49 protein-coding genes and 1 pseudogene (1 of these 50 running past the window's edge) are annotated in these 49696 nt (G+C 64.0%); 10 read left to right on the plus strand and 40 right to left on the minus strand.

Translation table 11 applies throughout. The annotated features are described in order from the left end of the window. Together L630_RS0105870 and L630_RS0105875 are read right to left on the minus strand one after the other, a co-directional pair. Positions 1–1011, minus strand: partial view of a hypothetical protein gene (locus L630_RS0105870; RefSeq protein ID WP_024847344.1) — the 5' portion only. The gene continues 531 nt to the left of window position 1, outside the view; the window shows 1011 of its 1542 coding nt (coding positions 1–1011); the start codon lies at positions 1009–1011; its stop codon lies off the left edge, out of view. 69 nt (positions 1012–1080) lie between these two features. After that, complete coding sequence (locus tag L630_RS0105875; RefSeq protein WP_024847345.1) at positions 1081–2379, minus strand: adenylosuccinate synthase; 1299 nt, start codon at positions 2377–2379, stop codon at positions 1081–1083. Between the two features lie 228 nt (positions 2380–2607). On the opposite strand from L630_RS0105875, the gene L630_RS0105880 reads away from it, so the two are divergent. Beyond that, positions 2608–3510: a DMT family transporter gene (locus L630_RS0105880; protein WP_024847346.1), complete on the plus strand. Its 903-nt coding sequence runs from the start codon at positions 2608–2610 to the stop codon at positions 3508–3510. 66 nt (positions 3511–3576) lie between these two features. On the opposite strand, the gene serA is transcribed toward L630_RS0105880, so the two are convergent. From serA to L630_RS0105980, 20 genes are all read right to left on the minus strand, one after another. Then, entirely contained in the window at positions 3577–5178 is a 1602-nt protein-coding gene (gene serA, locus L630_RS0105885) for a phosphoglycerate dehydrogenase (RefSeq protein WP_024847347.1), read from the minus strand. 78 nt (positions 5179–5256) lie between these two features. Continuing rightward, a complete protein-coding gene (locus tag L630_RS0105890; protein WP_024847348.1) occupies positions 5257–6432 on the minus strand; it encodes a phosphoserine transaminase in 1176 nt (391 codons plus the stop codon). A 175-nt stretch (positions 6433–6607) separates the two neighbouring features. Further along, complete coding sequence (locus tag L630_RS0105895; protein WP_024847349.1) at positions 6608–7297, minus strand: outer membrane protein; 690 nt, start codon at positions 7295–7297, stop codon at positions 6608–6610. A gap of 191 nt (positions 7298–7488) precedes the next feature. Further along, positions 7489–8280 (minus strand): outer membrane beta-barrel protein, encoded by a 792-nt coding sequence (locus tag L630_RS0105900; RefSeq protein ID WP_024847350.1) that lies wholly within the window; start codon positions 8278–8280, stop codon positions 7489–7491. Positions 8281–8430: 150 nt separating this feature from the next. After that, the gene (gene glmM, locus L630_RS0105905) at positions 8431–9783 is read right to left on the minus strand and encodes a phosphoglucosamine mutase (protein WP_024847351.1); all 1353 of its coding nucleotides are present in this window, start codon (positions 9781–9783) and stop codon (positions 8431–8433) included. A 287-nt stretch (positions 9784–10070) separates the two neighbouring features. Next, on the minus strand, positions 10071–12002 hold the full coding sequence (gene ftsH / locus L630_RS0105910; protein ID WP_024847352.1) for an ATP-dependent zinc metalloprotease FtsH: 1932 nt from the start codon (positions 12000–12002) through the stop codon (positions 10071–10073). A 67-nt stretch (positions 12003–12069) separates the two neighbouring features. After that, the gene (gene tilS / locus L630_RS0105915) at positions 12070–13413 is read right to left on the minus strand and encodes a tRNA lysidine(34) synthetase TilS (RefSeq protein ID WP_024847353.1); all 1344 of its coding nucleotides are present in this window, start codon (positions 13411–13413) and stop codon (positions 12070–12072) included. 8 nt (positions 13414–13421) lie between these two features. Further along, positions 13422–14324 (minus strand): tol-pal system protein YbgF, encoded by a 903-nt coding sequence (ybgF, locus tag L630_RS0105920; protein ID WP_024847354.1) that lies wholly within the window; start codon positions 14322–14324, stop codon positions 13422–13424. A gap of 170 nt (positions 14325–14494) precedes the next feature. Further along, positions 14495–15007, minus strand: a complete 513-nt coding sequence (pal, locus tag L630_RS0105925; RefSeq protein ID WP_024847355.1) for a peptidoglycan-associated lipoprotein Pal — start codon at positions 15005–15007, stop codon at positions 14495–14497. A gap of 255 nt (positions 15008–15262) precedes the next feature. Next, positions 15263–16573 carry a Tol-Pal system beta propeller repeat protein TolB gene (tolB, locus tag L630_RS0105930; protein WP_024847356.1) on the minus strand — a complete coding sequence of 437 codons (1311 nt, stop codon included), beginning with the start codon at positions 16571–16573 and terminating at the stop codon, positions 15263–15265. 43 nt (positions 16574–16616) lie between these two features. Further along, a complete protein-coding gene (locus L630_RS0105935; protein WP_024847357.1) occupies positions 16617–17678 on the minus strand; it encodes a hypothetical protein in 1062 nt (353 codons plus the stop codon). A gap of 5 nt (positions 17679–17683) precedes the next feature. Then, complete coding sequence (gene tolR, locus L630_RS0105940; protein WP_024847358.1) at positions 17684–18130, minus strand: protein TolR; 447 nt, start codon at positions 18128–18130, stop codon at positions 17684–17686. Between the two features lie 11 nt (positions 18131–18141). Then, positions 18142–18858 carry a protein TolQ gene (gene tolQ, locus L630_RS0105945; protein WP_024847359.1) on the minus strand — a complete coding sequence of 239 codons (717 nt, stop codon included), beginning with the start codon at positions 18856–18858 and terminating at the stop codon, positions 18142–18144. Between the two features lie 263 nt (positions 18859–19121). After that, a complete protein-coding gene (gene ybgC / locus L630_RS0105950) occupies positions 19122–19583 on the minus strand; it encodes a tol-pal system-associated acyl-CoA thioesterase (RefSeq protein ID WP_024847360.1) in 462 nt (153 codons plus the stop codon). Continuing rightward, positions 19580–20617, minus strand: a complete 1038-nt coding sequence (gene ruvB / locus L630_RS0105955) for a Holliday junction branch migration DNA helicase RuvB (RefSeq protein WP_024847361.1) — start codon at positions 20615–20617, stop codon at positions 19580–19582. Before ruvB ends, ybgC begins: the two co-directional genes overlap by 4 nt. 67 nt (positions 20618–20684) lie before the next feature. Continuing rightward, positions 20685–21302 (minus strand): Holliday junction branch migration protein RuvA, encoded by a 618-nt coding sequence (gene ruvA, locus L630_RS0105960; RefSeq protein WP_024847362.1) that lies wholly within the window; start codon positions 21300–21302, stop codon positions 20685–20687. A 14-nt stretch (positions 21303–21316) separates the two neighbouring features. Further along, entirely contained in the window at positions 21317–21838 is a 522-nt protein-coding gene (gene ruvC, locus L630_RS0105965; RefSeq protein ID WP_024847363.1) for a crossover junction endodeoxyribonuclease RuvC, read from the minus strand. A gap of 71 nt (positions 21839–21909) precedes the next feature. After that, a complete protein-coding gene (locus L630_RS0105970; RefSeq protein WP_024847364.1) occupies positions 21910–22440 on the minus strand; it encodes a DUF1465 family protein in 531 nt (176 codons plus the stop codon). Between the two features lie 348 nt (positions 22441–22788). Beyond that, positions 22789–24429: an acyl-CoA synthetase gene (locus tag L630_RS0105975; RefSeq protein WP_024847365.1), complete on the minus strand. Its 1641-nt coding sequence runs from the start codon at positions 24427–24429 to the stop codon at positions 22789–22791. Positions 24430–24481: 52 nt separating this feature from the next. Further along, entirely contained in the window at positions 24482–25252 is a 771-nt protein-coding gene (locus tag L630_RS0105980) for a sulfite exporter TauE/SafE family protein (protein WP_024847366.1), read from the minus strand. Between the two features lie 200 nt (positions 25253–25452). On the opposite strand from L630_RS0105980, the gene L630_RS0105985 reads away from it, so the two are divergent. The 5 genes from L630_RS0105985 to L630_RS0106005 all read left to right on the plus strand — a co-directional run bounded on the left by L630_RS0105985 (position 25453) and on the right by L630_RS0106005 (position 29511). After that, positions 25453–26106 carry a thiamine phosphate synthase gene (locus L630_RS0105985; RefSeq protein WP_024847367.1) on the plus strand — a complete coding sequence of 218 codons (654 nt, stop codon included), beginning with the start codon at positions 25453–25455 and terminating at the stop codon, positions 26104–26106. Between the two features lies 1 nt (position 26107). Continuing rightward, the gene (locus tag L630_RS0105990; protein WP_186441419.1) at positions 26108–27070 is read left to right on the plus strand and encodes a tetratricopeptide repeat protein; all 963 of its coding nucleotides are present in this window, start codon (positions 26108–26110) and stop codon (positions 27068–27070) included. Positions 27071–27170: 100 nt separating this feature from the next. Further along, the gene (gene efp, locus L630_RS0105995) at positions 27171–27734 is read left to right on the plus strand and encodes an elongation factor P (protein WP_024847369.1); all 564 of its coding nucleotides are present in this window, start codon (positions 27171–27173) and stop codon (positions 27732–27734) included. A gap of 107 nt (positions 27735–27841) precedes the next feature. Beyond that, positions 27842–28633: an inositol monophosphatase family protein gene (locus tag L630_RS0106000; protein WP_024847370.1), complete on the plus strand. Its 792-nt coding sequence runs from the start codon at positions 27842–27844 to the stop codon at positions 28631–28633. A gap of 104 nt (positions 28634–28737) precedes the next feature. Further along, positions 28738–29511 (plus strand): TerC family protein, encoded by a 774-nt coding sequence (locus tag L630_RS0106005; protein ID WP_034329479.1) that lies wholly within the window; start codon positions 28738–28740, stop codon positions 29509–29511. Between the two features lie 5 nt (positions 29512–29516). Here the strand turns inward: L630_RS0106005 and L630_RS21050 are convergent, their stop codons facing one another. Both L630_RS21050 and L630_RS0106015 read right to left on the minus strand, forming a co-directional pair. Next, positions 29517–30086: a hypothetical protein gene (locus L630_RS21050; protein WP_144704718.1), complete on the minus strand. Its 570-nt coding sequence runs from the start codon at positions 30084–30086 to the stop codon at positions 29517–29519. 2 nt (positions 30087–30088) lie between these two features. Then, entirely contained in the window at positions 30089–30913 is an 825-nt protein-coding gene (locus L630_RS0106015; RefSeq protein WP_024847373.1) for an MBL fold metallo-hydrolase, read from the minus strand. A gap of 190 nt (positions 30914–31103) precedes the next feature. Here L630_RS0106015 and L630_RS0106020 point away from each other — a divergent pair, with 190 nt between their 5' ends. Continuing rightward, positions 31104–31850, plus strand: a complete 747-nt coding sequence (locus L630_RS0106020; protein ID WP_024847374.1) for a YebC/PmpR family DNA-binding transcriptional regulator — start codon at positions 31104–31106, stop codon at positions 31848–31850. A gap of 84 nt (positions 31851–31934) precedes the next feature. On the opposite strand, the gene L630_RS22780 is transcribed toward L630_RS0106020, so the two are convergent. Together L630_RS22780 and rpmE are read right to left on the minus strand one after the other, a co-directional pair. Further along, entirely contained in the window at positions 31935–32090 is a 156-nt protein-coding gene (locus tag L630_RS22780) for a glycine zipper domain-containing protein (protein ID WP_156941751.1), read from the minus strand. Between the two features lie 120 nt (positions 32091–32210). Continuing rightward, a complete protein-coding gene (rpmE, locus tag L630_RS0106030; protein WP_024847375.1) occupies positions 32211–32432 on the minus strand; it encodes a 50S ribosomal protein L31 in 222 nt (73 codons plus the stop codon). 190 nt (positions 32433–32622) lie between these two features. On the opposite strand from rpmE, the gene L630_RS0106035 reads away from it, so the two are divergent. Next, entirely contained in the window at positions 32623–34425 is a 1803-nt protein-coding gene (locus tag L630_RS0106035) for an ABC transporter transmembrane domain-containing protein (RefSeq protein WP_024847376.1), read from the plus strand. A gap of 3 nt (positions 34426–34428) precedes the next feature. On the opposite strand, the gene L630_RS0106040 is transcribed toward L630_RS0106035, so the two are convergent. The 9 genes from L630_RS0106040 to L630_RS0106080 form a co-directional block, all read right to left on the minus strand. After that, a complete protein-coding gene (locus tag L630_RS0106040) occupies positions 34429–35577 on the minus strand; it encodes an amidohydrolase (RefSeq protein WP_024847377.1) in 1149 nt (382 codons plus the stop codon). 83 nt (positions 35578–35660) lie between these two features. Beyond that, entirely contained in the window at positions 35661–37148 is a 1488-nt protein-coding gene (locus L630_RS0106045) for a carboxypeptidase M32 (protein ID WP_024847378.1), read from the minus strand. Between the two features lie 94 nt (positions 37149–37242). Continuing rightward, positions 37243–38274: a peptidoglycan -binding protein gene (locus L630_RS0106050; protein WP_024847379.1), complete on the minus strand. Its 1032-nt coding sequence runs from the start codon at positions 38272–38274 to the stop codon at positions 37243–37245. A gap of 1 nt (position 38275) precedes the next feature. Beyond that, the gene (locus tag L630_RS0106055; RefSeq protein ID WP_024847380.1) at positions 38276–39298 is read right to left on the minus strand and encodes a MotA/TolQ/ExbB proton channel family protein; all 1023 of its coding nucleotides are present in this window, start codon (positions 39296–39298) and stop codon (positions 38276–38278) included. Between the two features lie 136 nt (positions 39299–39434). Next, positions 39435–40256 carry a YmdB family metallophosphoesterase gene (locus tag L630_RS0106060; protein ID WP_024847381.1) on the minus strand — a complete coding sequence of 274 codons (822 nt, stop codon included), beginning with the start codon at positions 40254–40256 and terminating at the stop codon, positions 39435–39437. Between the two features lie 8 nt (positions 40257–40264). Continuing rightward, positions 40265–40846, minus strand: coding sequence for a 5-formyltetrahydrofolate cyclo-ligase (locus L630_RS0106065; protein ID WP_024847382.1), 582 nt, complete (start codon positions 40844–40846; stop codon positions 40265–40267). Positions 40847–40903: 57 nt separating this feature from the next. Then, positions 40904–41977 (minus strand): ABC transporter ATP-binding protein, encoded by a 1074-nt coding sequence (locus tag L630_RS0106070; protein WP_024847383.1) that lies wholly within the window; start codon positions 41975–41977, stop codon positions 40904–40906. Between the two features lie 7 nt (positions 41978–41984). After that, positions 41985–42797: an ABC transporter permease gene (locus tag L630_RS0106075; RefSeq protein WP_024847384.1), complete on the minus strand. Its 813-nt coding sequence runs from the start codon at positions 42795–42797 to the stop codon at positions 41985–41987. Beyond that, positions 42794–43711 carry an ABC transporter permease gene (locus tag L630_RS0106080; protein WP_024847385.1) on the minus strand — a complete coding sequence of 306 codons (918 nt, stop codon included), beginning with the start codon at positions 43709–43711 and terminating at the stop codon, positions 42794–42796. Before L630_RS0106080 ends, L630_RS0106075 begins: the two co-directional genes overlap by 4 nt. A 246-nt stretch (positions 43712–43957) precedes the next feature. On the opposite strand from L630_RS0106080, the gene L630_RS0106085 reads away from it, so the two are divergent. Then, positions 43958–45376 carry an aminotransferase gene (locus L630_RS0106085; protein WP_024847386.1) on the plus strand — a complete coding sequence of 473 codons (1419 nt, stop codon included), beginning with the start codon at positions 43958–43960 and terminating at the stop codon, positions 45374–45376. Here the strand turns inward: L630_RS0106085 and L630_RS0106090 are convergent, their stop codons facing one another. Beyond that, positions 45377–45874, minus strand: coding sequence for an N-acetyltransferase (locus tag L630_RS0106090; RefSeq protein WP_024847387.1), 498 nt, complete (start codon positions 45872–45874; stop codon positions 45377–45379). 89 nt (positions 45875–45963) lie between these two features. Between L630_RS0106090 and L630_RS0106095 the strand changes: the two are divergent. After that, positions 45964–46155, plus strand: a pseudogene (locus L630_RS0106095) (hypothetical protein); the annotation flags it as partial. A gap of 3 nt (positions 46156–46158) precedes the next feature. On the opposite strand, the gene L630_RS0106100 reads toward L630_RS0106095, so the two are convergent. From L630_RS0106100 to L630_RS23275, 4 genes are all read right to left on the minus strand, one after another. Further along, complete coding sequence (locus L630_RS0106100; RefSeq protein ID WP_024847389.1) at positions 46159–47364, minus strand: aromatic ring-hydroxylating dioxygenase subunit alpha; 1206 nt, start codon at positions 47362–47364, stop codon at positions 46159–46161. Positions 47365–47737: 373 nt separating this feature from the next. After that, positions 47738–48058, minus strand: a complete 321-nt coding sequence (locus tag L630_RS0106105; protein ID WP_024847390.1) for a hypothetical protein — start codon at positions 48056–48058, stop codon at positions 47738–47740. A gap of 479 nt (positions 48059–48537) precedes the next feature. After that, positions 48538–48882 carry a hypothetical protein gene (locus L630_RS0106110; RefSeq protein ID WP_034329483.1) on the minus strand — a complete coding sequence of 115 codons (345 nt, stop codon included), beginning with the start codon at positions 48880–48882 and terminating at the stop codon, positions 48538–48540. 561 nt (positions 48883–49443) lie between these two features. Then, a partial coding sequence (locus L630_RS23275; RefSeq protein WP_210164325.1) for a hypothetical protein occupies positions 49444–49696 on the minus strand: 253 nt, incomplete at its 5' end.

The raw sequence follows: 49696 nt of genomic DNA on the forward strand, positions 1-49696 counted from the left end.
GAAGATCGCGCGCTGGCCGACGGCAACGCCCGACTGCTGCTGGGTGGCTGGCTGCTGCTCGGCAGTGTTCGCGGGCGCTGCGCCGTTGCCGTTTTGGGCAGGCTGTGCGTTCGCCGGCTGCTGCAGCGTCGCGACCGAAGTGCCTTCGCCGATGCTCGGCTTTTCGCCGGCCGGACCTTCATCGACCTCGCTGCCATCAGGCAGAAGGCGCTGCGTGAACTTGTCGGTGCCTGGCTGTGCCGGGGTTGCCGGCTGCTCTGGCGTCGCGGCCGCCTGTTCCTGCGGCTCTTCCTCGGTCAGATCCTCCGCGGTGGATGCGGGCTCCTCAGGCGCAGGCTGTGCCTCGGGAGTAGGCGTCTCGGTGGCAACCTTGGAGCCATCATCCGACAGGAGGAAATAGCCGGCGCCGGCGAGTGCGGCGAGAAGCACGACAATGGCGGCGGCAAGGCCGACGCGCTTGCCGGAGCCGCCGCGTGCGGCCGGGGCTGCGGCGCGACGCTCGCGCGGCTCGCGGTCATGCGAAGGGGCGCTTTCGAGCAGCGTGTCGATACCGTCGGTAATGGGCGGACGCGGTTCATCCTGATCGGGGGCGGGTTCAGGCGCCTCGGGTGCAAAGGCGCTTGGCGTCGGAGCCTCGGCGGGAGCCGCCGGAGCAGGTTCGACGCGCGGCTCCGCGACGGGCGCTGGTGCCGGGCGAGGAGCAGGCTGCGGCGCAGCCGGAGGAGGCGGCGCAATGTCCGGGGCCTGATGCAGGCTCGCGAAAATGTCCTCGAGCTCGTCGTCCTCGACCGTCGCTTCCTTCTCCGCATAGTCGGCGCGGACGACGGCGATCGCGTCCTCGAGCGCCTTGCGCTGGCGGTCGGCGACGGACGCTGGCGGCGGCGGGTTGATGGCAGCCAGCTTGGCTTCGATCGTGGCCCTGGCTTTATCGTAGACCTTCTCGCGCATCTCGGGCGTGTTCTCGCCGAGATTGCTGATCGCCTTTCTCAGAACCGCTACGAAATCGGCCATTCCTGTTTGCCTTTGCCTGTGCCGGTTCGGCGCGGCCCCTAGTGCCACGCCGCGACTTTACGTTGGAACCTAGTCTTGAAACGGATCGGTCACAAGAATCGTGTCTTCCCGCTCGGGGCTGGTCGAAAGCAGCGCAACCGGGGCGCCGATCAGCTCCTCGATGTAGCGGACATACTTGACCGCCTGCGCCGGGAGATCGGCCCAGCTGCGTGCGCCCGCCGTGGTGCCCTTCCAGCCTTCGAGCGTCTCGTAGATCGGCTCGACGCGGGCCTGGGCGCCCTGACTCGCCGGCAGGTAGTCGATGACCTGGCCGTCGAGCTTGTAGCCGGTGCAGACCTTGATCTCGTCGAGGCCGTCGAGCACGTCGAGCTTGGTGAGCGCGATGCCGTTGATGCCGTTGACGGCAACGGCCTGGCGGACCAGCACGGCGTCGAACCAGCCGCAGCGGCGCTTGCGCCCCGTGACGGTGCCGAACTCGTGGCCGCGGGTGCCGAGGAACTCGCCGACATCATTGTCCTGCTCGGTCGGGAACGGGCCTTCGCCGACGCGGGTCGTGTAAGCCTTGGTGATGCCGAGGACATAGTCGATCGAGCCCGGACCGACGCCCGAACCGGCGGCGGCCTGGCCGGCAACTACGTTCGACGAGGTCACGAAGGGATAGGTGCCGTGGTCGACGTCGAGCAGGGTGCCTTGAGCACCCTCGAACAGGATGCGCTCGCCGGCGCGGCGCTTCTCGTCGAGCACCTTCCAGACGCGGTCCATGTATGGCAGGACCTTGTCGGCAATCGAGGTCAGCTCTTCGAGCAGCGTTTCCGGCTTCACTTCCGGGAAGCCGAGGCCGACGCGCAGCGGATTGTGGTGCGACAGCAGGCGGTCGATCTTGGCGGGAAGAGTGTCGAGGTCGGCAAGGTCCATGACCTTGATCGCGCGGCGGCCAACCTTGTCCTCATAGGCAGGACCGATGCCGCGGCGGGTGGTGCCGATCTTGGTGCCACTGCTGGAAGCGGCATCCTCGCGGTAGCCGTCGAGGTCGCGGTGGATGGAAAGGATGAGCGGCGTGTTCTCGGCGATCTTGAGGCGGTCCGGACCAATCTCGACGCCGAGGTCGCGCAGGCGCTGCAGCTCGGCGACGAAGGCATGCGGGTCGAAGACGACGCCGTTGCCGATCACCGAGAGCTTGCCCGGACGCACGACGCCGGAAGGCAGTAGCGACAGCTTGTAGACCTTGCCGTCGACCACGAGGGTGTGGCCGGCGTTGTGGCCGCCCTGGAAGCGCACGACGACGTCCGCGCGTTCCGAAAGCCAGTCGACGATCTTGCCTTTGCCTTCGTCGCCCCACTGCGAGCCGACGACCACCACATTGGCCATGGAAACATCCTCTTCACTAAAGCCGGGCGTTCATGCCCAGAAAATGACAGGCCTCTATAACCGCAAGTCGCGCGCAACGCGACCCCCCGGTTGCAATACCAGGGCCAACCCAGATTCTAGCGGCCACATCTGGCTCATTTACAGCGAAACAGGGAGGGATTAAGGCTCGTCCCTCCGTTTTTGCACCTTGTGCTCATATTCATCAAAAGACCTTTGGCAAGGGACGCGATGTTACGCCACGCCTATACGCTGCTTCTGCTGGCGTCATTCTTCTGGGCAGGAAATGCCGTCAGCGGCAAGCTGGCACTCGGGCATGTCTCGCCGATGGTTCTGAACAGCGCCCGCTGGATCATCGCTTCGCTTGTCATCGCCGCGATTGGCCTGCCGCATTTCCGCAAGGACTGGCCGGTGCTGAAGAAGAGGCTGGTGTTCATCTTCCTGCTTGGCGCCGTCGGCTTCTCGCTCTTCAACATCGTCCTCTACAACGCGGTGCGCTACACGACCGTCATCAACGTGTCGATCGAGCAGGCGGCGATGCCGATGTTCATCTTCGCGCTGAACTTCGTGCTGTTCCGCACCGGGGTTGGCGTCGGGCAGATCGTGGGCTTCCTGATGTCGGTGGCGGGCGTTGCGCTGACGGCCTCGCATGGCGACCTCTCCACGCTCGCGCAGCTGCAGATGAACTTCGGCGACGCGCTGATGCTGATCGCAGTGATCTCTTATTCCGGATACACGGTCGCTCTGCGCAACAAGCCGGACGTGCACTGGAAGAGCCTGATGCTGGCGATGTGCGTGTCTGCCTTCGTGGCCTCGATTCCCTTCACGATCTGGGAGGTGGCGGCAGGGGAAGCGATCATGCCAACCCTGCGTGGCTACGCGATCATGGCCTATACGTCGCTGTTCCCTTCGATCCTCAGCCAGATCTTCTATATTCGCGGCGTCGAGTTGATCGGTGGCAACCGCGCCGGGCTGTTCATCAACATGATCCCGGTCTTCGGCACGCTGCTTTCGGTGTTGCTGCTTGGCGAAGCCTTTCAGCTCTACCACGCAGCCGCGCTGGCACTGGTATTCGGGGGCATCTGGCTTGCCGAGCGCAGCGGCCACCGCCGCGCACTGGAAACCCGGCAATAGGCACAAAAGAAAACCGCCGGCTCGAGAGCCGGCGGTTCGGTCAGCCTTGGGAGGAGGCTTTCAGGTTCAGTTCGCCGCGACGTCGAAAACGAGCGGCTTTGCCGAGTTGATGCGGACATCGGCGAGCAGCTCGGTGAGGACGTGTTCCGGGAACGGAGCGTCGAGATAGAGCAGCGCGATCGCGTCGCCACCCGGACGGTCGCGGCCGAGGGCGAAGTTTGCGATGTTGACGCCATGCTTGCCGCAGAGCGAGCCGAGCAGACCGATGATGCCCGGAACGTCGTCGTTGGTGGTGTACAGCATGTGCTGGCCCACCTCGGCGTCGAGGTTGATGCCCTTGATCTGGATGAAGCGCGGCTTGCCGTCAGAGAAGCAGGTGCCGGCAATCGAGCGGGTCATGGAGTCGGTCTTGACGGTCAGCTTGATGTAGCCGTCGAAGACGCCCGACTTGTCGCGCTTGATCTCGGACAGGATGATGCCGCGCTCCTTGGCCATGATCGGCGCTGAGACCATGTTGACGTCGGCAACCATCGGACGGATCAGGCCGGCGAGCGCGGCGCTGATCAGGGCGCGGGTGTTCATGGTCGCGGTCGAACCGTCGAACAGCACCTCGACTTCCTTGACCGGATCCTCGGTCGCCTGACCGACGAAAGCGCCAAGCACTTCGGCGAGCTTGATGAACGGCTTGAGACGCGGAGCTTCCTCGGCGGTGATCGACGGCATGTTGATCGCGTTCGAGACGGCGCCCTTGATCAGGTAGTCGGACATCTGCTCGGCGACCTGCAGCGCGACGTTCTCCTGCGCTTCAGTGGTCGATGCGCCAAGGTGCGGCGTGCAGACGACGTTCTCCATGCCGAAGAGCGGGCTTTCGGTGGCGGGCTCGACTTCGAACACGTCGATGCCGGCGCCGGCAACCTTGCCGCTCTTGAGCGCTTCGACAAGGTCAGCCTCAACGACCAGGCCGCCGCGGGCGCAGTTGATGATGCGCACGCCGTCCTTCATCTTGGCGAAGGCGTCCTTGTTGATGATGCCGCGCGTCTTGTCGGTCATCGGCGTGTGCAGGGTGATGAAGTCCGAACGCGTCAGGAGCTCGTCGAGCTCGACCTTCTCGACACCAAGCTCCTCGGCGCGCTGCTCCGACAGGAACGGGTCGAAGGCGATGACCTTCATCTTGAGGCCGACGCCGCGCGTAGCAACGATTGAGCCGATATTGCCGCAGCCGATGACGCCCAGCGTCTTGCCGGTGATCTCGACACCCATGAAGCGGTTCTTTTCCCACTTGCCGGCGTGGGTGGAGGCGTTGGCCTCCGGCAGCTGGCGGGCGACGGCAAACATCAGGGCGATCGCATGCTCGGCGGTCGTGATCGAATTGCCGAAAGGCGTGTTCATCACGATGATACCGCGGCGCGATGCAGCCGGGATGTCCACGTTGTCGACGCCGATACCGGCGCGGCCGATGACCTTGAGGTTGGTGGCGGCGGCGATCAGCTTTTCCGTCACCTTGGTAGCCGAGCGGATGGCAAGACCGTCATACTGGCCGATCACCTCAAGGAGCTTTTCCTTGTCCTTGCCGAGGTCGGGCAGGTAGTCGACTTCAACGCCGCGATCCTTGAAGATCTGGACGGCAGTGGGCGAAAGCTTGTCGGATACGAGTACGCGAGGTGCCATTGCGGCCTCCTTCGTCAGGTCACTTGAGTTCAGATGCAGGAGAGAAGGGGTCGCTCCCAACCGCGACCCCGAAACTAATCAGGCGGCAGCCTTAAGAGCAGCCTTCTGCTGGGCAAACGCCCAGTCCAGCCAGGGCATCAGCTTCTCAAGGTCGGCCGTTTCAACGGTCGCGCCAGCCCAGATGCGCAGGCCAGCCGGAGCGTCGCGGTAGGCACCGATGTCGTAGGCGACGCCTTCCTTGTCGAGCAGCGTCGCAATGCCCTTGGCGAATGCGGCCTGGGCATCGGCATCGAGCGCGGTGACTTCCGGATCGACGATCGTCAGGCACACGGAGGTGTTCGAACGGGTTGCCGGCTCGACGGCGAGGTTGTCGATCCACGGGGTCTTCTGAACGAAGGCGTCGATGACCGCAAAGTTCGCGTCGGCGCGTGCGATCAGGCCGTCGAGACCGCCAATCGACTTCGCCCACTCGAGAGCGTCGATGTAGTCTTCGACGCAGAGCATCGACGGAGTGTTGATGGTCTCGCCCTTGAAGATGCCTTCGATCAACTTGCCGCCCTTGGTCATGCGGAAGATCTTCGGCAGCGGCCAGGCCGGGGTATAGGTCTCGAGGCGCTCGACAGCGCGGGGCGACAGGATCAGCATGCCGTGGGCAGCTTCACCGCCGAGAACCTTCTGCCAGGAGAAGGTGACGACATCGAGCTTCTGGAAGTCGAGGCGCTGGGCAAATGCGGCCGAGGTGGCATCGCAGATGGTCAGGCCTTCACGGTCGGCCGGGATGAAGTCGGCGTTCGGAACGCGGACACCGGAAGTGGTGCCGTTCCAGGTGAAGACGACGTCGCGGTTGAAATCGATCTGAGAAAGGTCGGGCAGCTTGCCGTAGTCGGCTTCGAACTTGCGGACGTCCTGCAGCTTCAGCTGCTTGACGACGTCGGTGACCCAGCCGGAGCCGAAGGATTCCCAGGCGACCATGTCGACGCCGCGCTGGCCGAGCAGCGACCACAGCGCCATCTCGACCGCGCCGGTGTCCGACGCCGGCACGATGCCGATGCGCCAGTCGGCGGGAACCTGAAGAATTTCGCGGGTAACGTCGATTGCGTACTGCAGCTTCGTCTTGCCGATCTTCGCGCGGTGCGAGCGACCGAGCGGGGCATCAGCGAGAGCTTCAAGCGACCATCCGGGACGCTTGGCGCAAGGACCAGAAGAAAAATTGGGATTGGCCGGACGAAGGTCCGGCTTCGGAGCAACTGTCATGTGGTTCTACCCTTTCAGATAGCACGCCTCTCGTTGGGGAGAGGTGGCCCACGGCGGGCATTACGCCTGAGCGCTCTTGATCGCAAGCGGAAATCTGAGAAGACGCTAAATAATTTTGGAGAAAGCAAAACGGCGGGCCAGAGCCCGCCGTTCCAAACCATTATGTGTTAGTGGCTTACCACAGGTCGTAGCGCAGGCCGACCTTCAGCAAGTGCTGGGTCTGGCCCTCGCGCAACTCGCCGCGCTCGGTGTCAAAGTAGTCCATCTTCGGCGTATGCAGGAACTGGTAGCCCGCATCGATCGAGACGTTGTCGGTGACCTTGTAGCTCGCGCCCGCCATCAGCGCGTAGGCAAAGTTGTACTGGCGGTCGGGCACGTCGGCCGCGCCGACGAGGGCCGGATCAAACGAGAGTTCGTGACGCGAATAGGTGAAGCCGACGCCGGCGCCCACGTAAGGCGTGATGCCGACGATGGTAGCGATGTCGTAGTAGCCATTGATGAGGCCGCTCCACACGCTGTGCGAGGCGTAGTCATTCGGGCCGACGATCGGGCCTCGGACATCGTCCTTGCCGAGATAGGAGACCGTGATGTCGCCACGCAGCTCGTCAGTGAAGTGGTAGCCGAAGCCGAGCGAGCCGGACCAGCGATTGTTGTCGACCCTGTTGCCGGCCACCCAGCGATAGAGCGGCCGGGCAAAGTCGTAGCCAACGTCGCCGCGCAGGTACCAGCCGCTGCCAACTTCGACCGGAACGAATTCCGGCGCTTCCTCCACGTAGACCGGAGGATCGTAATCGGCTGCAAGCGTCGGGGTGGCTGCAAGGACGAGTGCCGCAGATGCGGCGAGAATCTTGTAGCAGGATCGCATCATGAGTCTCCAAGCCCACGGCCGCACCGTCACCTGATCGGGCCGCCTTAATCGACCGGATTGTTAACCATGATGGTTAAGTCGCGGTTAAGCATAATGGGATTTTGACGTCGCGCTCCGCCTGTGTGCGCGGCCCGCAAACGAAAAAAACCCGGCAGATGCCGGGCCTTTCGAGAGGGAAACGAAGCTTCCTAATTCAGCTTGTAGCGCAGGCCGACCTTCACGTCGTGCGAGTAAAGGTCCTTGAACTTGAAGCCGCTATTCGGGCGGCTGAAGGCAGGATCGTAGTTGTGGGCCTGGCCGGTCTTGCCGTCGCCGAGGTGGACGAAGCTGTAGCCGAAGTCGACCGTAGCGCGTTCGTTGAGCTCGTAACCGAGACCAGCGTGCAACGCCCAGGCCAGATCCCACTGCGAGCCAGTGCCGGCATAACCGCCACCACCCGCCATGACGTTTGCGTCGTTGAAGTGCGAGATCGTGTTCCGCGAGGCACCAATACCTGCACCGACGTAGGGAACGATGCCGTGGAAGTTGCCGAGGTCGGCGTAGACGCTGGCGAGCAGCAGCCACTCGGATTTCTTGGCGCTGTACTCGTTGGTCATCACGTTGGTCGGATCGGCGATCTCGGTGACGCGGTCGAGCGCGCTGAACGAGGCCTTACCGCGATATTCAGCGGTGAGTTCGCCGCGCAGCCAGTGGTTGACCTGGTAGCCGACGCCTGCACCGAACAGCGGCGACGAGCCGAAGCCGCCCTTGTCCGGCCAAGTCTGCTCCCAGCCCGGAGCATCGAAGTACTCGTAGTCGAGTCCCTTGAAGTTCTGGTTGGTCATGCCGAGGTAGCCGCGCAGATACCAGCCGCCGATGGCTGGCGCGGGATCCTCATATTCGATGACCGGAGGATCAATCAGATCCGCGGCGTGAGCTGGAAGAATGCCCGCCGTTACCAGGGCGGCGACTACCCCAGATCTCGTCACAGTGCTTCGCATCGTACATCCCGCTCTTGCCGTAGCCCATGACTACGGGTTGCCAAGTTCGCTTGGCGGCAAGGTGAACGAGAATGGTTAAATCACGATTAACTGTAACGATTAACCAAGGCGGACAGGTCGTCCGCCCTGGATACTTGGAAATAGTTGCGATCAGGCCGCGCTGCGGGTGCTGGCGATGACCTCAACGATCTCGTTCACCACCTGCTCAACGAGTGTCGAATCGTCGGCCTCGGCCATGACACGAATCAGCGGCTCGGTGCCCGACGGGCGGATGACGAGGCGGCCGGACTTGCCAAGCCTTGCGCGCGCATCTTCGATCGCCGACTTGACCAGCTTGCTCTCGAGCGGCGCGCCGCCGGAGAAGCGGACGTTCTTGAGCAGCTGCGGCACCGGCTCGAACTTGCGGCAGACCTCGCTGGCAGGCTTACCAGCGCGCTTGATGCAGGCAAGCACCTGCAGCGCCGAGACGAGGCCATCGCCGGTGGTGGAGAAGTCGGAGAGGACAACGTGGCCCGACTGCTCGCCGCCAACGTTGAAGCCGTGGGCACGCATGTGCTCGACCACATAGCGGTCACCGACCTTGGTGCGGTGGAGCGAAAGCCCCAGGCTCTCGAGATAACGCTCGAGGCCGAGGTTGGACATGACGGTCGCCACCACGCCGCCGCCGGCGAGGCGGCCGTTCTGGTGCCAGGACTCGGCAATCAGCGCCATCAGCTGGTCGCCGTCGATCACGGCGCCGGTCTCGTCGACCATGACGACGCGGTCGGCGTCACCGTCGAGCGCGATGCCGACGTCGGCGCGCAGCTCGTGGACCTTTTTCGACAGGCCGAGCGGATGGGTCGAGCCGCAGTTCTCGTTGATGTTGAGGCCGTTCGGCTCATCGTTGATGGCGATGACCTCGGCGCCGAGCTCCCAGAGGGCTGCAGGCGCAACCTTGTAACCGGCGCCATTGGCGCAGTCGATGACGATGCGCAGGCCCGACAGCGACATGGAGCGGGGGAGCGTGCGCTTGGCGAATTCGATGTAGCGGTCATGGACGCCGTCGATGCGCTTGGCGCGGCCGAGCGCGTCAGCGTCGGCGAGCGCGATCTCGACGTCCTGGTCAAGCAGCTGCTCGATGCGGGACTCAATCTCGTCGGACAGCTTGTAACCGTCCGGGCCGAACAGCTTGATGCCGTTGTCGTAGTACGGGTTGTGCGAGGCGGAGATCATCACGCCGATGTCGGCGCGCAGCGAGCGCACCAGCATCGCAACACCCGGCGTCGGAATCGGGCCGAGCAGGAACACGTCCATGCCCGCGGCACAGAAGCCGGCGACCATCGCGTTCTCGATCATGTAGCCCGAAAGACGGGTGTCCTTGCCAACGACGACGCGGTGACGGTAGCTGCCGCGCTGAAAAGACATGCCCACGGCCATGCCCACGCGCATCGCGATTTCCGGAGTCATGGGCGACCGGTTAGCCCGCCCGCGAATGCCGTCTGTACCGAAGTAGCGTTTCGTCATGTTTTGACCTGCGTTTCCGCCTGAATCGAGCCGAGATTTGCCACAGCAACCCGGACCCATGGCATCACAATATGTGAGCAACCGTTACGAATCTCGTTCCGCAACTGGTAAACATCGAGGAACGTATTGCCTGACGCGGCGGGACGTCGAGTCCACGATTGAGAGGCGACATAACCCTTTTGGTCGCGTGCAACAGCCGCATTCAGGTGAGGAACAACGTCCCCATAAATAGCAAGTTCGCCGCGCTGGGCGCGGCGAACCGGGGTTTTCAGGATTTTCCGAGAGCCTTATTGCGGCTGGGGCTCCATGCCGGTGTCAGGCTCGTCGCCCTTCCGCGGCTCCTTGCGCGCGCCCGCCTTCGGCACGGTCGTGCCGCGGGTCGGCGGAGTGTCGTCGCCAAGGTCACGCGCCGGCTTTTCGCCGCGGATGATCTGCTGGATCTCTTCGCCGGTCAGCGTCTCGTACTCGAGCAGCCCTTCTGCGATCGCCAGCCACTCGTCGCGATACTCCGTCAGGATGCGATGCGCCTCGCGATACGCCTCGTCGATCAGGCGGCGCACTTCGGTGTCGATCAGCTGGGCGGTCTCCTCGGAGACGTTCTGCTGACGCGCGACCGAATGGCCGAGGAAGACCTCTTCCTGATTGTCGCCGTAGGCGACGTGGCCGAGCTTGTCGGAGAAGCCCCAGCGGGTGACCATCGCACGGGCGAGTTTGGTCGCCTGGTCGATATCCGAGGCGGCGCCCGAGGTGATATTCTCCTTGCCGAACTTGATCTCTTCCGCGACGCGGCCGCCCATCATGATGACCAGGCGCGAGGTCATGTACTTGTAGCTCATGGAGTAGCGATCGCCCTCCGGGAGCTGCATGACCATGCCAAGCGCGCGGCCCCGCGGGATGATGGTCGCCTTGTGGAGCGGGTCGGCAGCCGGAACGTGCAGCGCGGTGATGGCGTGGCCGGCCTCGTGATAGGCCGTCAGCTCCTTCTCCGCCTGGGTCATGGCGTTCGACCGGCGCTCGGCGCCCATCATGATCTTGTCCTTGGCGTCCTCGAACTCGGCCATGGTCACAAGCCGCTTGTTGCGGCGGGCAGCCATCAGCGCAGCCTCGTTGACGAGGTTGGCAAGGTCAGCGCCCGAGAAGCCAGGCGTGCCACGTGCAAGAACCTTGAGGTCGACATTCGGTGCCAGGGGGACGTTGCGGACGTGGACCTTGAGGATCTTCTCGCGGCCGATGACATCCGGGTTTGGGACGACGACCTGGCGGTCGAAGCGGCCCGGGCGCAGCAGCGCCGGGTCGAGGACGTCCGGACGGTTGGTCGCGGCGATCAGGATGATGCCCTCGTTGGCCTCGAAGCCATCCATCTCGACCAGCAGCTGGTTCAGCGTCTGCTCGCGCTCGTCATTGCCGCCGCCAAGGCCTGCGCCACGGTGACGGCCGACCGCGTCGATCTCATCGATGAAGATGATGCACGGCGCGTTCTTCTTGGCCTGTTCGAACATGTCGCGCACACGGGAAGCGCCGACGCCGACGAACATTTCGACGAAGTCCGAACCGGAAATGGTGAAGAAGGGCACGTTCGCTTCGCCGGCAACGGCGCGCGCGGTCAGCGTCTTACCGGTTCCGGGAGGGCCGACGAGCAGCACGCCGCGCGGGATCTTGCCGCCGAGGCGCTGGAACTTCTGCGGATCGCGCAGGAATTCGACGATCTCCTCGAGGTCCTGCTTGGCTTCGTCGACACCGGCGACGTCAGCAAAGGTGACGCGGCCATGCGCTTCAGTCAGCAGCTTTGCCTTCGACTTGCCGAAGCCCATGGCGCGGCCCGAGCCGGACTGCATCTGGCGCATGAAAAAGATCCAGACACCGAGGATCAGGATCATCGGCAGCCAGGAGATCAGGTAGCCAAGGATGGAGTTCGAGCCGTCCGTTTCGGGACGGGCGTTGATGGTGACGCCCTTCGAGGCAAGGCGCTCGACCAGCGTGTTGTCGCCAGGCGAGTAGGTCTGGAATCCGGATGCGGAGTCACCATAGGAGCCGGTAATGCGGCTGCCGGAAATCGTGACCGAGCTAACGCGTCCGGATTCAACCTCGCTCAGAAACTCTGAATACGGAATCTCACGCGCCATGCCACGCTGCTGCGGGGCCTGGAACAGGTTGAAGAGCGCGATCAGCAAAACGGCGATTATCGCCCAGAGCGCGAGGTTGCGGTAATTCGGATTCATCGTGCTTCCCGTTGGTGTCCACCGCAGCAGAGAGCGGACACAGGTGCCATCTCGGTGGGTGCTGAGCTTAACATAGGCAGCGTGCCGGGCCTTGCCAAGCAGAAGCACCGCGTTCGGTTAAGGGTTGCGTGTCAATTTGTTGCTTCCATGGCAAGGGCGGCAACGCCGCACTGTCGAGCAACTTTGCGACTGCCTGCGCCAACGCCAAGTCGAACTCAGGCAGGAAGCGGGAGAAGGGCGCCGCAGCCGGCTCAATCGTCGCTGAACCTGCGGTTGCAGTGACCTCTGCTGGCGACAGCGCCGGCAGCACAGATCGGGCGGCGCGGGCGATGCTGTTTGGAACATCTTCAATGGCTTGATCTTCCGGAAGATCGGCACACGTCGGCGAGACGACAAGCCCCCTCCCACCACGGATGCGCCAACGCCCATCCCAGATGGCCTCGTCGCTATTGAGCGCAACCGTGGGGACGTCGCGGTTCTCGCGCCAGATGAAGACAGCGTCGCGGCGCCGGTCGATCACCGCGCGCGACAATGTGGCGCGCATCTTTTCGCCTGCTTCAAGTCGTCGATAAAGCGCTTCAGCGCGCCCGAGATCTGGCAGGCGAGGGGACCCGCCGGCGGTGGCGAGGAGGGCTCGCAGCGCAAGAACTGACGAAGGCCTGGGACCCGCGAACATCTGTGGGGCGACGCGGAAGAGGCCGGGTAGCGGCATCGTCACGTGTCGCTTGATCTCGGCGGCTGCCGCTTCGGCGAGCGTGTGGCGCTGTTCGCCCTCAATTCTGGCGCGTTCTGTAAGAGCGAGGACCTGGTGGTCATCAAGCGACTGGCGCACGCGCACGCGTTCATACTTGTCGCTTTCGTTCGAGGGATCGTCGATCCAGCGGACGTCTTGCGCTGACAAATAGGCGCGCAGCTGCTTGCGGCGAACGGAAAGGAGAGGGCGAAGGATCCAGAAACGCTCGTCATAGAGCGTGGCGTCGGCCATTCCGGCGAGGCCAGAACCTTCTCCACGCGCAAGGCGCATCGCAACGGTCTCGGCCTGATCGTCCATGGTGTGGCCGACGAGGATGATGTTGGTGCCGGCTTCCCCTGCCGCTTGGGCCAGTAGCTGGTAGCGCGCCTCACGCGCCGCCTCGCTGATGCCGGTCGACGGCTTTTCGCCATCCCAGACCATGATGCGGTGGGAAATGCCGCGCTCGCGGCAGAAGGCGGCGACGGTTTCGGCTTCGTCGGCTGCCTCCGGGCGCAGGCAATGGTCGACTGTCACGGCAAGCATCGGCAGGCCGTGCTCGCGAAAATGGTGGTGAGCCAGAAGAAGGAGGGCGAGGGAGTCGCTGCCGCCGGAGACGGCCAAGACGGCGCCCGATAGCGCATCAAGCCGGGCAAAGAGCTGGCGGGGATCCGGGCCCATCGGGCTGATCAGCAGGAGGCTGTAGCCTGTTCCTGCTTAACGCGGTCACGCAGGGCGTCGGTCGCCTGCGGATAGCGCTGCAGCACCTCGCCGAAGGTCGCGCAGGCAAGGTCGCGCTGGTTCATGGCTGCGAGCGAGACACCGAGCTTGAACAGCATTTCGGGTGCCTTACGAGCCTTAGGGAAATTGCGGTTGGCGGCGAGGAAGATTTCGGCCGCCTCGCGCGGCTTCTTCTGTCCAAGCAGCGCTTCGCCAAGCCAGAAGTGGGCGTCCGCGGCGTGCTCGCTCTCGGGGAAGCGGGCGATCAGGTCGCGGAAACCGGCCTCGGCTGTGGCGTAGTCGCCGGAAAGAACGAACTGGTAGGCGGTGCGGTAGATTTCGTCATCGGCATCGCCGCCGGTGGGCAGCGCTGCGACGGCGGTACCGTCAGCCGGAGCTGCCTGGGCGGCAGGCGCGGCAGGTTCAAGCGGCTGCGGCGCGGCATCGGCGGCGATCGGGTTGCCCTGAGCGTCGAAGGTGATGCTGCCGAGTGTGCGCGGCGGGGTGCCGAGAACCTGCGCGCCGTTCTCGACCTGCGGAACGCTGCGGTAGAACTCGTCGTCGCCGCTGCCGGTGTCCTGCGTGGCCGCGAGGTCGCGCGGCGCGGCATCCTGGGTGGATGCCGGCCCGGCGTCAGAGCGCCGCTCTTCCAGTTCCTGGAAGCGCTGCTCATTGTCTTCCTGCATGCGGCGAAGCTGATCCTGCATCTGCAGGATCTGGAAGTTGAGTTCCTCGACCGTGCCGGTGAGCTGACGGATCTGCTCTTCCAGCTGAGCCACGCGCGGATCGGCGATCTGGGCGGTGGCGGGAGCCGCAAGAGACAGTGTCAGCGTCAGCGCGACGAGACCGCTGAACAAGGTTCGCAGAAACATGGATCCCTTACCTCGGTTGCGTGACCTTGAGTTGCTGCCGGCCACCCCAGTGGACCGACGGGCCGTTACTTATCAGCACAGCTCAGTTCGGCCAAATTGTGATTGCTGCGGCCCATGAAAAAAGGCGGCCCGCAAGGACCGCCTCTTCATCTCTTTCGATGCCGACCGGCTTAGCTGCCGGCGCCGCCCAGTACGGTGACAGCGCGGCGGTTCTGCGACCAGCACGAGATGTCGTCGCAGACAGCAACCGGGCGCTCCTTGCCGTAGGAAATGGTGCGGATGCGGTTGGCCGCAACGCCCTGCGAGACGAGGAAGTCGCGGGCAGCGGCGGCGCGGCGAGCACCGAGCGCCAGGTTGTACTCGCGGGTACCGCGTTCGTCGGCATGACCCTCGACGGTGATCGAGTACTGGGCGTAGCGGTTCAGCCACTGGGCCTGACGGGCCAGCGTCTGCTGGGCGTCGGCGCGGATCAGCGACGAGTCGGTATCGAAGAAGATGCGGTCACCAACGTTGACCGTGAAGTCCTGCGTCGATCCGGGTGTTGCGGCACCAGCCCCCGCACCGCCGAGGCCAAGGTCAGCGGCGTTGTTGGGGGTGTTCTTGCCCGCACAGCCCGCGACTGCGAGCATGGCAACGAGCGCGATGGCGACCGGGTTGCGGGTGATGGCTGCGATACGGCGCATTGCCGCCTCTCCTTCGCATTTGAGTGAATTGATTGAGCGTCCAGTAACCATGTTGCGGTTAAATTTCATTCAAGAAACAGGGTTAACGAATCCCGAACGCGCGTTCGAAGTTCCTCCGGACTCAGCGATTCTGCGCTTCTCGACGCAACTTTGGGCCGAAATGCGGCGAAAATGACATTGCTGTGGCGGCAAAACCAAACCGCCCGCTTGTAGGCGGGCGGTTCGAGCAATCGTTAACAGACGGAGGCCCCGGGTTTAGTCGAGCAGCGGCGACCACGCCGGGTCCGAAGCGAAGTTCGGCGTCGGGATCGGCTGCTCGTTACGGCCGGTCAGGTCGATCGAGAACAGCTTCGGTCCGCCGCCGGTCTCGCGGAAGAACATCAGCACGCGGCCATTTGGCGCCCAGGTCGGGCCTTCCTGCAGGCGGCCGGAGGAGAGGATGCGCTCGCCCGAGCCGTCGGTGCGCATCACGCCGATCTGGAACTCGCCGGCGGTCTGCTTGGTGAAGGCGATGAGGTCGCCGCGCGGGGACCAGACCGGCGTCGAATAGGTGCCGTCGCCGAAGGAGATGCGCTGCGGGTTCGAGCCATCCGCGCCCATCGTGTAGATGTGCGGGCGGCCGCCGCGGTCAGAGGTGAAGACGATGCGGCTGCCGTCCGGCGAATAGGACGGCGAAGTGTCGATCGAGTTCGAGTTGGTCAGCCGGGTGGTGTTACGGCTGCGCAGGTCCATTGTGTAGATGTTGGAATTACCGTCCTCGCGCATCAGGCTCATGATGACCTTCTGGCCATCCGGCGAGAAACGCGGCGCGAACGTCATGCCGGGGAAGTTGCCGACGAGCTCGCGCTGGCCGGTCTCGATCTGCAGCAGGTAGACCTGCGGCTGCGAGCCTTCGTAGGACATGTAGGTGATTTCCTGCCGGTTCGGCGAGAAGCGCGGCGTCATCACGATCGAACGGCCATCGGTCAGGGTTCGCTGGTTGGCGCCGTCCTGGTCCATGATGGCGAGACGCTTGACGCGGCCGTTCTTCGGGCCACTCTCGTCGACATAGACGATGCGGGTGTCGAAGTAGCCCTTCTCACCGGTGAGGCGCTCGTAGATCGCGTCGGCGATGATGTGAGCGACCCGGCGCCAGTTCGTCGGGTTGGCGAAGAACTGCTCGCCAATCAGCTGCTGGCCGGCAAAAGTGTCCCAAAGACGGAACTCGGCGCGCAGGCGACCATCGGCCTCCTGGCTGACGCGGCCGGTGACCAGCGCCTGCGCGTTGATGACGGTCCAGTCGTTGAAGCGGGGGGCCACATCCGGGTTGCTGACCTTCTCGATGAAGGCACCCTTGTCGATCGGCTTGAACAGGCCGGAACGCTTCAGGTCAGCGGCCACGACGGCGGCGATTTCCCCACCCTGCGAGCCAGAAGAGACGAAATCGGTGATCGCAATCGGCATCGGCTCGACCACGCCCTGCGTGATGTCGATTTCCAATTGCGCCCGAGCCGGTTGGACAGCGGCCAGCGCGATGCCGGCGGCCATCAGTCCGATGGAGAAGAATGCAGTCAGTGTGTTTTTCATTCTTTTGGCCTCATGGGTCCGGATGGGCTCATGGAATGTACGTTCAGAACATGTCCCGCGGATCGAAGTGGACAATCACGTCTGCCCAGGCTTCGTATTTCTCAGATGGAAGGTTGTAGGGCGCGCAGCGGATCACCGCGCGGCGGGCCGATTCAGCCGCCGTGCGTTCGATGCCGCCCGAGCCGCCGCCGGCGACGATGCGCGGGTCACCTTCAAGCTCGCCCGACGGGGAAAGCCTGAACTGCACCGACACCTTCAGGTTCTCGGCATCCGCCGCACCGGCCGGAACGTTCCAGCAGCGCTGGATCTGGCCGCGCAGCGCGTCCATCTCGCTCTGGCTGAGCTTGGCGCCCGTGGTCTGGCGTCCGCCGAGCGCAGCCTGCTGCTCCGAACGCTTGGCGCCGCCACCCGATGCCTTCTCGCGATTGAGCAGCGCGGCGACCTGGTCCTCGACGCTCTTTTCGTTCGAATCGCTGCTGGACGCGGTCTCGCGACGCTTCTCCTCGCGCGGTTTTTCAGGCTCCTTGCGGTCAGGCGTGCGCGCGGTCTGCGCCTTGGGCGGCTGCGGCTTGCTCTGCGGCACCGGCGCGACGTCCGGCAGCGCTGCCATGTCCTGCTTCGGCTGTTCCGGCTGTACCGGCTCAGGCGCGGGGTCCGGCTTCACTTCCTGCTTGGGCTCAGGCTTGGGCGCGACCTCGGTCGCCGGGACCGGCTGCGGTTCCGGAGCGGGGGCTGCCTCAGGCTCGGGCTCGGGAGTTGGCGTCGGCTTTGGATCGGGAGCCGGCGGAGGGGCCTCCGCCGTCTCGACCGGACGCGGCTTGGGCTCGGGCGTCGGCGGGGTCGGCAGGTCGATCTTGTTGTCGCCTACCTCCTGCGCGTCCTCGACAATGTCGGGCTTGGAGGTGGGAACCGGCGCAGGCTTCTCGGCCACGGGCGCCTTCTTGTCGCCCTTCACGCTCTGCGCGATCTCCTCGATCGGCACGATGTCGACCGGGAACGACTCGGCATTCGTCAGCTCGAGCGGCCGCGGCGACGACAGCGTGAAAAGACCCGCTGCGAGAGCGAGGGCATGCAGTGCCAGCGATGTGGACAGGCCGGCCTTCATTTATCCTAGCTGCCCTGTTCCGGAAGGGTCACGAGACCGACATTGCGGAAGCCGCCGGCATTGATCCGGCCAAGCACGCGCATGACGCTGGCGTAGTCCGCAGCACCATCGGCGCGCACGAACACGCGCTCGTCATAACCGGTCTCGGCGATCGCCTGCAGGCGTGGGACGATCTCGTCGAAGGTGATCTCGGTTTCCTGAAGGAAGATCTGGCCCTGGGAATTGACCGACACGGTGATCGGCTGCTTGTCGGCGTTGAGCGCCTTGGCGCTCGACTCCGGCAGGTCGATCGGCACGCCCGCCGTCATCAGGGGCGCGGCCACCATGAAGATGATGAGCAGCACGAGCATCACGTCGACGAGCGGCGTGACGTTGATCTCGGAGACAAGCGCCTTCGAGCGCCGGCCACGCCGCGATCGTCCACCGCCATTCTGTCCAAAGGACATACCCATCCGACTAACTCCTAGGCCGCTGCCCGGACGGGCACCTTTTCATCGATTTGGCGCGAAAGGATGGCCGAGAACTCGTCGGCGAAGCCTTCCATGCGAAGGCCGAGCTTGGCCGCATCGGCGGTCAGCTTGTTGTAAGCAATGGTGGCCGGGATAGCGGCGAGAAGACCAATCGCGGTGGCAAGCAGCGCCTCGGCGATACCGGGTGCCACAACCGCAAGGTTGGTCTGACCGGAGGCCGCAATCGACTGGAACGAAGTCATGATGCCGACGACCGTGCCGAACAGGCCGATGAACGGGCCGGCGGAACCAACGGTGGCAAGGAAGCCCATCCGGCTTTCCAGCGCTTCCATCTCGCGGGTCAGCGCGAGGTCCATCGCCTTGTCGATGCGGTTCTGCAGGCTGATGGGCGACTTCACGCCCTTTTCAAAGCTCTTCTTCCACTCGCGCATGGCGGCAACGAAGATTGAGCCCATGCCGGCAGTCTTGCGCTCCGACAGCGAGCGATAGAGTTCTTCCAGCGACTGGCCGGACCAGAACACTTCCTCAAAGCGGTTGAGCGCCGCGCGCATGCGATTGAAGGCGAGCGTCTTGTCGATGATGATGGCCCAGGTCCAGACGGACGCTCCAAGCAGGCCCAGCATCACCAGCTTGACCACCCAGCTCGCCTGCCAGAACAGCGCCCACAAAGAATGGTCACCGCCAGGTGCGGTTAGTGCCATTTGTTCCATGAAACCTAGTCCCTAAGATCTCGGGTCGGCAGTGCCGGCCAAGCGCACCCATCACTCGACGTTTCGCTCCCTGAAAGCCGGAACGCGCCAAAGTGCGCTGTTGCCCGGCCTTTTCGGGTCCAATTTTGGTGAAAGGAAGGCGCGCGGAAACGGCACAACTTTCACTGTCTTCTTGATGGAGGGTTAAGGTTAATGATGGGTTAGGAGTGGCGCAGATGTGATGTAGGGCGGCGAGGCTGTCGGAGGGAGTGACGACTGATTACTCAGCCGCACTTGAGCATGAACGCCGCTATCCATTCCTTCGGGAAACGCCGCGGGCGGCCGGATTGACTGATGATTGCGGCCTCGACCTTGGCTTCCACCAGCACCTCTTCACCGCGCTTCAGTACCTGCGCCATGTGGATGCGGGCACCCGAAACGCTTTCGGTGCGGGTTTCGACCGTCAGAATGTCGTCGATGCGGGCAGGGGCCTTGAAGTCGATCTCCATGCGGCGCACGACCCAGGCGAGCTTTTCACCATGCACGCCGTCGGCAAGGTCGGTGTGGTGGACGCCCGCAAGCCGCAGGAAATCAGAGCGGCCGCGCTCCAGGAACTCGAGATAGCGCGCGTGATACACGACACCGGAGAAGTCGGTGTCGGCATAGTAGACGCGGGCGACGATCCGGTGGCCGAAGTCCGTCAGCTCGCCGGCGAGGCCGACCGAAGGGTTTTCAGGATTGCTCATTCGTCGTCGAACAGGTTGATCTGGCTCGCGGTCACGTTTTCCGGCGCGTTGAGGCCGAGGTGTTCCCAGGCGATGCGCGTCAGCACGCGCCCCCGCGGCGTGCGCTGGATGAAGCCCTGCTGGATCAGATAGGGCTCGATTATATCCTCGATCGCGTCGCGCGGCTCGGAAAGGCCCGCCGCGATCGTCTCGATGCCAACAGGGCCGCCACCGAAGTTGCGGGCGATCATGCCGAGATAGCGGCGGTCGAGGCTGTCGAGGCCAAGCGCATCGACCTCGAGGCGGGTGAGTGCCGCGTCGGCCATCTTGCGGTCTACGATTTCTGCGCCGGCGACGGTGGCGAAGTCACGGACGCGGCGCAGCAGGCGGCCGGCGATACGCGGCGTGCCGCGGGCACGGCGGGCAACCTCGATTGCGCCGTCCTTGCTCATCGGCAGGCCGAGGATGCGCGCGCCACGGCTGACGATCTGCTCCAGCTCCTCAACCGTATAGAACTCAAGCCGGGTCGGAATGCCGAAACGGTCGCGGAGCGGGTTGGTCAGCAGGCCAAGGCGCGTCGTTGCGGCCACCAGCGTAAAGCGGGCAAGGTCGATCTTGACCGAGCGCGCGGCCGGGCCCTCGCCAATGATGAGGTCGAGCTGAAAATCCTCCATCGCGGGATAGAGGATTTCCTCGACCGCCGGATTGAGGCGGTGAATCTCGTCGATGAAGAGGACGTCGCGTTCCTCGAGATTGGTCAGCAGCGCTGCGAGATCGCCTGCCTTGGCGATGACCGGGCCCGAGGTCGAGCGAAAGTTGACGCCGAGCTCGCGCGCCATGATCTGCGCCAGCGTCGTCTTGCCGAGACCGGGCGGGCCGACGAACAGGACGTGGTCGAGCGCTTCGCCGCGGTTCTTCGCGGCCTCGATGAAGATCTTCAGGTTGGCGCGCGCCGCCGCCTGCCCGACGAAATCGTCAAGCGTCTGCGGCCGCAGCGAGACATCGAGGTCTTCGCCGCGCTTTTCCGGAGTGATCAATCGTGGGGCGAGGCTCATGAGCGCTTCCTTAGCAGAGGAGACTCAGCCTGTCTCATCTCAAGCCTCAAGTTTGAACGGCAGGTGCTCACCGCGCCAGCTCCTTGAGGCCAAGGCGGATGAGTTTGGCCGAGTCGGCGTCCTCGCCAGCGACCTTAACCGCGGCGGCTATCGCATTCGCGGCAATGTCGCGCGAGTAGCCGAGATTGGTGAGCGCGGAGACGGCATCCGCGACCGGGGCCGGGGCGACGCCCTCGCCGAGTTCCTGCTTGAGCCCGATCGTGCCGGTTGCCTCGCCGGCAAAGGCCGGGGCCTTGCTCTTCAGTTCAGTGACGATGCGCTCGGCGACCTTCTTTCCGACGCCCGGAGCGCGCGAAACCATGGCGATGTCGCGCAGCGCGATCGCGTTAGCGAGTTCGGACGGAGAGAGGGTCGAAAGAACCGCAAGCGCGACCTTGGCGCCGACGCCCTGCACGTTCTGCAGCAGGCGGAACCACTCACGCTCCAGTGCCGAGGCGAAACCATAGAGCCGGATCATGTCCTCGCGGACATAGGTCTCGATGAAGAGGACGGCTGCAACGCCTGTGCCGCCAAGGGAGCCAAGGGTGCGGGCCGAGCAATAGACAAGATAGCCGACACCGTGGACGTCGATGACGCAGTGGTCCTCGGCGATCTCGTCGACGGTTCCCTTCAGCTTCCCGATCATGCCGTTCCCCCGACCTATCCGGCAGCGGCGAGGGCCGCGGCCATTCTTCCGCTGACGCTCTGGCGATGATGGGCATGGCAGATGGCGATCGCAAGCGCGTCGGCCGAATCGTCCGTATCGAAGGTCGCCTTCGGCATCAGCACATTCACCATCATGTGAATCTGCTTCTTGTCGCCGTGGCCGACGCCGATCACCGTCTTCTTGACGGCGTTGGGGGCGTATTCGGCGACGGGAAGGCCGGCGAGCGCGGGCACCAGCATGGCGATGCCGCGCGCCTGGCCTAGCTTCAGCGTCGCCGTCGCGTCCTTATTGACGAACGTTTGCTCGACGGCAGCCTCGTGCGGCATGAAGTTGTGAACGATCGCTGCAAGCCCGTCATGCAGCTGGCGCAGGCGGGAGGCGAGGTCGGCGTCCTGATCGGAACGCACCGTGCCGGAGGCAACGAAGCGCAGGGAGTTGCCCAGCGCGTCGACGATGCCCCAGCCGGTGCGCCTGAGGCCCGGATCGATGCCGATGATGCGAATCGTTTCGTGCATTTGCTCACTCTATGCAGATGGCATATGAATGCCATCACAAAGTGAACAAAACAGAAACGTGAAGTGAGGAATCAGCTGCGGCCGAAAGCGGTCTGCAAGAGGTTCAGCTGTTCATTGACCGGGTTGATGCTGCGGCCCATGCCGGGAAAGCCCGGCAGCGAGTCGCCGTAGATCTGCTCGTCCATGCGGCGCACGCGGGCCTGCAGGCGCAACGAGTGGTCAACGATGGCGAGGAATGCCGGCGGCAGCTCGTTCCAGCCCGGCGTGTCCGTGTGCGCGGACGCCGTGTCTAGACGGACCTTCGACTTCTCGGCCGCGACCTGGTCGCGGGTCATCTCGCCGGAATTGGCGGCGCGCTGCAGCAGCAGCCACGATGCGATCTGCATCAGGCGGGTGGTCAGGCGCATGGATTCAGCCGCATAGAGGGTGGCGGCAACGCGCGAGAGCTTCTTGGCTTCGGCGCGACCGTCGCCGTCGAGGTACTCCGCAGCCTGCTCGACGAGGCTCATGCCCTCGTCATAAAGCGGCTTGAACGAATTCGAGAACACGCGACGCTCGGCGAGCTTGATCGTGTTCGTTTCCTCGCAAATCTGTCCAAACATTAACCGCTTCCCTACGCACACTGGAAAATCGACGCTCGTGCATATCGTCCCGGTGGGGAACGATATGAAGTCGAATTTGGTCCGTTACCCACCGCAACGCAAGCACATGTTTAACGAAGGGTTAACGGCGAAAAGGTGGCGCAAGAGCCTGGCTCAAGACAAAAAAAGAGCCGCGGAAGGCGGCTCTCAGGAGTTAAACAGGGAGGCGTCAAACGAAGTGGCCGAGCCACTCAGTAAGAATCCAGAAGTCTGGATACCCACAGCTATGACACGGAATGCTTAACCGAACCTTAACGCGCCAACCGGACGTTAAGCTTAACGTCCGGTTACCGGGTTCGCGCTGGCGAATCACGCCTCCTTGGCTAGGTCGCGCAGGCGGAATTTTTGGATCTTGCCGGTGGAGGTCTTCGGGATCTCGGTGAAGATGATCTTGCGCGGGCACTTGAAGCGCGCCAGAAGCGAACGGCAGTGCTCGATCATCTCCTCTTCGGTGACGACCGCGCCGGGCTTCAGCTCGACGAAGGCGACGGGCGTCTCGCCCCACTTCTCGTCAGGCTTGGCGACAACGCCGCAGGACGCCACCGCCGGGTGCTTGTAGAGCGCATCCTCAACCTCGATCGAGGAAATGTTCTCGCCGCCGGAGATGATGATGTCCTTCGAGCGGTCCTTGAGCTGGATGTAGCCGTCCGGATGCATCACGCCGAGGTCGCCCGAGTGGAACCAGCCGCCGGCGAACGCTTCCTCGGTAGCGGGCAGGTTCTTCAGGTAGCCCTTCATGACGATGTTGCCGCGGAACATGACCTCGCCGATGGTCTCGCCATCGGCAGGAGTCTCTTCCATCGTCTCCGGATCGCGCACTGACAGGCCCTCGAGCGCAGCGTAGCGGACGCCCTGGCGAGCTTTCTTGGCCGCTCGCTGATCCTTCGGCAGTTCATCCCACTCGGCGTGCCACTCGTTGACCACTGCCGGGCCGTAAGTTTCGGTAAGGCCATAGAGGTGGACGACGGCAAAGCCGGCTTCCTGCATCGCGGCGAGAACCGTCTCGGGCGGAGGGGCGGCCGCGGTGTTGAAGGTGACGATCTGCGGGAAGTCGCGCTTCTCGCCTTCCGGGGCATTGAGGAGGGCGGACATGACGATCGGTGCGCCGCACAGATGGGTGACGCCAAAATCGGCGATCGCGTCGTACATTGCCTTGGCGCGCACCCAGCGCAAGCAGACATGCGTGCCGGCAGTCAGCGCCAGGGTCCACGGGAAGCACCAGCCGTTGCAGTGGAACATCGGCAGCGTCCACAGATAGACCGGGTTGCGGCCCATGCCGGCGTGGATCGTGTTGGTGTAGGCCATCAGCGCCGCGCCGCGGTGATGGTAGACGACACCCTTCGGATTGCCGGTCGTGCCCGAGGTGTAGTTGAGCGCGATCGCGTCCCATTCGTCGTCCGGCATCGACCAGGCGAAGTCCTCGTCGCCGCTGGAGACGAATTCCTCATAGTCGAGCTCGCCGATACGGTCGCCCTTCGCATAAGGAGCGTCGTCGCCAAATTCCGGATCATCGAAGTCGATGATGAGCGGCTTCACGGTGGCGATCTGCAGCGCTTCCCTGACGACGCCCGAGAACTCGCGGTCGACGATGAGCAGCTTCGAATTCGAGTGGTCGAGCTGGAAGGCGATGATCGCGGCATCAAGGCGCGTGTTGAGGGAATGCAGTACTGCCTTCACCATCGGTACGCCAAAATGCGCCTCGAGCATCGGCGGCGTGTTCGACAGCATGACGCTGACCGTATCGCCCTTGCCGATGCCGCGTTTGGCGAGCGCCGAAGCAAGCTTCAGTGAACGGCGCCAGAACTCGGCGTAGGTCGTGCGCGACTTGCCATGGATAATCGCGACCTGGTTGGGGAACACCTTCGCTGCACGCTCGAGATAGGTGAGCGGTGTCAGCGGCTGATAGTTCGCAGGATTTTTGTCGAGCCCGATCTCGTAGGGGTTGCTCATCAGAATTCCCTCCTGTCGCCGGGGATTCTCGTACGGCGACAGGACGCCGTCATCAACCCCAGAGTTCGAAAACACCGTCCCATATCAGTTTTGCGCCAACAATCATCACCATAGTGTACATGAAAGGATAGAACATTTCGGGCTTGATCCGGCGCACGATCCAGGCACCCGCAAGTGTTGCAAGGGGTGCGAGGGGCATGAGCACAGCTGATGCCGCTAGGTTAGTTGCGTCGAACTGTCCCAGGGCGAAATAGGGGATAAGTTTTACTGCGTTCATGATCGCAAAGAAGGTGACGCTGGTGCCGACGAACAGGCTCGGCGTCTGCCGCAGCGGCAGGGTGTAGACCTGGTAGGGCGGGCCTCCCGCATGGGCAACAAAGCTGGTGAAGCCCGAAATTACCCCCCAGAACGTGCCCCTGATCGCGCTGTGTGAGCCCACGTGCTCGATCGAGCGAAGCTTCTGCCATAGCCAGCGCAGCGCAAAGGCGAGTGCAACGACACCGACGATGAGGCGGACGGCTCCCGCCGTCACCACCGCTGCCGTCAGCCAGCCGATCCCGATGCCCGCCAGCGCACCAGGCAGCATCAGCTTCAGGGTTAGGTCGTCGCGATGACCGCGCCACGACCACAGCGAAACGATGTCCATGACGATCAGGATCGGCAGCATGATCGCCGCCGCCTGCACTGGCGAGATGACGAGCGTCATCAGCGGTACGCCGATCAGCGCCATCGCGCCGCCCAGACCGCCCTTCGACAGACCAACGAGCACCACGGCCGGAACGGCGGTGGCGTAGAACCAGGGATCAGCGAGCAGGGAATACATTTGAGGCGGGGCGCTGCGTTGTTTGCGAACCCATAGACCGGAAGCGCACGCTTGGCGAGGGCGTTGCGTTGCTCTAAAGCCCGAGAAGACGACTGGAGGAGCAGCCGGGCCTTCCGCTGGGCTATTGTCTGCCTGCCCATGCGTGACTGCCCAAATCCAACCACGATCGCCATCCATTGAGGCCGAGAAGCAGGAAGTTCATGAACCCGACCGAGATACCGAATCGCTGCCGTATCGTCCTTGTGGCGCCCGAGGGTGCCGCACCCGAGCGCCTGCTCGCGGCACTGGAAGGCGGGGATGTCGCCTCGCTCATCCTGCCGCAGTGGGGCATGGATGACGACGCGCTGCAGAAATACACCGAGACGATCGCCCCGGCCGCGCAGGCCGCCGGCGTTGCCGTGATGGTGGCGGGCGATCCGCGCATCGCCGCACGCGCCAAGGCAGACGGCATCCATATCGAGACGAACCGCAAGTCGCTCGAAGAGGTGATCGACAAGCACCAGGCGAAGCTGATGGTGGGCACCGGGGGCGTCACCACGCGCGACGACGCGCTGGAGCTCGGCGAGGCACGTCCCGACTACATGTTCTTCGGTCGGTTCGGCTACGACAGCAAGCCAGAGCCGCATCCCCGCAACCTCAAGCTCGGTGGCTGGTGGGCGGAGATGGTGCAGCTGCCTTGCATCGTGCTGGGCGGTTCAGATCTTGAATCTGTCATCGCGGTCGCGGCGACGGGCGCGGACTTCGTCGCCCTGTCTGCCGCGGTTTACGGCGATGGTGGCGACCCGGCAGCGGCGGTCAAGCGCGCAAACGAACTTCTGGATGAACGCGCACCTCGTTTCGAGGATGGGGAGTGAGTTGAAGCGTCTAGCCGTTATCATTCTGACGGGACTGGCCGGATGGGCGGCATCGCCCGCTGCCGCCCAGATGCCTGATGGCGGCCGGGTGACCGCGCCGTCGCTCGAGAATGTCGATCCGGGCCGCTTCAGCGAGAGCCCGGCGGATGTAGCCTACGCCGCTTACCAGCGAGGCTACTACCTCACGGCGCTGCGGCTCGCGACGCCGCTCGCGGAAGCGGGCAACCCGGCATCGCAAACGCTCGTAGCCGAAATCTATTCGCGTGGGCTCGGCGTGAAGCCGGACATCGCCAAGGCGATGGAATGGTACGAGAAGGCATCCGAGCGTAACGTGCCGGAGGCAACCTTCCAGCTGGCGATGATCCTGCTGGATGGCGGGCCGGAGATCCGCGACCGCGAGCGCGCCTACACGCTGATGAAGAAGGCGGCCGATCAGGGCCACCGCCTTGCGCAGTTCAACTACGCGCAAATGGCGATTGCGCGCATTCCCGGCCAGCGCGGCTATGCGGAGGCCGTACCCTATCTCGAAAAGGCGGCAACCGCCGGCCTTCCCGAAGCGCAGTATGCGATGGCGCAGGTGCGCACGGAGGGACTGGACGGCAAGTCGATCAACGGCAAGGAAGCGCGCGAGTGGCTGGAGAAGGCAGCGCAGCAGGGCTTTGACACAGCACAGATCGAGCTCGGCACCTGGCTGGTAGACCACAGCGGCACGGCGGCCGGCCAGGCGGAAGGTTTTGGCTGGCTGATGCGCGCGGCAAGCGCGGGTAATCCCGCCGCCCAAAACCGTGTCGCCAAGCTCTATCGTGCCGGCGTCGGCGTCGAGCCCGACCGCATCCAGGCAGCGAAGTGGTACCTGCGCGCGCGCCGCGCAGGGCTGATCGACCCGATCATGGAAGACCAGCTCGACGGCATGACCGAGGAGGAAATCCGGCTGGCTACTCTCGACGCCAACAGGCTCAACTGAATGGGGCTACTCTTGCCTCTGAGGGCGTTTTGTGTTCTTGGAAACCCGATGATGCGTGCCCGCACGTCGGCGCGCCCCTCCAATATTCCGGAACCGAGCAATGGCTAAGATCAACGGCAACGAAATCCGTCCGGGCAACGTCATCGAGCACGATGGCGGCCTCTGGGTGGCGGTGAAGACCAATGCGGTGAAGCCTGGCAAAGGCGGCGCCTATAACCAGGTCGAGCTGAAGAACCTCATCAACGGCACCAAGCTGAACGAGCGTTTCCGCGCTGCGGAGACCGTCGAGCGCGTCCGTCTCGAGCAGAAGGACTTCACGTTCCTCTATGAGCAGGGCGATGCGCTGGTGTTCATGGACGACGAGAGCTACGAGCAGCTCGAGCTCGAAAAGGACTTCGTTGGCGAGCGCGCCGCGTTCCTGCAGGACGGCATGAAGGTGACCGTCGAACTGCACGAGGACCGTCCGATCGGCATCAAGCTGCCGGATCAGGTCACGCTTACCATCACCGATGCCGACCCGGTCGTTAAGGGCCAGACGGCTGCGTCGTCCTACAAGCCGGCCGTGCTTGAGAACGGCATCCGCGTTTTGGTTCCGCCGTTCATCTCGGCGGGCGAGAAGGTCATCATCGACACCAACGAAATCACCTACGTCAGCCGCGCCTGATCGTTGGTGATACGATTACTGCTCACGCCTGGCGCCGCGGCATGACCGCGGCGCACGGCTGAGCGCCAGCTCTTTGAACGAGCAACAGACGGTTTCGGAGAAAGTTCATGGCGCGTTCGGCGATCATCAACGTCATGGTGCAAGCAGCCATGAAGGCCGGCAAGTCGCTGGCACGCGACTTCGGTGAGGTTCAGAACCTCCAGGTTTCGCTGAAGGGTCCCGGCGATTACGTCAGCCAGGCGGACCGCAGGGCGGAAGAGATCATCTACTCGGAACTGTCGCGGGCGCGTCCCGGCTATTCCTTCCTGATGGAAGAGCGCGGCACGGTCGCTGGCGACGATGACCAGCACCGCTGGATCGTCGATCCGCTCGACGGCACCACCAACTTCCTGCACGGCATTCCGATCTTCGCGATCTCGATCGCGCTGGAGCGCCAGGGTCAGATCGTCGCCGGCGTCATCTACAACCCGGCAATGGACGAGCTCTATACCGCGGAGCGCGGTGGCGGCGCGTTCATGAACGACCGCCGCCTGCGCGTTGCCGCGCGTGCGAAGCTGTCGGACGCGGTCATCACCACCGGCATTCCGCATCTCGGCCGCGGCCATCACGGCGTCGCGCTGATCGAGCTCAAGAACATCATGGGCGAGGCCGCCGGCATCCGCCGCTTCGGCGCCGCATCGCTCGACCTTGCCTATGTCGCTGCCGGCCGCGTTGATGGCTACTGGGAGCGCTGGCTGTCGCCGTGGGACATCGCTGCGGGCATCCTGATGGTGCGCGAGGCGGGCGGCTTCTCGTCCGACATTTCGGGCGGTCAGAACATGCTCGAGGATGGCACCATCGTCGCCGCCAACGAGCCGATCCACCGCCAGCTGCTGCAGCAGCTGGCCAAGAAGGCCTGATCAGGCTCCCGGAGCGCGATCTGCGCGCTCTCCTTCATTGAAGAAGCTGGGCCGCAGCCCTACCTCTTGCAGACTTTTGCAAGGGATGGAGGACATTGCGGCCCATGCTCGAATTCGTCGGCGAACATTTTTACTGGGTGGGGGACCCCACCGCGTGGGTTGCCCTGGTTACCCTGATCGTCCTCGAGGTTGTCCTCGGCATCGACAACCTCATCTTCATCTCCATCCTCACCAACAAGCTTCCCGAAGAAAATCGGGTGATGGCACGCCGGCTCGGCATTGGTGCCGCGCTGATCATGCGGCTGCTGCTGCTGGCGACCGTCGCCTACATCGTTCACCTCACCGAGCCGCTGTTCGAGCTGTTCGGTCATCCGTTCTCGTGGCGCGACCTGATCCTGATCGCCGGCGGCCTGTTCCTGGTCTGGAAGGCGACCAAGGAGATCCATCACTCGGTCGACCCGACTGACACCAAGGACCAGATGCTTGGCGAGAAGGTCGCCTTATCGCTGGGCGGGGCGGTGTTTCAGATCCTGCTGCTCGACCTTGTCTTTTCGATCGACTCGATCATCACCGCCGTTGGCATGACCGACGAGCTGGCCCTTATGTACATTGCCGTGATCGTCGCGGTGATCACCATGTTGATTGCCGTCAACCCGCTGTCGCGCTTCATCGAGCAGAACCCGACGATCGTTATGCTGGCGCTCGGCTTCCTCCTGATGATCGGCACGACGCTGATTGCGGACGGCATGGGCTTCCATGTGCCGAAGGGCTACATCTACGCGGCAATGGGTTTTTCGGCGCTGGTCGAGGGCCTTAACATGCTGGCGCGGCGTAAGAAGCGGCTCGACAAGGCAAGCGGGACAGACACGCACCACTGAGGTTTTCAGATGCCCCGCCCGGTGGCTGGCATGTCCTCGCCGGGCACGGGGATCAGCATGGTCCGCTCCTTGAGCCAGGGATGGATCTCGACGGCACGCCTGAGTGCAGCCTGTCCTGCCTCGATCCGCCCCTGCTGCATCAGGATCAGCGCCTGGCCGGACAGGGCGGCGAAATGGAGGGGCTCCAGCGCAAGCGTGCGCTCGATGTCCTGGAGGGAGCCCTCGAAATCGCGCTTGAGGAAACGGATGAAGGCGCGCTGGTTCCAGCCTTCGGCATAGTCCGGCGCCTCTGCCACGACCTTGTCGAGGATCGCCAGCGCCCCGTCCCAGTCGTACGACTCGCGCCGGCGCATTGCCTCGGAGATCGCTTCGGTAATCGCGGGCGTCGGCGCCTCCGCCATCCACATGCGCCAGACAGCGTCCTCGGCCATGCGGCCCTCGCGCTCGGTGGTGGCTGTTTGCAGGGCGCGGAACAGTTTTTCGCGGTCCGCCAGGTTCGGCTTTCCTTCGGCATAAAGCGGGAGCGGCAATGCGGTGATCAGGAACGCGGCGAGCAGGGCACGGCGCGTCAGCATGATCACACCCCGCTGAGGACCAGAATGGTCGGCCGGCGAGGCAGATCCCGCCGTGAGACCGTGAACGAGCGCTCTTCGAAGAATCTTACGTCAAAGTTTTCGCCCATCAGGCTGGTGAACTCGCCGATCGGCGTCGCATGCCGGTGCATCGGCAGGATGATCGAGGAGAACAGCCGCCGCGCGATCTCGCTCATGCCTTCAACCGAGAGCGTCATGCCCCCGTCGATCGGCACCATGACGATGTCGAGCCGGCCGATCGCGGCGTAGTGCTCGTCCGCGAGGTGATGGTGCAGGTGGCCGAGATGGCCGATGCAGAGGTTGGCGATCTCGAAGATGAAGATCGAGTTCCCGTCCGGAATCATGCCGCCGCCAAAGGAGCGGATGTCGGTCGGCACGTTGCGGATGTAGACGTCATCGACGGTGAGAGCGTGGCGGGCAGGGCCGCCCTCCGGGTTCCAGCCGCGCAGGACGTGCTCGATGCGGGCGTCCGGAACTTCCGTGTAGTGGGTGCGGTGGGCGCGGTTCATCGTCACCACGCGGGGCAACAGCTCACTACCGTAGACGCCGGAGAAGTCGGTCGCGACGCGCACGTCGGCGGGGCTTTCGATCACATAGGTCGAGTGGCCGGCATAGGTGATCGTGACCGCCTCTTCGGCGGGAGCCTCAGCCTTCAGGACGCGCGAGCCGGAGTAGTTGGCGTAGATGACGCGGGGAAGCTCCTCAGCGATCGCGAGGCAGCGACTGGGCGGCGGCACGTCGGCCTCCTGCGCGTCTGCCGGCAGGCAGTGAAGGCTGATGAACAATGCTGCTGCAAGCAAGAGGCGCATGAGCGGTCTCCGGTCGGCTGCATTCAGCGTGATGGTACATGCGGGAGTATTCGCAACCACCGGGAAAAATCTGACGCAACGTCACGATTTCGCGAGTTGGCGCCTCATGCGCTCGTCTGGACGGCAACGAGGCTTTTCTCTATAAGGCGCGGCATCCAGAAACATCGCGAAAGCTGTCGACAGGGGTTCCATGGCCGGTCATTCACAATTCAAGAACATCATGCATCGCAAGGGGCGCCAGGATGCTGTGCGCTCGAAGATGTTTTCCAAGCTCGCGCGCGAAATCACCGTCGCTGCGAAGCTCGGCGTTCCTGACCCTGCCATGAACCCACGCCTGCGTCTGGCGATCCAGAACGCCAAGGCGCAGTCCATGCCGAAGGACAACATCCAGCGCGCCATCAACAAGGCGGCTGGCAATGACGGCGAGAACTACGAAGAGGTCCGCTACGAGGGTTACGGCCCGGGCGGCGTCGCCGTCATCGTCGAGGCACTGACCGACAACCGCAACCGCACTGCGTCGAACGTCCGCGCCGCCTTCACCAAGGCCGGCGGTTCGCTCGGTGAAACCGGCTCGGTGTCATTCCTGTGGGACCGTGTCGGCGAGATCGTCTACCCCGCGTCCGCCGGCGATGCGGACAAGGTCATGGAAGCAGCGATCGAGGCTGGCGCCGACGACGTCCAGTCGGACGAGGATGGCCACGTCATCATCTGCGCCTTCGAGAGCATCGGCGAGGTTACCTCGGCGCTCGAAGCCTCGCTTGGCGAGCCCGAGTCGGTGAAGACGATCTGGAAGCCGCAGACCAACACCGCGGTGGACGAGGATCGCGCACGTTCGATCCTGAAGCTGATCGCCACCCTCGAGGATGATGACGACGTGCAGAACGTCTACGCGAACTTCGAGGTCGACGACGCGACCATGGCAAAGCTCAGCGCCTAAGCTGCAGAGCGACGAAATTCATCTGACAATGCACGCGGGAGCCCGGCTTCCGCGTGCATTTTCTTTTTCAGGCTGTGTCTGGGCTCAGTGATCGTGGTAGTGGCCCCAGCATCGGCCAAGCGCGGCGCCAAGTGCGATACCGATCGCAATGCCGACCGCGATGTTCCCGATCGAGATTCCGATCGCCATCCCCACCACGATCCCGCAGACCATACCGGCAGCCATGTCCGGATAGTTCATGGCGAAACTCCTTTCACCGGGAGTCGAACGGCGAGGAGCGTGCAAGGGTTCCGCCAGAGCTCGACAACAAAAAACCCGCCGAGAGGCGGGCTCTTCGTTTCGTCCTGAACAGGCGCTGGCTTAGATGCCGAGGCCTTCGTAACGCTTCTTGAACTTCGAGACGCGGCCGCCACGGTCGACGAGCGTCTGCGTGCCGCCCGTCCACGCCGGATGCGTGCTCGGGTCGATGTCGAGGTTCATCGTGTCACCGTCGTTGCCCCAGGTGGAGCGGGTGAAGTATTCGGTCCCATTGGTCATGACGACCTTGATGGTGTGGTAATCGGGATGGATATCAGCTTTCATCGGTGTCGTCCTGGCTTATGGGCGTTCTGCGGCGCTACGCTGCGGCGATGCGCCCACTGTCAAAACCTGAAGCCGCAGCTATTGAGTGCCACAGCTTCAAAAACGGTCGGCTGGCCTATACAGGAGCCAGCACGAATTCACAAGTGGAGTCGTCGGAAATTCGGCGCCCAGCGGAAATCAGGATGAAGAAATGGCCGATAACGGACGAGACGGCACACGGCGCACACGCACGCTGAACCCTCTGCGCCGCATCCTGCCCTATATGTTCCGCTATCGCGGTCTCGTCATTGGCGCGGGCATCTCGCTGCTGATGGCGGCGCTGACGACGCTGACGCTGCCGCTTGCCGTGCGCCGCATGATCGACCACGGGTTCAGCGATTCCAACTCGGCCTTCATCACCAGCTATTTCTCGATGTTGATTGTGCTGGCGGTGCTGCTCGCGGCGGCATCGGCCATGCGCTACTTCTTCGTCATCACGCTCGGCGAACGCGTCGTTTCTGACATCCGCAGCGACGTCTTCGCGCATGTGACGCGGTTGTCGCCGGCGTTCTTCGATCGCACCCAGTCGGGCGAGATCGTCTCGCGGCTGACGGCCGACACCACCCAGATCAAGTCCACCGTGGGGGCAACCGCGTCGGTGGCGCTGCGCAACCTCATCATGGGCCTTGGCGCGATGGCGATGATGGTCGTCACGAGCCCGAAGCTCTCCGGCATCGTCATTGCAGTCATTCCCATCGTCGTGCTGCCGCTGGTTGCCTTCGGGCGTTCGGTGCGCCGCCGCTCGCGCTATGCGCAGGATACGCTTGCCGAAGCGACCGCCTACGCAGCCGAACAGATTGGCTCGACCCGTACGCTGCAAGCCTTCACCAACGAGGTGCTGGTCACCGAGCGGTTTGCGAACGCCGTCGAGGCCGCATTCAATGCGGCGAAGTCGTCGGTGCTGGCGCGTTCGTTCCTGACCTTCTTTGCCATCGTCACCGTGTTCAGCTCGGTTGTCGCCGTGCTGTGGATTGGCTCGCACGATGTGCTGTCGGGCGCCATTTCGGCCGGCACGCTCGGCCAGTTCCTGCTCTATGCGGTGTTTGCCGCCGGTGCGCTCGGCGCGCTTTCGGAAGTGTGGGGCGAGCTCTCGCAGGCTGCCGGTGCCGCCGAGCGGCTGGGTGAACTCCTCGATGAGGAGCCGGCGATCCGAGCGCCCGCCAATCCGATCCCGCTGCCGAAGCCCGCGCGCGGCGCGGTCGAGTTCCGCGACGTTTCCTTCATCTACCCGACACGGCCGGGGCAGCAGACGCTGCAGGGACTTTCCTTCTCCATCAAGCCCGGCGAGACGGTCGCGATTGTCGGCCCGTCGGGTGCTGGCAAGAGCACCGTCTTCTCGATGCTGCTGCGCTTCTACGACCCAACCACGGGCGCGGTTCTGGTCGACGGCGTCGACGTGAAGCAGGCGGACCCGGAGGACGTGCGCGAGCGAATCGCGATCGTGCCGCAGGACGTAACAATCTTTGCCGCCTCGGCTGCCGAAAACATCGCCTTTGGCCGTCCCGGTGCAGACCGCGCGGCGATCGAGCGGGCAGCAAAGGATGCGCATGCCGACGAGTTCATCTCACAGCTTGAGGACGGGTACGACACGCAGCTCGGCGAGCGTGGCGTGACCCTCTCCGGTGGCCAGCGCCAGCGTGTGGCGATTGCCCGCGCCATCCTACGCGACGCGCCGATCCTGCTGCTCGATGAAGCAACTTCCGCGCTCGATGCCGAAAGCGAAACGCTGGTGCAGACCGCGCTGGAGCGGCTGATGAAGGGCCGCACCACCATCGTCATCGCCCACCGGCTGGCGACCGTGCTGAAGGCCGACCGGATCCTGGTCATGGACGAGGGGCGGATCGTCGAGGAAGGCACACACCAGAGCCTGGTGCGGCAGGACGGCGTCTATGCGCGCCTTGCTCGCCTGCAGTTCGACCGCGGCGCCGAGTTCCTCGACAGCGCCGCGGAATAGGCGTCAGCCCAGGATATTGCGAGCGGTGCGCATGAAGATGCGCGAGCCGATCGGAATCAGGTCGTCCGGAAAGTCGTAGTCGGGATTGTGCAGGGCAGAGGTGTCCACGCCAGCGCCCAGGAACAGCATCGCCGACTTCGCGCTATGTCCGAAGATGCCGAAATCCTCCGAGGCGCGCATAGGCAGTTCTTCCTCGTCATGGGTGATGCCTTCGGCATCGAGCGCTGCGCGCAGATGCGCGACCGCTTCCGGCGCATTCATGCTGGCGACGAAGATCTCGTGATAATCGATCGACAGCTGCAGCCCGTGCTCGCGGGCAATTCCGATCGCAAGTTCCTCGGCGGCAGAGCAGAGTGCCGCCATCCGGTCATCGAGGCGGGTGCGCAGCGTCGCCCAGACCTCCGCGTGGCCAGGTGCGATGCCGAACACGGCCTCGCCCATCTCCGCATGGGTGACGGTCACCATGGCAAAGTAATCATCGGTAAAGTTGCCGCCGCCGAGCTTCGCCAGTTCCGGCATAAGCCGGCTGATCGCCAGCATCGGTGAGGTGCCGGTTTCCGGCATGGATGAGTGAGCGGTCTTTCCATCGAGGACGATGCGCATGCCGCGCGAGGCGCAGTTGACGACGCCTTCTTTGATCCGCACGTGACCAAGCGGCGTGCCGGGCAGGTTGTGCAGCGAGAAGGCAAAGTCCGGCCGTATCGATTCGTAGCGCGGGTCGGCGACGACGCCAGCGGCACCGGCTCCGGTTTCCTCCGCCGGCTGGAACATCAGCACGACCCGGCCGCGCGCCGGGCGCTCGCGGCCGAACTGCCTCCCGAGTGCAGCAAGAATCGCGGTGTGGCCGTCATGGCCGCACATGTGCGACTTGCCTGGAACGGTCGAACGATGCGACGCGGACGAGATTTCCTCGATCGGCAGAGCATCCGTTTCCGAGCGGAAAAGCAGCGTCGGGCCTTCTTTGCCGCTGTCATAGACTGTGGCGACGCCGTGACCGCCGAGACCCGTCAGGATCTGGTCGGGTTTCGTTTCGCTGACAAAGGCGACGACGCGCTTTGCCGTCTGCTCCTCCTCGCCGGAGATTTCCGGGTGCCGGTGAAGCTCGCGGCGGAAGGCGACAAGATCCTCGATGTCCTGGTTGGTCAGCGTCACAAAGCTTCTCCCTTGATGCTGGCGTCCGGGCCAGTGTTGGCCGGATGGGCGCCGGCATCAAGGGAATGGTGCTGGTCCAGAACTCAGGCCGTGCCGTAGCGGCGCTCGAGATGGCGGCGGAAGTGCGCCGCGTTGAGCGGCTCCCCGGTCGCCTTCTCGATCAGCTCTGGCGTAGACAAGCGCGAGCCCTGCGACCAGATGCGCTCACGCCGCCATGCGTTGACGGTCTCGAAGTTGCCTTTGGCGAACTCTTCCTCGACGCCCGGATGCTCGCGTTCGATCGCCGCCCATTGCTGCGCGGCGATCATGGCGCCGAGCGTGTAGGACGGGAAATAGCCGAACGCGGCACTCGGCCAGTGGACGTCCTGCATCGGGCCGTCGGCCGGGTTGTCGATGGTCGAGAGGCCCAGATAGCTCTGCATGCGCGCGTCCCACGCATCAGGCAGGTCGGCGACTTCCAGCTTGCCGGCGATCAGCTCCTGCTCGAGTTCGAAACGCAGGATGACGTGCAGCGGATAGGTGACCTCGTCGGCGTCAACGCGAATCAGGCCGCGTTCGACGCGGTGGACGTGCGGAAGAATGTCGTCCAGCCTCCAGGCCTCGCCGAGATGGCGTTCTACGACGGGTAGTGCCCAGCGCCAGAAGGCGGGGTTGCGGCCAATCTGCTTCTCCACGAACAGGCTCTGGCTTTCATGGATCGCCATGCCGCGCGCCTTGCCGAGCGGCCAGTGCGCCCATTCCTGCGGCAGGCCCTGCTCGTAGAGCGCGTGGCCGGTCTCGTGCAGGATGCCCATCAGCGACGACAGGAACTCGTCGGTGCGGTAGCGGGTGGTGATTCGCACATCGGTCGGTACGCCGCCGCAGAACGGATGGTGCGAGACCGACAGGCTGCCGCGGGTGATGTCGAAGCCAACGGCGGCCATCATCGCGAGGCCGAGCTCACGCTGCTTCTCGACCGGGTAGGAGCCGGAGAGCGCGCGCAGCGGCCGCTTAGCCAGCCGTTCCTCCTGTACTGCCAGCGCCTTCGGGACGAAGTCGACCAGGAAGGTCTTCAGCTCCTCCAGCACCGGCGCGATGTCGGCCACGCGATTGCCGGGATCGTACTGCTCCATCAGCGCGTCGTAGGGCGCGAGGCCGAGGACGTCGGCGCGCATCTGCGCCTCCTCGCGGACCATGGCGACGACGCCTTCGAGCGCCGGCTGGAACGTCGCCCAGTCGTTCTTCGCGCGGGCGTCGCGCCACAGCTGCTCGCAGCGCATTCGGGTGCGCGTCTGGCGCTCGACGAACTCCGGCGGCAGGCAGGTGAGGTTGGTGTGCACGCGGCGGAACTCGCGCAGCGCCGCTGCCTGATCCTCGTTCAGCGCCTCGTTGGAGGCTGCCTCGATCCAGTCCGCGACTTCAGAGGCGGTTGCCATGCGGTGGGCCATGCCGGCGAGCGTCGCCATTGCCTCGGCGCGCTGTTCGCCGCCGCCAACAGCCATGTGCGTTGCCTCGTCGGCGCCAAGAATTGCGAGCGCGTGTTCGAGCGCTTGGAGCCGGCGGCCAAGGGAATCGAGCTTTTCAAATGACATGTTTCAACGGTTCCGGTGCTTGAATGCGTCCTGCCAATAGATCAGGCCTTCGGCCATGTCGGCGTATAAATCCTCGTCGCGGGTAGCGATGGCCCTAGCGCTCGGTGAGCTTCAGCTCGATGCGGCGATTGCGGTTGCGGGCTTCGGGCGTATCCGCATTGTCGAGCGGCTGGTATTCGCCGAATCCCGCGGCCACCAGACGGTTGGACGGCACACCGTTTGCGATCAGGAACTTCACAACCGAGATCGCGCGCGCGGCCGACAGTTCCCAGTTGTCGCGGTAGCGGCCGGAGCCCGACAGCTGGACGTTGTCGGTATGGCCGTCGACACGCAGCACCCAGTTGATCTCCGGCGGGATCTCGCGCTGCAGCTCGAGGATCGCGCCTGCAAGCTTGCGCATCTCTTCCTGCCCGGCCTCGTTGATGATGTCGGACCCGGACGGGAACAGCACTTCCGACTGGAACACGAAGCGGTCACCGACGATGCGGATGTTCTCGCGATCGGAGAGGATTTCGCGCAGGCGGCCGAAGAAGTCGGATCGATAACGGTTCAGCTCCTGCACGCGCTGGGCGAGCGCGACGTTCAGGCGCCGGCCGAGGTCGGCGATCTTGGTGTTGGATTCGCGGTCGCGCTGTTCGGAGGCTTCAAGTGCGTCCTCGAGGGCCGCGATCTGGCTGCGCAGCGCCGCGATCTGCTGGTTGAGGAGCTCGACCTGGCTCAGCGCCCGCTGGCTGATCTGGCGTTCGGTGTCGAGTTCTCCCGCAAGCGCATTTGCGCGGGCGGTGGCTTCGGCACCTGCGCCTGAGCCCGCCGCGAGCAGCTGCTCGAGCCGCGACTTTTCGTTTTCGGCGACGGCGAGCGAGGCCTGCATGTTGGCAAGCGCGTCCTCGAGGTCCTGAGTGTTGGAGCGCTCGAGAGAGAGCAGCTGCGTGAGCTCGTTGATTTGGGAATTCAGGCGGTTCAGCACCTCGTCGCGGCTCGACACTTCCTGCGACAGCACGAACTGGGCGATGACGAACACCGACAGGAGGAACATGAAGGCGAGCAGCAGCGAGGACAGGGCGTCGACGAAGCCTGGCCAGTAATCGACGCTGCGCTGCCCGCGCCTTCCGCGCGACAGCGCCATATCAGTTCTTCTCCTGCTGCTGGCGCAGGGCCTCGGCAAGCCTGTCGAGCGTGAGGCGCATTTGCTTCTGCTCGTTGGCCTGCGCCTCGACCCAGTCGCGCATCAGCTGCTGCTCGGAGCGCATGTTCTTCACGAGGCCGGCAATACCGTCGGCGAGCGACGCCATTGAGGTGGCAATGCGCGGGTTGGTGGCGCCCTCGTGCTCCTGCAGCGCGCGCATGCGCTCGGAGATCGCCTTCAGCTCCTCCGAGGTATCGCCCTTGGGGCCGCGGGCGAAGTCCGAGTCGGGATCGGTGACGGAAGAGAGCCAGTTTTCGAGCTCGGTGTAGAAGCGCGTTTGCGCACGGCCGGCCTGAAGGTCGAGGAAGCCGAGGATCAGCGACCCTGACAGGCCGAACAGCGACGACGAGAACGCCGTGCCCATGCCGGCGAGCGGCGTCGATAGGCCCGACTTCAGCATGGCGAGCACGTCGTTGGTTTCGCCGGTGCCCGGATCGAGCGACTGGATGGTGTCGCCAATCGAGCCGATGGTCTGCAGCAGGCCCCAGAAGGTGCCGAGCAGGCCGAGGAAGACCAGCAGGCCGGTGAGGTAGCGCGAGATGTCGCGGGTCTCGTCGAGACGGTTGGCGATGGACTCGAGGATCGAGCGCATCGACGAGGTCGACAGCACCCGGGTCGACGAGCGGGCGATCATCGCCTGCATCGGCGCCAGCAGGACGGGGTTCTTGGCTGGATGGCCGGCGCGGAAGGAATTGACCCAGCGCACCTCGCGGAACAGGCGCAGCACCTGGCCGAAGGCGAGCAGGATGCCGACCAGCATCACACCGATGATCAGGCCGTTGAGGCCCGGATTGGTTTGGAAGGCGGTGGAAATCTGTCGGTAAAGTATTGCCGCAACAAAGCCTGCAATCGCCAGGAAGATCAGCATCGAAAGCAGGAAAACCTGCGGGCTGGAGAGCTTTCGGGGATCGTATCCCTCGTCGGCGACGAGTTCGTCAGCTCCCAGCGATTTCAGAAATGCCATCTGCGCGCCCCGGATTCCCTATCGTCATGACGTTGGACGCGACTCTAAACGGAATTGTGACGAAATTGAAAGGATGAGTGAGCAGGAACAGGCAGTTGTTTCGGGTGGAGGTGGCCATTGGAGTGCCCCCGTCCGCTTACCAGAACGACGGCACAGTCTCTTCGAGCCGCGGGCCGATGCGCAGCGGCGCGATGCGCTCGCACAAACCGGTGCGGTCGGAAATATCGACGCCGACGCCGCAGATGGTGGCCGGGCCGCTCGCGGCCTCGAAACGGCCTTTCGGAACCTTCGACAGGAAGCGGTTAAGCGGCTCTTCCTTTTCCATGCCGAGCGAGGAGTCGTAGTCGCCGCACATGCCTGCATCCGACATGTAGCCGGTGCCGCCATTGAGTATCTGGTGATCGGCGGTCGGCTGGTGCGTATGGGTGCCGACGAGCAGGCTGGCGCGGCCATCGACGAAGTGGCCCATGCACATTTTCTCGGAGGTGGCCTCGGCGTGGAAGTCGATCACGACGGCGTCGGCGACCTCGCCCAGCGGACAATCCGACAGTTCGCGCTCGGCGGCCTGGAACGGATCGTCCAGCTCCGGATGCATGAAGACGCGGCCCATGATGTTGGTCACGAATACGCGCGCGCCGTTGCGGGCCTCGAACAGGCCGGTGCCGCGGCCGGGCGTGCCGATCGGGAAGTTGGCCGGGCGGATGAAGCGGTGCTCGCGCGGCGCGAAGGTCAGCGCCTCACGCTGGTCCCAGACATGGTTGCCGGTGGTGACTACGTCTGCGCCCGCCGCGATCGTTGCCTGGAAAATCTCTTCGGTGATGCCGAAGCCGCCCGCCGCGTTCTCGCCATTGACGATGACGAAGTCGAGCCGGAAATCCGAAATCAGGCCGGGAAGTTTTTCCCAAACCGCTGTGCGGCCGGCGCGACCGACCATATCGCCAAGAAACAAGAGCCTCATGGAGCTTTCTATAAAGACAGCGGGAAGCGACGCAAGCCGCTTTCCGACAGGAGTTCGTGCAACCTTACGTCGTGATCCTCGTCGGGAACGTCCTCGATCAGCTGACAGTCAAAGGCGATGCCGATGAGGCGCGGGTAGAGGCCGCGGGCGTGCAGCTTGCTGATCGCGCGGTCGTAGAAGCCGGCGCCATAGCCGATGCGGTCGCCGAGATGGTCGAAGGCTGCGAGCGGCACCAGCATGACGGTTGGGTCGAGCACCTCCGCGCTCTCGTCCGGGCCGTAGGTGCCAAAGCCCATGTCGACCATAGGCGCGCCGCGCACCAGCTCGCGGAAGACGATGGTGGTCTTGTCGATGATGGCCGGCAGGCAGAGCCGCGCGCCGCGATCCATCAGCGCGTACATTATTGGGCGCACGTCGACCTCGGAGCGGATGGGCCAGAAGCCGGATACGACGGTGCCGGGCTCGATGGCGAGTTCGTCGGCAATGGCGGCCATGTCGAGCGACTTTTCGATGCGCCATTCAACGGGAAGCGCGTCGCGGCGGGCAAGCGCCTCGAGGCGCAGCTGCTTTTTGAGTTCTCGTGAGGTCATGCGGCAAGTCCTGTGCGGGGCATGTCATTCGCACAACAGCGCCCCCCGCCGCAAGGTTCAGTCGGCGAGCGCGACCAGCGCATCCGGATCGTAGGCAAGGCGGATCGGCGCGCCGACCGGAATGTCGTCAGCGCCGAAATTGTTGGTCTCGATGACGGAGAGCGGCGCCTCGAAGCCGGGGATTTCGACAACGAGATGCGTTACCTCCCCGAAATAGTGCCGGTCGACGACGGTGCCGGCGACTTCGTGCCGGGACTGCTCGTCGTCCCAAAGGACGCGCAGGCGCTCGGGGCGGATGCCGAGCGTTGCCGAACCACCGTTGGAGCGGAAATGCCCAGGCTTGTCGGTCTTCACGCGGCCGAAGCCGGCAGTCTCGACAAGAATTGCGCGCTCGTCCTCGCCGACGATTTTTGCGCGGATGAAGTTCATGCCGCCGAGGAAATCGGCGACCTGCCGGTTCACCGGGTGCTGGTAGATGTGTTGCGGCGTGTCCACCTGCGCGATTTTGCCGCCGAACATGACCGCGATGCGGTCGGACATGGCGAGCGCCTCGTACTGGTCGTGGGTGACCAACACGAAAGTGATGCCGACCGACTTCTGCAGGTGGCGCAGCTCCACCTGCATCTGCTCGCGCAGCTTCTTGTCGAGCGCCGACAGCGGCTCGTCGAGGAGAAGCACCTTCGGCCGCATGACGAGCGCGCGGGCGAGTGCAACACGCTGGCGCTGGCCGCCGGAAAGCTCGTGCGCCGCGCGCTTGCCAAGTCCGCGGAGCTCGACCATTGCGAGCGCTTCATCCACGCGGCGCTTTTCTTCCGTCTGACTGAGCTTCAGGCGCTTGAGGCCGTAGGCGACGTTCTGCTCGACGTTGAGATGCGGGAAGATGGCGTAGCTCTGGAACACCATGTTGGTGGGGCGGCGGTTGGCCGGGGTGCCGACCATGTCCTGCCCGTCGATGAGGATCGAGCCCTCGGTCGGGGTGTCGAAGCCGGCAATCATGCGCAGCAGCGTGGTCTTGCCGCAGCCTGAGGGGCCCAGCAGCGAGAAGAATTCTCCCTCCTGGATCGTCAGCTGCGCGGCGTCGAGCGCCTTGAAGGCACCGTAGCTGCGCGTGACGTTGCGAAGCTCGATCATCGGCCGTTCAGACAAAGAGACATCCATCGGTTTGAGTGCGGCGAACGGCGCGGCGGCGCAGAATTTCAGCGATCGTGACCAAGATGAACGAGCCGATCAGCATGATCGTACCGAGGGCGAGAACCGCCGGAAGACGGGAGGCAAAGCGCAGCTGCCCCCAGATGTAGATCGGCAGCGTGGGGTCGGTGCCCGACAGGAAGAAGGCGACGATGAACTCGTCGAACGAGATGGTGAAGGAAACGAGCAGGCTAGACAGGATTGCGGGCGCCACCATCGGCAGCGTCACGCGCCGGAAGGTGCCGAACGCCGTTTCGCCGAGGTCGGCGGAGGCTTCCTCGAGGCTTAGGCCAAAACCGTCAAAGCCGGACATCAGCACCACCATCGAATAGGGCAGACAGATGAGGACGTGGCCGAGCGTGACGGTGACAAGCGACAGGTTCAGCCCGAACGCCAGCATGACCAGCAACAGCGAGATGGCGACGATGATCTCAGGCAGAACCAGCGGCGCCATGATCAGTCCGCTCATCGGCCGCTTGCCGCGGAAGCGGTAACGGGTGACGGCACGCGCGCCGCAGATGCCGAGAAGGGTGGCCAGCACGGCAGTTGCGAGGCCGACCGCAAGGCTGTTCCAGGCGGCGCTGACGAGCTCGCGATTGCCGGCGAGCTGCTGGTACCATTTCCAGGTAAAGCCGGCGAGCGGCAGGGTTGGCGTCGCCGAATTGTTGACCGAGAACAGCGGCAGCAGCAGCACCGGGGCGTAGAGGAAGGCGACGTAGAGCGCCGCGTAAATCGGAAGCCAGCTGGCAGGACGCCTCGTCATCGCATCGCCCTCGCAAGAGCGCGCAGCGCAAGGACGGCAAGGCCGGCCACGGCGGTGACGGCGACCATGGTGGTGACGGAGAGCGCCGCGCCCAACGGCCAGTTGGCGGCGCGACCGAACTGGGTCTGGATGGCGTTGGCGATCATTACGCCTTCGGTGCCGCCGACGAGGCGCGGCGTGATGTAATCGCCGACGGTCGGGATCATCACGATTAGCAGCGCCGAAATGACGCCTGGCATAGACAGCGGCAGCGTCACGCGCACGAAGGCGCGGACGGGCCCGTCGCCGAGGTCGCGCGCGGCCTCCAGCAGCGAGCGGTCGACCTTTTCCAGCGAAACGAAGATCGGCAGGATCGCGAAAGCGGCCCAGGCGTGGGTCAATGCGATGACCACCGCCGGCGTGTTGTAGAGCAGCGCGCTCGACGGCTCGCTGATCAGCCCAAGGCCGATCAAACCGGTATTGAGCACGCCTTGGTAGCCGAGGATCACCTTCCACGCCATGACGCGCAGCAGGTAGCTCGTCCAGAACGGCACCATGATCACGAACAGCCACAGGTTCTTGTGCCGGCCGCCGTGGAACGAGATGTAGTAGGCGATGGGATAGGCGAGGACGACCGTGGCGATGCTGACGGCCAGCGATATGCCGAGCGAGCGCATCAAATGGTCGAGATACATCGGGTCGGTCAGCGCCGTGCGGTAGTTCGCCAGCGTCAGCGTGCGGTCGATGGTGAGATAGTTCTGGGTCCAGAACGAGTGCGCGATCACGACGACGATCGGCAGCAGCAACAAGATGAATGCGTAGAGAAAGGTCGGGCTGATGAGCGCCAGCCCACGGAACTGCTCGGACTGGTGAAATGACTGCCGCCTCGCCCGCTCGTGCACAATGGCATCAATGCGTTCGGCGGCGACTGTCATTACAGTGCGCCCGGCGCTGGATGGGTGGCAGGCGTATGCAGACTGGCCATGGCCCGAGTTCCTCTTTTTGTGCATTCTAGCAGGAGCCGCCCGCTCCGTCCTCTGCATGTTGCTTGAAGTCGGCGGTTGAAATCAAGCATTTTCTCTGGGATATTGGCTGAACGGACATTCAATTTGTTGGCAGAAAGACGCGCCTAATCCGTCACTTGTAGGTCAAGGCGCAGAATCTTGCAGACGGAGACGGCGATGGCAGCGATCCGGAGGCAGTTGCAGCAGAGACCGGTTACCAACGAACGGCCGGATGTGGGGCTCGCGGCGCGCGATCATCTCATCCAGCCCTGGCCGGTGGCAGGCTCGATCGGTGCGGAAGCGCGCGGCCTGATTGGCGAGGGTGACGGCATCTACATCACCGACGGCGAGGGCCGTCGGCTGATCGACGGGCCGGCCGGCATGTGGTGCACCAATGTCGGACATCGCCGGCGCGAGATTGCCGAGGCGATGTACGAGCAGGCGATGAGCCTTTCCTACAACTCGCCCTGGTACACGATGAACGAGCAGTCCGCGAGGCTGGCGCAACGGATCGCCGAACATGCGCCGGGCGACCTCAACCATGTCTTCTTCACGACCGGCGGCTCGTCGGCGGTCGAGACGGCGCTGCGTTTCATGCAATTCTGCAACAATGTCCGCGGCAAGCCGGAGAAGAAGCTGATCCTCAGCCGCGAGGACGCCTATCACGGCTCGACATATCTCTCTGCCTCGCTCAACGGACGGCCGCGCGACCGCGACTGGATGGATGGTGCCGATGACCTCGTCATCAAGCTCTCCTGTCCCAACCCGTTTCGCCGGGCCGCCTGCATGAGCGTCGAAGCCTTCTGCGACCAGCTGGTGGACGAGCTTGCCCGTACTGTCGAACGCGTCGGGGCCGAGCGGATCGGCGCCTTTGTTGCCGAGCCCGTGATGGCATCGGGCGGTGTGATTCTCCCGCCTGAGGGCTATCTGCCGCGTGTCCGCGAGCTCTGCCGGCAGAACGACATCCTGTTCATCGCCGACGAGGTGGTGACCGCCTTCGGCCGCCTTGGCCACGTCTTCGCGTCAAAGGATGTGTTCGGCATCGAGCCCGACATGATCACTTTCGCCAAGGGCGTGACCTCCGGCTACTTTCCTCTTGGAGGTGTCGTCATTTCATCGGCCCTGATGGAGGCGATCCGCAGCTCCGATCATGCAGATGCGATGTTCGCGCATGGCCTGACCTATTCCAGCCATCCGATCGGCTGCGCGGCGGCCCTCAAGAACCTCGACCTGCTCGAGGATGGTCTGCTCGAGCATGTTCGTGCCGTCGGTCCCTACTTCCAGGCGCAGCTGAAGACGCTGGAGGAACTGCCCCTGGTCGGCGAGGTGCGCGGGGTCGGCCTGATGGCCTGCGTCGAATGCGCCGCAGATCGCGAAAGCCGCAATCCGCTCGCGCTCGACATGGAGGTCGGCAAGCGGATCGATGCCCACAGTCATGAACTCGGCCTGCTGGTGCGGCCGCTGATCCACATGTGCGTGATGTCGCCGCCGCTGATCATTAACCGCAGCCAGGTCGACGACATGGTCGCGATTCTGCGCGAGGGAATCAGCCGGACGATGGAAGACCTGCGCCGCGAAGGGCTCTGGCAGGGCTGATCACGCGACATCGAAGGCCGGATGAAACCGGACCTCGCCGCGCGGCACGTCGCCCGAGAACGACAAATATTGCAGGTAGCCTTTTGGCAGGTCGCGCCAGGTAAGGTCGTTGTCCGCGACGAAGCCGAAGCGGCGGTAATAGGCCGGATCCCCCACGAGAATGCAGCCTGCCGCGCCCGCCTGCTTCAGCCGCTCAAGCCCCTGGCGGATCAGCGCACCCCCGATGCCCATGCGCTGCAGGGCGGGTGCGACCGAGACGGGGCCAAGCGCATACCAGTCGCCTGCCACATCCTCGATCGTCACCTGAGAGAAGGCGACGTGCCCCATCACCTTGCCCCCGTCCTCGGCAACCAGCGACAGCGCAAGCGCGCCCGCCTCGCGCAGGGCGCCGATGATGCGGCCCTCCGTCTGAATGCTGTGGGGATGGTTCTCGAACGCCGCCTCGGTGATCGCGCGGATCGCGGCGACGTCTCCCTTGTTTTCTTCACGTATCAGCATGTGCGCCTCCGCTTTGCGCCAGCGTTGACCATTTCGGCCGGCTCGCGCAAGCATGCGCGTTCCTGCCCGCAACTTCCATGGACATGCGCATGACCACGCTTGCCGCCTATGCGATCTACTTCGGCGCCGCGCTGGCGGAGATCGCCGGCTGCTTCGCGTTCTGGGCCTGGCTGCGCAACGGCCAGTCGCCATTGTGGCTGGTGCCGGGGCTGGTCTCGCTTGCTGCCTTTGCCTGGCTGCTGACGCTCGCGCCAAGCGATCATGCCGGACGTGCCTACGCCGGATCATGACGCGGTGGCGGCCAGCAGCGCGGCATTGAGCGCTGCCATTTCCTCCTCCGGCGGTGCGGTTTCCTGATCCAGCACCGGCAGGACCTTGCGCAGGTGGTCGTGGTGGGTGCGTACGCCATATTCGAGGTCGGAGAGGAAAAACCCTTCGAAGGCGCGTGACAGCATCGACTCGTTCGACCAGATGGTGAGCTGCACGTCCTCGGCCGTGGTGTCGCGGTCGATGCGTGAGGCAAGATAGCGCGCCGCGCGCGCCCGCCGCGTCTCGTTCGGATAATGGTAGATCGCCCCGCGCAGCATCGTCCGTGACGGCGACAGCGGCACTTCCTGGTAGAACTGGATCGACTCCGGCGTCGTCGCGATCACCGCGTTGGGAAACAGCCCGTAATAGACCCAGGCCTTCTTCAGGTCAGGCGGCAGGTGCTCCGGTTCCTCGGCGATGCGCACATAGTGGCGCACGCTCCAGCGCCGGCCCGCATGCGGATTGTAGCTCGCATAGGAGCGCGAGACGCCGTTGACGAACGGCTCGTCATAGTAGGTCGTGCCGTAGAGATCCTGCAGCGCGGGATGCGCCATGGCGACGTGGTAGCCCTCATTGTCGACGTCGCGCACCGACTTCCAGTTGACGGGGCTTACCTGCGTCCAGAAGCCGTTTGCTGGCACAACCGTCTCCGGCCGGTAGTGCGAAAACTCCTCGGCGAAGGGCTGCATCAGCTCGCGCACCGCAGGCTGCGGCCCTTCCTTGAAACGGACGAAGATGAAGCCCATCCAGATTTCGAGATCGAGCGGCCTCAAGCGGAATGCCTCATGGGCGAGGTCCGGGAAGGTCGCGGGTTGCGCGGCGCCGCGCAATGTCCCGTCTAGATTGTAGACCCAGCCATGGAACGGACAGACGAGGGCGTTGCGGCAATGGCCGCGCTCGTCCGCCACCACCCGGCTGCCGCGGTGCCGGCACATGTTGTGAAAGGCGCGCACGACGCCATCCCTGCCGCGCAGGATCAGCGCCCGCTCGCCGGCGATGTCGAAGGTGAAGTAGTGGCCACTTTGGGGAATGTCGGAGATGTGCCCGGCAATCTGCCAGTGGCGGCGGAACACATGCTCGAGCTCAAGCTCGAACAGGGCCTGGCTGTGATAGCTCCAGGCTGACAGGCCCCTGCGGTCCCAGTTCCTCGGAATCCGTACGTCACGCAGCGGGTGGCTCATGGCGGCATCCGAATTTGTTGAATGATCATTCAATCAGATCATTTTTTCCTATTAAATGCAACGTGTTGTGGAGACTGTGATTCTTTGACGCCTGTATACGACCGGGGCCGGCGCAGAGAATCCTCCGCGATTTCCGGCACTTGGCCGAGGCAAAGAAAAACCCGCTGCCGGGGGAAGCAGCGGGTTTTTTGCGGGAAACGGCCGGGGAGGGACAGCCGTCCAAATCAGCAATCCGGAGGAGGAAAGAAAGCTGATGTGCTGTATCTGGGATCGGCTAAGTCGCCGCGCAAGTGAGGCGTCCAATTTGTCGCAGTTTGCCAGTATGGTCCCGCCGGAAGCGCAAGTAGAACGCCCTTCTGCCGCAACAGGATGCTTACCGTCGCGAGCTGCTTCCCGAGAAAAGCACCGCAGCTGCAACCGTAAGCGCAGCAAGTCCCAAAATGGCTGCCGAACGGCCTGGATTTTCCCGGATGGAATCTTCCAGCATGCTGGCGCGCCGGCGCAGCGAGGGCAGCGCGGCAACGGCGCGCTCGGCGAGCTCACTGCCGAAATCATAGGTGCGCTCGCCGGTATCCCTCAGCGTTGCCGCGCCCTGCTTCGACAGGGCGGCACCGAGTCGCGCCAGGTCCCGCCGCAGGGCCGCAATCTCTTCATGGACGTCACCGGGCGTTTGGTCGTGCGAGAAAAATGCCATGGCAGGCTCCGTGTCATCATGGTTGGCAAGATGAGGCAGGAACGGGCGGGGAATGGCTTGGTTCCGCGAGGGTCGCAGGCCTGAGCGGGGCGCAAAGAAAAAGGCCGGGAAAGACCCGACCTTCTCATCGACCGGCTCATTGCCAGTCCCAGCGCCTCGACGACCTGCCAGTACATCCGTGGTCAGGCCGGCGGCGATGTGTTGAACCCTATATGGGTAGGGTTAACGAATTATGAAAGGGCCGGGAGGAATTTTTTCTCAGGCGCGTTAAGCGGCGCCAGAAAAAAAGATAAAGCCCGCCGAGGGAGGAGGATCGGCGGGCTCAATCTGAAATGCAACGAGGGAGGAGGATCGCTGCATTCGTCATCAACGTTCTGGGAGGAGGAGGAACGTTGATGACCCTTATGTAGTCCGTGGCTGACGATTGTGCAACGCAACATTTATCATGCGAGGCATGCATCAACTGCATGCCTGACGGATCAGCTGCAGTCCATGCGCACGCGGCCGTCGGCACTCTGCACCTGGCGGCAGGTCACGGTTTCCTCGCGTGGTGGCGGTGGCATGACACGGCTCACCGGCCTGCGTCGCACTGCAGCATCCGGCACCTCCACCAGCTGCGGTGGCGGAGCGGATGCCGGGCGGCGCGGGAAGATCTGTTCCGGCTCCTGGCGGTTCGGCTTCAGCGCAACCACAGGCACCTTGCCGACCGATTTCACTTCCGGGACGTAGCGCGGCTCGAGGCTACCGTCCGGCGTGCGCACGCAGCCGGCAAGGCCGAACGCGAGAAAGGTGGCGAAGAGAGTTGCCGTGTGTCGCATCTTCAAAAGGTCTCCACCGGCCTTTTATCAGCAGGTCCTGATCAAAACCAGAAGCAGTTGGCATGGTTCCTCGCGGGAACCCGATGCCCAACAGGCGATGAATAGCGTTTCGTGTGGTCGCTGGAAGGTGGGGTAGCTGAACGCTCGCGAACAGTGGTGGCACCGTCAAGCGCCTCCGGTAAAAGGTCCTCATCATCGCTCTCCCTATATATGTGGGGCGGTCTCAGACGGGTTGTGAAGTCGCGGGAGGCGGTCTCACGGCGTCCTCGCTAAAGATCCATCCCGCACCTAGGCGTGCGTCTCCATGCTCGAGGTATCGCATCTGAGCTGGGGTCGTCCTGCTCCCGTCGCAGTTTCAGGGCTGGGAAGGCGCCTTAGAAGCCCTTCACTGCGGGGGAGCTTTTGGCTTCCCTAGAGGCAGCTTTCGACCCGGTTCCCCGTCCGCCCATTTTTCGACCATGGCCTTGATTTTGCGCAAGGTTTGGGCAGGCGGGAAAAAGTTCATTGGGGCGAAAAAATCCTGCAAAATGTCGTTGACATGGTTGGGGAGTGGGGCCTATATACGCCTCACCAACGACGGCGGCGGCGCTGCTGGCGGCGAAGAGCTTCGCTCTTGTGATCCGCGAGTTGGACGACATTCAAGCGAGCCGCGTGAGCGAACCTCGTCGGGCTGAAGCCGATGGTGATGGAGCCCGGGACACTGTTTTGTGTCTGATCTTTGACAACTGAATAGCGAAGAAAGAGAAACGTGGGCGGCAGAGGCTCGCGGGACTTGAGAAGGATCTTCGGATCTGGATGGGTTCCAAACGAGACTTTGGCG

Origin of the sequence: Aminobacter sp. J41 (assembly GCF_000526635.1) — a bacterium.
Lineage (GTDB): Bacteria > Pseudomonadota > Alphaproteobacteria > Rhizobiales > Rhizobiaceae > Aerobium.

Coding starts and splice junctions, on each gene's coding strand:
- L630_RS0105875 (WP_024847345.1), bottom strand. CDS start 2,379: ATGGCCAATGTGGTGGTCGTCGGCTCGCAGTGGGGCGACGAAGGCAAA.
- L630_RS0105880 (WP_024847346.1), top strand. CDS start 2,608: ATGTTACGCCACGCCTATACGCTGCTTCTGCTGGCGTCATTCTTCTGG.
- serA (WP_024847347.1), bottom strand. CDS start 5,178: ATGGCACCTCGCGTACTCGTATCCGACAAGCTTTCGCCCACTGCCGTC.
- L630_RS0105890 (WP_024847348.1), bottom strand. CDS start 6,432: ATGACAGTTGCTCCGAAGCCGGACCTTCGTCCGGCCAATCCCAATTTT.
- L630_RS0105895 (WP_024847349.1), bottom strand. CDS start 7,297: ATGCGATCCTGCTACAAGATTCTCGCCGCATCTGCGGCACTCGTCCTT.
- L630_RS0105900 (WP_024847350.1), bottom strand. CDS start 8,280: ATGCGAAGCACTGTGACGAGATCTGGGGTAGTCGCCGCCCTGGTAACG.
- glmM (WP_024847351.1), bottom strand. CDS start 9,783: ATGACGAAACGCTACTTCGGTACAGACGGCATTCGCGGGCGGGCTAAC.
- ftsH (WP_024847352.1), bottom strand. CDS start 12,002: ATGAATCCGAATTACCGCAACCTCGCGCTCTGGGCGATAATCGCCGTT.
- tilS (WP_024847353.1), bottom strand. CDS start 13,413: ATGGGCCCGGATCCCCGCCAGCTCTTTGCCCGGCTTGATGCGCTATCG.
- ybgF (WP_024847354.1), bottom strand. CDS start 14,324: ATGTTTCTGCGAACCTTGTTCAGCGGTCTCGTCGCGCTGACGCTGACA.
- pal (WP_024847355.1), bottom strand. CDS start 15,007: ATGCGCCGTATCGCAGCCATCACCCGCAACCCGGTCGCCATCGCGCTC.
- tolB (WP_024847356.1), bottom strand. CDS start 16,573: ATGAAAAACACACTGACTGCATTCTTCTCCATCGGACTGATGGCCGCC.
- L630_RS0105935 (WP_024847357.1), bottom strand. CDS start 17,678: ATGAAGGCCGGCCTGTCCACATCGCTGGCACTGCATGCCCTCGCTCTC.
- tolR (WP_024847358.1), bottom strand. CDS start 18,130: ATGGGTATGTCCTTTGGACAGAATGGCGGTGGACGATCGCGGCGTGGC.
- tolQ (WP_024847359.1), bottom strand. CDS start 18,858: ATGGAACAAATGGCACTAACCGCACCTGGCGGTGACCATTCTTTGTGG.
- ybgC (WP_024847360.1), bottom strand. CDS start 19,583: ATGAGCAATCCTGAAAACCCTTCGGTCGGCCTCGCCGGCGAGCTGACG.
- ruvB (WP_024847361.1), bottom strand. CDS start 20,617: ATGAGCCTCGCCCCACGATTGATCACTCCGGAAAAGCGCGGCGAAGAC.
- ruvA (WP_024847362.1), bottom strand. CDS start 21,302: ATGATCGGGAAGCTGAAGGGAACCGTCGACGAGATCGCCGAGGACCAC.
- ruvC (WP_024847363.1), bottom strand. CDS start 21,838: ATGCACGAAACGATTCGCATCATCGGCATCGATCCGGGCCTCAGGCGC.
- L630_RS0105970 (WP_024847364.1), bottom strand. CDS start 22,440: ATGTTTGGACAGATTTGCGAGGAAACGAACACGATCAAGCTCGCCGAG.
- L630_RS0105975 (WP_024847365.1), bottom strand. CDS start 24,429: ATGAGCAACCCCTACGAGATCGGGCTCGACAAAAATCCTGCGAACTAT.
- L630_RS0105980 (WP_024847366.1), bottom strand. CDS start 25,252: ATGTATTCCCTGCTCGCTGATCCCTGGTTCTACGCCACCGCCGTTCCG.
- L630_RS0105985 (WP_024847367.1), top strand. CDS start 25,453: ATGAACCCGACCGAGATACCGAATCGCTGCCGTATCGTCCTTGTGGCG.
- efp (WP_024847369.1), top strand. CDS start 27,171: ATGGCTAAGATCAACGGCAACGAAATCCGTCCGGGCAACGTCATCGAG.
- L630_RS0106000 (WP_024847370.1), top strand. CDS start 27,842: ATGGCGCGTTCGGCGATCATCAACGTCATGGTGCAAGCAGCCATGAAG.
- L630_RS0106005 (WP_034329479.1), top strand. CDS start 28,738: ATGCTCGAATTCGTCGGCGAACATTTTTACTGGGTGGGGGACCCCACC.
- L630_RS21050 (WP_144704718.1), bottom strand. CDS start 30,086: ATGCTGACGCGCCGTGCCCTGCTCGCCGCGTTCCTGATCACCGCATTG.
- L630_RS0106015 (WP_024847373.1), bottom strand. CDS start 30,913: ATGCGCCTCTTGCTTGCAGCAGCATTGTTCATCAGCCTTCACTGCCTG.
- L630_RS0106020 (WP_024847374.1), top strand. CDS start 31,104: ATGGCCGGTCATTCACAATTCAAGAACATCATGCATCGCAAGGGGCGC.
- L630_RS22780 (WP_156941751.1), bottom strand. CDS start 32,090: ATGAACTATCCGGACATGGCTGCCGGTATGGTCTGCGGGATCGTGGTG.
- rpmE (WP_024847375.1), bottom strand. CDS start 32,432: ATGAAAGCTGATATCCATCCCGATTACCACACCATCAAGGTCGTCATG.
- L630_RS0106035 (WP_024847376.1), top strand. CDS start 32,623: ATGGCCGATAACGGACGAGACGGCACACGGCGCACACGCACGCTGAAC.
- L630_RS0106045 (WP_024847378.1), bottom strand. CDS start 37,148: ATGTCATTTGAAAAGCTCGATTCCCTTGGCCGCCGGCTCCAAGCGCTC.
- L630_RS0106050 (WP_024847379.1), bottom strand. CDS start 38,274: ATGGCGCTGTCGCGCGGAAGGCGCGGGCAGCGCAGCGTCGATTACTGG.
- L630_RS0106055 (WP_024847380.1), bottom strand. CDS start 39,298: ATGGCATTTCTGAAATCGCTGGGAGCTGACGAACTCGTCGCCGACGAG.
- L630_RS0106060 (WP_024847381.1), bottom strand. CDS start 40,256: ATGAGGCTCTTGTTTCTTGGCGATATGGTCGGTCGCGCCGGCCGCACA.
- L630_RS0106065 (WP_024847382.1), bottom strand. CDS start 40,846: ATGACCTCACGAGAACTCAAAAAGCAGCTGCGCCTCGAGGCGCTTGCC.
- L630_RS0106070 (WP_024847383.1), bottom strand. CDS start 41,977: ATGATCGAGCTTCGCAACGTCACGCGCAGCTACGGTGCCTTCAAGGCG.
- L630_RS0106075 (WP_024847384.1), bottom strand. CDS start 42,797: ATGACGAGGCGTCCTGCCAGCTGGCTTCCGATTTACGCGGCGCTCTAC.
- L630_RS0106080 (WP_024847385.1), bottom strand. CDS start 43,711: ATGACAGTCGCCGCCGAACGCATTGATGCCATTGTGCACGAGCGGGCG.
- L630_RS0106085 (WP_024847386.1), top strand. CDS start 43,958: ATGGCAGCGATCCGGAGGCAGTTGCAGCAGAGACCGGTTACCAACGAA.
- L630_RS0106090 (WP_024847387.1), bottom strand. CDS start 45,874: ATGCTGATACGTGAAGAAAACAAGGGAGACGTCGCCGCGATCCGCGCG.
- L630_RS0106100 (WP_024847389.1), bottom strand. CDS start 47,364: ATGAGCCACCCGCTGCGTGACGTACGGATTCCGAGGAACTGGGACCGC.
- L630_RS0106105 (WP_024847390.1), bottom strand. CDS start 48,058: ATGGCATTTTTCTCGCACGACCAAACGCCCGGTGACGTCCATGAAGAG.